This is a genomic window from Streptomyces sp. CNQ329 (assembly GCF_000482585.1).
Genome location: NZ_AXVU01000023.1, coordinates 1 through 56,659, shown reverse-complemented (window position 1 = coordinate 56,659; position 56,659 = coordinate 1). Strand labels below are relative to the sequence as shown.

Below are 56,659 nucleotides of genomic sequence, written 5' to 3'. Positions count from 1 at the left end.
AGTGCTGCTTCAGCTCCTCGCTGACCTTCGACTTCATCCGCTCGTAGCCGGACTTGACGTCGCCCCCGGCGGCGAACCCCAGGCCGAAGCCCTTGGAGATGTCCTTCGTGCCGAGGTTGGTCGTCATGATGATGATCGTGTTCTTGAAGTCCACGACCCGGCCCTGGGAGTCGGTCAGCCGACCGTCCTCCAGGATCTGCAGCAGCGAGTTGAAGATGTCCGGGTGGGCCTTCTCGACCTCGTCGAAGAGGACGACCGAGAACGGCTTCCGGCGCACCTTCTCCGTGAGCTGGCCGCCCTCCTCGTACCCGACGTAGCCGGGCGGGGAGCCGAACAGCCGCGAGACGGTGTGCTTCTCGCTGAACTCCGACATGTCGAGCTGGATGAGCGCGTCCTCGTCACCGAAGAGGAACTCCGCCAGCGTCTTCGACAGCTCCGTCTTACCGACGCCGGACGGGCCGGCGAAGATGAACGAACCGCCGGGGCGCTTCGGGTCCTTCAGGCCCGCCCGCGTACGGCGGATGGCCTGGGAGAGCGCCTTGATGGCGTCCTCCTGCCCGATGACGCGCTTGTGCAGCTCGTCCTCCATGCGCAGCAGCCGCGAGGACTCCTCCTCGGTCAGCTTGAAGACCGGGATGCCGGTGGCGGTGGCCAGGACCTCGGCGATCAGCTCCTCGTCCACCTCGGCGACGACGTCCATGTCGCCGGCCCTCCACTCCTTCTCCCGCTGCGCCTTCTGCGCCAGGAGCTGCTTTTCCTTGTCACGCAGCCCGGCGGCCAGCTCGAAGTCCTGCGAGTCGATCGCGGACTCCTTCTCACGCCGCACATCGGCGATCTTCTCGTCGAACTCCCGCAGGTCCGGCGGCGCGGTCATCCGGCGGATGCGCATCCGCGAGCCCGCCTCGTCGATCAGGTCGATCGCCTTGTCCGGCAGGAAGCGGTCGGAGATGTACCGGTCAGCGAGCTGGGCCGCGGCGACCAGCGCGGCGTCCGTGATGGACACCCGGTGGTGCGCCTCGTACCGGTCGCGCAGACCCTTGAGGATCTCGATCGTGTGCTGCAGCGACGGCTCCGCGACCTGGATCGGCTGGAAGCGGCGCTCCAGGGCCGCGTCCTTCTCCAGGTGCTTGCGGTACTCGTCGAGCGTGGTGGCACCGATGGTCTGCAGCTCGCCGCGGGCCAGCATCGGCTTGAGGATGCTCGCCGCGTCGATCGCGCCCTCGGCGGCCCCCGCGCCCACCAGGGTGTGCAGCTCGTCGATGAACAGGATGATGTCGCCGCGGGTGCGGATCTCCTTGAGCACCTTCTTCAGGCGCTCTTCGAAGTCACCGCGGTAGCGGGAGCCCGCGACCAGCGCGCCCAGGTCCAGGGTGTAGAGGTGCTTGTCCTTCAGCGTCTCGGGCACCTCGCCCTTGACGATGGCCTGCGCCAGGCCCTCGACGACGGCGGTCTTGCCGACGCCGGGCTCACCGATGAGCACGGGGTTGTTCTTGGTGCGGCGGGACAGCACCTGCATGACCCGCTCGATCTCCTTCTCGCGCCCGATGACCGGGTCGAGCTTGGACTCGCGGGCCGCCTGGGTGAGGTTCCGGCCGAACTGGTCGAGCACCAGGGACGTCGACGGCGTGCCCTCGGCGGGGCCGCCGGCGGTGGCGGTCTCCTTGCCGCCCTGGTAACCGGAGAGCAACTGGATGACCTGCTGCCGCACACGGTTCAGGTCGGCGCCCAGCTTCACGAGCACCTGGGCGGCGACGCCCTCGCCCTCGCGGATGAGGCCGAGGAGAATGTGCTCCGTACCGATGTAGTTGTGTCCGAGCTGAAGGGCCTCGCGGAGCGACAGCTCCAGGACCTTCTTCGCCCGGGGGGTGAAGGGGATGTGGCCGGACGGGGCCTGCTGGCCCTGGCCGATGATCTCCTCCACCTGCTGGCGGACCGCCTCGAGCGAGATCCCGAGGCTCTCCAGTGCCTTTGCGGCGACACCCTCACCCTCGTGGATCAGGCCCAGGAGGATGTGCTCGGTGCCGATGTAGTTGTGGTTGAGCATCCGGGCTTCTTCCTGAGCCAGGACGACAACCCGCCGCGCGCGGTCGGTGAACCTCTCGAACATCGTTAATCGCTCCTCAGAGCGGTCAGGCAGATCGGGGACGTTCCCCTCCCTGTCCTTCCGCAGCTTAGTCCCGCAAGCGGGGACCGCTCATTCCAACTGCCGACACCCGGACGTCGACCTCCATCAGTCTCCTGCACCGGACATCCGACTACTGCTCCAACCCGATGGTGCGAGACGATGTTCCCGCAGGCCAGGCGAATACTCTCAATGCCGCTACGCCCATGGCGAACGCCACCCGCCGAACCCTGCCGAAGCACTGCTCTCACCAGCGCCACTAGTCAAGTCTTACCCGCACCATGGGCGGTGCCATCAGATTTTCCGGCCTCTTCACTGCGCTGACGGCGAACACGGCGGAACGCCTGCCGACGCCGATACGGGGAAGAAGAAGCGCGCTATGCGACCGGGATGACACATGTCGTAACCATGGCGGGTGCGACCCCGTTGCTCAGGGCGTGACCGGTTCCGTGATCCCGCGCCAGACCGGCCCGCAGGGCAGACCCGGCCCGGCGGGCGGGAGCGGCGCGTGCGGCCGGAATGGTTCGGGTACGGGGGCGGGGACAGGGACCGGCGGCGAGTACGCCGCGGGGTCTGCCCCGCCCTCCGCGGCCGGCGCTGCGGCGGGAGCGCCCTCGGCGGGCGGGCTGCCGCCCGGGGCGCTGCGCTGCGACATGCTGGAGATGCCCGCGGAGGCCGGCTGGGCCGTCCTGCGCCGGCGGCCCGCCACGGGGCCCGTGGGGCTGACCGGCGGCCGGATGCGCTTCCTGATCGCCGAGGGCGGCGCGGCGGAGCTGCCGGGGCTGCTGGACTGGCTGGAGTGGGGCGGGATCCCGCTGGACCTGAGCGCGGCGCCGGCGGCGGTACGGAGCTGGCCGCCGACGCTGTGGCTGCGTCCGCCCGGCAGGGCGGCGCTGGCGCGGCTCCCCGCGGTACGGCTGTCCGTGGGCACGGAAGCCGGCCGCGGGGGCGGAGTCGTGGACGGGGAGGGCGTAGCAGACGGGAACGGCTCAGGAGGGGACGCGGAGGGCGCCGAAGACGCCGTCCGGGATGCTGGCGAAGGGAAGGGGGACAGGGATGGCGCGGACGGCGCTGCGGTTCAGGCGCGGCACCGGGTTGCGGACCGGCCGGACCTGGTACGGCTGGTGAGCGCGGCGGCGACAGCCTGCCACCGCCTCACCCTGAACGTCAGCCGTTCGCCTTTTCGTATGCCTCGCGGATGTTCGCCGGAACACGGCCACGCTCACTGACCTCGTAACCCTGCTCCTTCGCCCACGCGCGGATCTTCGCCGTGTCCTGGCTGCCGGACGCTCCGCCGCGAGAACGCTTCGCCGCACGGCCACCGGTCCTGCGACCGCTCTTCACGTACTGCTCCAGAGCGGAGCGCAGCTTTTCCGCGTTGGCAGTCGTGAGGTCGATCTCGTAGGACTTGCCGTCGAGAGCGAACGTCACGGTCTCGTCTGCCTCACCGCCATCGAGATCATCGACGAGAAGGACCTGTACCTTCTGAGCCACCGGGCTTCCCTTTCATCGGAACAATGTGTGCTGGCGAAAGCAAACCGCTTTTCAGCGAAAAACTCAAACCCTGCCGGAGAACTCGCTCAAGAATATCTTCGCGATTCGGACAAAGCGTCATCAGAGATGCAGCAGCATCCTGCTGTTGCCGAGGGTGTTGGGCTTCACCCGCTCCAGGTCCAGGAACTCGGCAACGCCCTCGTCATACGAGCGCAGCAGCTCACTGTAGACGTCCTGGTCCACCGGAGTCTCGCCGATCTCGACGAAGCCGTGCTTGGCGAAGAAGTCGACTTCGAACGTGAGGCAGAAAATGCGGCCGACACCGAGCCAGCGGGCGGTGTGCAGCAACTTGTCGAGGAGTTGGTGGCCGATGCCGGTGCCCTTGCGGGCCGGATCCACGGCCAGCGTACGCACCTCGGCGAGGTCCTCCCACATCACGTGCAGCGCGCCGCAGCCGACCACGGCGGCGTCCACGTCCTGCTCGGCGACCCAGAACTCCTGGATGTCCTCGTAAAGCGTCACGGTGGCTTTGTCGAGAAGGATGTCGCGGTGCACGTAGGGGTCGAGCAGCCGCCGGATGGCCCGCACATCCGAGGTGCGGGCACGCCGGATGGTGACCCCGTAAGAATCGCTGGGCATGACATGACGCTATCGTCACGCGCTTCCTTCGCCGTCACCGGCTTCGGTGTCGCCGGGTGAGTCCAGCGACACGACGCGTAGCGCATCGCGCAGGGCTTCGAGCTGGGCCGGTGACATCATGCCGAAGAACGCGACAAGAGCCGCCGCCGGATTGTCGCTGGCGGCCCACGCGTCGTTCATGAGTGCGGCGGAGTAGGCGGCGCGGGTGGACACCGCTTCATATCGATAGGCGCGGCCTTCGGGGGAGCGCCTCAGCCAGCCCTTCTGGTGGAGGTTGTCCATTACGGTCATGACGGTGGTGTACGCGAGAGAGCGTTCCTGCTGGAGGTCTTCCAGCACTTCCCTGACCGTGACCGGGCGGTTCCACTCCCACACCCGGGTCATGACCGTGTCTTCGAGCTCTCCCAATGGCCGGACCACGCCAGCACAATACCCGTAGGAGGGTGGACAACGGGGCGATTGGGACGGGGATGGGGACTGCGGCGTGGCGATTCAGGGGGCGCGTGCGCCGCCCGAAGGTGAGGAGTACCCGGCGTTACGCGGCGCTACTCCACGGACTTCTGCTTCGACGCCTCCGCCCGGGCGAACGCCGCGTCGACGGCGGCGTCTTCCTTGGCCTTGTTGGGGCCGCCCTGGTTCTTGACGATCGTCACGATCATCAGGATGAAGGCGACGGCCATGACGGTCGACGGCAGCAGCGCGGAAAGGTAATCCATGAGAGCCATCCATCGTTGCGGGCTACTGGGCGCGGGCGCCGCGGAGGTGCCGCGGGCTCCAGCGTAGCCCGCCCCCGCGGGGGCGGCGGCGGGGGGTTGGCGGGGAGGCGCGGACGGTGCCGGGAGGGGCGGTGGCGTGGCGGGGCGGGAGCGTACGGAGGCGGGGGCCCCCGGGCCCGTACGGCGGGACGGGCCCGGAGTGCGGGTCAGGCCGTGCGAGCCGCGCAGGGGCGCAGCAGGTGCTCCGAGGGCCGGGCCGGACGGCGGCGGGGCGGGAAGACCTCGGCGGGCGTGGGCACCGGCCGGTTCGGAGACGCGGGCCGGCGGTCCGGAGGATTCTCGCGGGGCGGGTGCTGCCGGGGCTCCTCGCCGGGCTTGCGCGGCTGCCGGCCCGGGGCGGGCTCCGGCTCCTCGGACCCCTGCGCCGCCCAGGCCCCTCTGCCGCCGGGGAGGGCACGCAGCGCGGGCCGCGGGAGGAGCCCGGGCGGCACATGCGGCGGCCTCGGCGCCGCGGGCCCAGCCGGCGCCGCGGGCACGGCCGGCATCGGGCGGCGGCGGGGCGGGACCTGGGCCACCGCCAGCGCCTCGCAGCGCCACAGCAGTCGCCGCCGGCGCTCGGCCACGACCGAATCCGCCTGCGCGGCGCAGAGGGCGCGCAGCGCGGCGACATCCGCCTGCCGGGGCACGTAGCCGGTGGCCAGCGCGTCGTGCAGCGCCTCGGCGTACCCGGAGGCGCTGCCGGGGAGCGCGGCGCGGTAGCGGGCGAGGTCGGCGTCACGGAACAGCCGCATCCGGTCCGCCTCGGCCGCCGCCTCGTCCAACGCCGCGGCCAGCTCCGTACAGTCCCGTACGACGGCACCGCGCACGATCGCCGGCGCGGCGGCCGGATCCGTTCCGTCACCCCTGGCGGGCCTGGGCAGGCCCCAACTCGACTCGATGGCGATGGCCAGCGCGTCACGCACGACGCGGAGCTCGTCGGCGCTGAGCGCCACACCGCCTCGGGAACCGTATGGCGTAGGCATAATCCGACTTTAGGCCCTGAAGGGGACTCATGCCGTGAAGGCGCGCGGAACGGGCTACCGCCGCGGGAGGGGCACTGCCGCGGCCCGTCAGGTGGTCGAGACGTTCCGCTCGTAGACCAGGCGGAGGCCGATCAGCGTCAGCCACGGCTCGTGCTCGTCGATCACCGCGGAATCGGCCAGCATCATCGGCGCCAGCCCGCCCGTCGCTATGACGGTGACCTCGTCCGGGTCGTCCGCCAGCTCCGCCGCCATACGGTTGACCACGCCGTCGACCTGGCCCGCGAAGCCGTACAGGATGCCGGACTGCATCGCCTCGACCGTGTTCTTGCCGATCACCGAGCGCGGCCGGGCCAGCTCGATCTTGCGCAACTGCGCGCCGCGGACGCCCAGCGCCTCCGTGGAGATCTCGATGCCGGGCGCGATGACCCCGCCGACGTACTCGCCGCGCTCGCTCACCGCGTCGAACGTCGTCGCCGTGCCGAAGTCGACGACGATGGCGGGGCCGCCGTACAGCTCGGCCGCCGCCAGGGCGTTGATGATCCGGTCGGCGCCGACCTCCTTGGGGTTGTCCATCAGGACGGGCACGCCGGTCTTCACGCCCGGCTCGACGAGCACGGAGGGGACGTCGCCGTAGTAGCGGCGGGTGACCTCGCGCAGTTCGTGCAGCACCGACGGCACGGTGGAGCAGATGGCGATGCCGTGGATGCCGTCGCCCAGCTCCTCGCCGAGCAGCGGGTGCATGCCCATCAGGCCCTGGAGCAGGACGGCCAGTTCGTCCGCGGTGCGGCGCGCGTCCGTGGAGATGCGCCAGTGTTCGACGATCTCCTCGCCGTCGAAGAGGCCGAGGACGGTATGGGTGTTCCCGACGTCGATGGTGAGGAGCATCTAGCCGTCGCCCCCCTCGCGCAGGTCGAGGCCGATGTCGAGGATGGGGGTGGAGTGCGTGAGCGCTCCTACGGCCAGATAGTCGACGCCCGTCTCCGCGTACGCGCGCGCGTTGTCGAGCGTCAGCCGCCCGGAGGACTCCAGCCGGGCGCGGCCCGCGACCAGCGCGACGGCCTCCTCCGTCTCCACGGGCGTGAAGTTGTCCAGCAGGATGAGGTCGGCACCCGCGTCGACCGCCTCGCGCACCTGGTGCAGGGTGTCCGCCTCCACCTCCACGTCCAGGTCCGGGAACTCGGCCCGTACCATCCGGAACGCCTCGGCCAGGCCGCCCGCCGCGACCACGTGGTTGTCCTTGACCAGCGCCGCGTCCGACAGCGACATGCGGTGGTTGACGCCGCCCCCGCACCGCACCGCGTACTTCTCCAGGGCGCGCAGGCCGGGCGTCGTCTTGCGGGTGTCGCGGACCTTGGCGGCGGTGCCCTCCAGGGCATCGGCCCAGGCGCGGGTGGAAGTGGCGATTCCGGACATCCGGCAAAGGAGGTTGAGCGCGCTGCGTTCGGCGGTGAGGAGATCGCGGGTACGGGTACGGACGGTCAGCAGCCGCTGTCCGGCCCCGACCCGGTCGCCGTCCTCGGCATGCCGCACCACCTCCATGTCATCGGTACAGACGACGGACAGGACCGCCTCGGTGACCCGCAGGCCGGCGACGACACCGGCCTCGCGTGCGGTGAAGTCGCCGGTGGCGACGGCGTCCTCGGGGACGGTGGCGACGGTCGTCACGTCCACGCCGTGGTCGAGGTCCTCCTCGACCGCGAGATGGGCGACGTCCTCGACGTAGACGGGGTCGAGGCCCGCGTCGGCGAGGAGCTGGGCGAGCGCCGGGTCGAGGCCGCACTCCAGCGGATCGTGGCCGTACGCCGCGTCTGCGTCACCGTCGCCCGCCCCGCAGCCGCAGGCGTCGCCGCAGCCCTCCGCGCCGGTGTCCGGGCCGCCGAGGGGCAGGAGCGTCAGCTCCACGGGCTGGGGGCGGTGGGGCTCTGGGGTGCTGCTCACGGGGTCTCCCGGTGGAAGGCGGTGCCGGCGGTGGTCCGGACGGCGAGTGCGGGGCGGGCGGGGGGTGCGGGGTCTTCGGGGCGTACGGGCGCCGCGGGGTACCCGGCGCGTACGGGATCGGGGGTGAGGGTGACGAGGAAGTGGCGGGCCCACCGGGCGTCGTCGCGGTCGGCGTGGTCCTCGCGCCAGTGCGAGCCGCGGGTCTCGGCGCGGCGCCGGGCGCTCTCGACGAGGACCTGCGCGACGAGCAGCAGGTTGGTCGCCTCCCAGGTCTCCACGCACGGTGCCGCGGGGGCGGGCCGCGCGGTGTCGCGTATCGCGCGCAGCTCGGCGGCGGCCTCGTCCAGGCTGGCGGCGGAGCGCAGGACGCCCGCCCCGGCGGTCATGGCGCGCTGGATGTCCGGGCGCGCGTCCGGCCGCAGGAGGGCAATCTCCCGGGGCCGGGTCTTCGGCTCCGGGGCCTCCGGCTCCCCGGGTACGGGCGCGGCGGCGACGTCCGCCGCGATGCGCTCGGCGAAGACCAGGCCCTCCAGCAGGGAGTTGGAGGCCAGCCTGTTCGCGCCGTGCACGCCCGTGCAGGCGACCTCACCGCAGGCGTAGAGGCCCGGGACGCTCGTCCGCCCGCGCAGGTCCGTGACGACGCCGCCGGAGGCGTAGTGGGCCGCGGGGGCTACCGGGACGAGGTCGTGGACCGGGTCGAAGCCGTGCGCGCGGCAGGCCGCGAAGATCGTCGGGAAGCGCTGCTTCCACATCTCCGCGCCGAAGTGCCGCCCGTCGAGGTACATGTGGTCGGCGCCGCGCTCGCGCATGCGCCGCATGATGCCCTTCGCCACGATGTCGCGCGGCGCCAGCTCCGCCAGCTCGTGCCGGCCCACCATGAACCGCTCGCCGTCCGCGTCGACGAGGCGGGCGCCCTCGCCCCGTACCGCCTCGGAGACCAGCGGCTGCTGGCCCTGCGCGTCCGGGCCCAGGAACATCACCGTCGGATGGAACTGGACGAACTCCAGGTCCGAGACCTCCGCGCCGGCGCGCAGCGCGAGCGCGACGCCGTCGCCGGTGGAGACCGGGGGGTTGGTGGTCGCGGAGAAGACCTGGCCCATTCCGCCGGTGGCGAGCACCACGGCGGGGGCGCGCACGGCGCCCACGCCGTCGCGTGCGCCCTCACCCATGACGTGCAGCGTGACACCGGCGGCGCGCCCTTCCGCGTCCTTGATCAGATCGAGTACCAGTGCGTGCTCGACGGTCTCGATACCCGCCTCGCGCACCGCCTCGACCAGCGCGCGGGAGACCTCCGCGCCGGTCGCGTCGCCGCCCGCGTGGGCGATACGGCGGCGGTGGTGGCCGCCCTCGCGGGTCAGCTCGATGGCGCCGGTGGCGGGGTCGGTGTCGAAGGTGGCGCCGCTGGCGATGAGTCGGCGTACGGCGGCGGGGCCCTCGGTGACGAGGGTGCGTACGGCGTCCTCGTCGCACAGACCGGCGCCGGCGACGAGGGTGTCGGCGAGGTGCTGCTCGGGGGTGTCGCCGTCGCCGAGGGCGGCGGCGATGCCGCCCTGGGCCCAGCGGGTGGAGCCGTCGTCGAGGTTGGCCTTGGTCACGACGACGACCCGGCGGCCCGCCTCCGCGCAGCGCAGCGCGGCGGTGAGGCCGGCGACGCCGGAGCCCACCACGACGACGTCGGTGTCCAGCACCCAGCCGGGAGCGGGGGCCTTGAGCCGTATCGCGGTCACCGGGCACCTCCGAAGGTGAGGCGGATGTTGTCGATGAGGCGGGTGGCACCGACCCTGGCGGCGACGGCGAGCACGGCGTCGTGGGCGGGGGCGTCTTCCTGTGCCGCGGCGGCCGTTTCCCGCGCCGTGGCACCCGGCTTCTCCGCCGTTCCGCGCGGGCCGTCCGCGGCGTCGGTGCCGTCCGTACCGTCCGTGACCGGCGTGAAGTCCGCGGGATCCACCAGCGCGGCGTAGTCCAGTTCCAGCGGGGGCGTCAGCGCCTTCGCGTCGTGCAGCACAGACCGCGCCGCGGTCAGCGCCTCGCGCGGCCCGCCCGCCGCCGCGCGCGCCGCGAACAGCGCACGGGACAGCGCGAGCGCGGTGCGGCGCTCCGGCGCGGAGAGGTACACGTTGCGGCTGGACAGGGCGAGCCCGTCCGGCTCGCGCACGGTCGGCACGCCGATGATGCGTACCGGGAAGTTCAGGTCGCGCACCATCCGCGTGATCAGCGCGAGTTGCTGGGCGTCCTTCTGCCCGTACAGCGCCGCGTCCGGCTGCGTGAGGTGCAGCAGTTTGGCGACGACGGTCAGCACGCCGTCGAAGTGCCCGGGGCGGAACGCGCCCTCCAGCCGCTCCCCCATCGGCCCGGCGCTGATGCGCACCTGGGGCTCGCCGCCCGGGTAGACCTCGTCGGCGGAGGGCGCGAAGACCACGTCCGCGCCTTCCTTGCCCGCGAGCCGGACGTCGGCGTCGAGGGTGCGGGGGTAGCGGTCCAGGTCCTCGCCGGGCCCGAACTGCAGCGGGTTGACGAAGACGGTGACCACGACCTGCCCGTGCGGGCCGACGACGGTACGGGCGGCGCGGACGAGGGCGGCGTGGCCCTCGTGCAGCGCACCCATGGTCATCACCACGGCGCGCGCCGGGCGTTCGGGCCCCGGTCCCTGCGCTTCCGGCGGCTCGTGCGCCCCCGGCGGCTCCGGCAGATCCGCGGCCTTGTGTACGAGTAGAGCGGTCATCGTCGCCGTCCCTCAGCGTCCTCCGTCGGCGAGGACCCCGAGCAGGTCCTCGGCCAGCTCCGGCTTGAGCAGCCCGCCCGCGAGCGCGCGGTCCGCCGTCGCCCGGGCCATCGCGACGTACGCCGGCACGGCCTGCGGCTCATGGACCCGCAGCTCCGCGATGTGCGCCGCCACGGTGCCCGCGTCGCCGCGCGCGACCGGGCCGGTGAGCGCGGCGTCCCCGCTGCGCAGCGCGTTGTCGAGGGCGGCGCCGAGCAGCGGGCCCAGCATCCGGTCGGGGGCGCCGACACCGGCCTTGGCCAGCAGCTCCATCGACTGCGTGACCAGCGTGACGAGATGGTTGGCGCCGATGGCGAGCGCCGCGTGGTACAGCGGCCGGGCCGCCTCCTCCACCCACTCCGGCTCCCCGCCCATCTCCACGACCAGCGCCTCCGCCGCCGTACGCAGCTCGCCGGGCGCGGTGACGCCGAAGGAGCAGCCGGCGAGGCGCTGGACGTCGACGGCGGTGCCGGTGAAGGTCATCGCGGGGTGCAGCGCGAGCGGCAGCCCGCCGGCGCGGGTGGCGGGCTCCAGCACCGCGGCCCCGTACCGGCCGGAGGTGTGCACCAGCAGGTGCCCGGCGCGTACGGCGCCGGTGCCCGCCAGGCCCTCGACGAGGCCGGGCAGCACGTCGTCCGGCACGGTGAGCAGCACGAGGTCGGCGCGGGCCAGCACCTCGGCGGGCTCGGTGACGGGCACGTCGGGCAGCAGTTCCTCGGCCCGCCGGCGGGCGCCGTCGGAGACGGCGTGCACGGCGACGGGGCGGTGTCCCGCGAGCGCGAGCGCCGCGGCGAGCGGCGGGCCGACCCGGCCGGCGCCGACCACGCCGACGGTGAGCCGGGCGGGCTTCTCCTGCGGCTCGGGGGTGGGGCTGGGGTTCACGTCGCCTTCCGTTCCAGTCCGCTTCGGGTACCGGACGTACGGGTTCATGGTACTTGCGGTGCCGGGCAGGTGCCGGTGTGTGCCTGACCACGGCGGACGGCACGAGTGCGCCCGGCGCGCGCACGCGCGTGCCGCGTGCTCCGGTGGGACGACGGGCCGCCGCGGGGGCGTAAACCGGTGTGGCGGAGGCGCGGGCGGAGGCATGATCTGGGCCCATGACGGACGCTGACGACCTCATGACCCGTAGGCGCGCGACGTGGGCGGCGGCCGAGCACACCCTCTCGGCCTCCCTCCCCACCATCTCCGCCCGCCTGTCCCGCCTCGCCACCGCCCGCCCCGGCGGCGTCGACCTCGACCAGCAGGTGGATGTCTACGGCGGCGGGATCGTCGGCGTGCTGGAGGAGCGCACCGCGGACCTGCTCGGCTGCGAGGACGCGGCGTTCTTCCCCACCGGCACCATGGCGCAGCAGGTCGCGCTGCGCTGCTGGGCGGAGCGCACCGGCAGCCGCGTCGTCGCCTCGCACCCGCTCGCGCACCTGGAGGTGCACGAGCGCGCGGCATACGCCCAGGTCACCGGGGTGCGCACGGTCCATCCCACGCGCGAGCCGCGGATCGCGACGGCGGCGGAGGTACGGGCGCTGGGCGAGCCCTTCGGCACGCTGATGCTGGAGCTGCCGATGCGCGAGCCCGGGTTCGTGCTGCCGGAGTGGGAGGAGCTGGTGGAGGTCGTCGTGGCGGCACGGGAGCGGGAGGCGGTCGTCCACTTCGACGGCGCCCGGCTGTGGGAGTGCACGACGCACTTCGGGCGCGGGCTCGCGGAGATCGCGGGGCTCGCGGACAGCGTGTACGTCTCGTTCTACAAGTCGCTGGGCGGGCTGTCCGGCGCGGCGCTGGCCGGTCCCGCGGGGTTCGTGGAGGAGGCGCGGGCCTGGCGGCACCGGTACGGCGGCCAGGGGTTCCAGCAGTGGCCGGCGGCGCTGGCCGCGCTGGAAGGGCTGCAGCGGGAGCTGCCGCGGCTGCCGTCGTACGTGGCGCACGCGCGGGTCGTCGCGGGGGCGGTGCGGGAAGGGCTCGCGGAGGCGGGGGTGGGGTTCTTCCGGGTGCATCCGGAGGTGCCGCACACGCACCAGTTCCAGGTCTGGCTGCCCTACGGGGCGGAGGCGCTGATGGACGCGGGGACGGCGCTGGCGGAGGAGACGGGGGCGTGCCTGTTCCGGGTGTGGACGGAACCGGGCGACCCGCCGGGGCTGTCGGTGACGGAGGTCACGGTGACGGAGCCGGGGCTGGCGTGGTCCGCGGAGGACGTGGCGCGGGAGACGGGGGCGCTGGTGGAGCGGGTACGGCGGGTGGAGGCGGCGGGAGCGGTGGCGGCCTCGGGCCCGGGGGCGGAAGGCTCCGGGGCCGGGGGCTCCGGGGTCCCGGACTCGGGGGTCCCGGACTCGGGGGTGTCCAACTGACCGCAGAAAAATTTCGGCCCGCCGTTTCGGGCGGGGTCCAACCGCGTGGCCGCGGAAAGGCGTCGCGGGCCCTGCTGCTGTCAGACCCGTGCCCGACCATGGCTTCATGAGCGTCACCCTCGACATCACCGGCCTGGCCGTCGAGCGCATCGGCTTCACGCCCTCCCCGCTCGCCGAGCTGGGCGCCGCGCTGCACGCGCTCTCCTCGCCCGCGCACCACCCGGGGGCGGCGGCCTGGACGACCGCGACCGCGGCGGCGCTCGACCCGGGGCTCGCGGACCGGCTGAGCGAGGCGGAGTTCCTGTGGAGCGCCGGGCGGTCCGACATCCTCCTCCCCGCCGCGCCTGAGGCGACCCTCGCCGAGGAGCTGGACGCGCTCGACCGGATCCCGGACGACGCGTTCGTCACCGCCGCGTTCGAGATCGTCTGCAACCCGGCGTATCAGCACGGCAGCCCCTCCCCGCTGGCCGACCCGGTCAGCCGCCGCGTCGCCGTCGAGCGCGCGGCGGCACGCGGCCCGCGGCAGGCGGCGTTCGTGGAGCGGATGCTCGCCGACCCCGACGGGCTGCGGGTCTGGCTGCGGCGGCTGTTCGAGGACTGCGCCCAGGCGTTCTTCGACGAGACGTGGGAGCGGGTCCGCCACCCGCTGACCGCGGACGCCCGGCACAAGACGGACCTGCTGCGCCGCAAGGGCCTCGCGGTGGCGCTGGCGGACGTGTCCGCCGCACTGCGGCTGGAGGAGGGCGGGGACGGCTCGGCCCACATCGTCGTGGACAAGCTGAGCACCGGCGGCGCGGTCGCGCACGAGAGTGTGACGTTCCTCCCGACCGCGTTCGGCTGGCCGCACGTGCTGGTGGTGTACGCACCGGGCTGGCACCCCGTGATCCAGTACCCCATACCGTCGCCGGACCTGCCCCGGACGCCGGCGCTGGAGACGCTGCAACTGCGGCTGGAGGCGCTGGCGCACCCGGTGCGGCTCCGGCTGTGCCGCACGATCTCGCGGACGCCGACGACGACGGGCGAGCTGGCTGCCGTGCATCAGTTGACGGCGCCGGAGGTCTCGCGGCACCTGGCGGTGCTGAAGAAGGCCGGTCTGGTCGTCACGCGGCGCCGCGGGCGGTACGTGCAGTACGAACTGTCGCTGCCGGCGGTCGCCCGCCTGGGCGGATCGCTGCTGGAGGGCCTGCTGCGCTGAGGCGGGCCACGGCCGCGGTCAGCCCCCGGCCCGTACCAGACCCGTCTCGTAGGCCAGGACCACCGCCTGCACCCTGTCCCGCAGCTCCAACTTCGTGAGGATCCGCCCCACATGCGTCTTCACCGTCGCCTCGGACAGCACCAGTTGCGCCGCGATCTCCCCGTTCGACAACCCCTGCGCGATCAGCAGCAGCACCTCGCGCTCCCGGTCCGTCAGCCGCTTCAGCTCCGGGTGCGCCCGTTCGCCCGCCGCGGAGGGCATCACGGCGGTGAACCGGTCGATGAGCCGCCGCGTCGTGCTCGGCGCGACGACGGCGTCGCCGCTGTGCACCGCCCGGATGGCGCTCAGCAGGTCGCCGGGCGGCACATCCTTGAGCATGAAGCCCGACGCCCCGGCCTGCAGGGCCGAGAAGGCGTACTCGTCGAGGTCGAAGGTGGTCAGTATCAGCACCTTCGGCGGTGCCTCCGCCGGCTTGTCCGCGCAGATGCGCCGGGTCGCCTCGACGCCGTCGAGGCGCGGCATGCGTACGTCCATGAGCACGACGTCCACCTTCGTGACCCCGAGGAGCTGCACCGCCTCGTCGCCGTCCCCCGCCTCCGCGACGACGTCCATGTCGGGCTGGGCGGCCAGCACCATCCGGAAGCCGGTGCGCAGCAGCGCCTGATCGTCCACGAGCATGACCCGGATCGTCACGTGAGTCCTTTCTTGTTCGTCAGAGCCGCGTGGGCCGCCCTGGGTTCCCGCCTCGTTCCGCTTCCGACGGTATGCCGCCTTCAGAGCCGTCCGTCAGGCGGCCGTCTTCAACGGCAGCACAGCGCGTACCCGGAAGCCGCCGCCCGGCCGCGGCCCCGCGTCCAGCTCGCCGCCGGTCATCCCCACGCGCTCGCGCATGCCGATGAGCCCGTGTCCCTGGCCGTCGGCCCCGCCCTCCTCGTACAGCTCGGGCAGCGAGCCGCGGCCGTCGTCCTCGACCAGCACCTCCAGCTCACCGTCCGCGTATGCCAGCCGCACCGCGGCACCCGCCTCGGGACCGCCGTGCTTGCGGGTGTTGGTCAGCGCCTCCTGCACGATGCGGTACGCCGCGAGTTCGATGCTGCTCGGCAGCTCCCGCGGCGAGCCGGTCACCTCGAACGACACCGTGAGCCCCGCGCCGCGTACCTGCTCGATCAGCTCCGCGAGCTGCTCCACGCCGGGCTGCGGCACGTACTCGCCGCCCGCGCCCGGGTCATTGGTGCGCAGCACGCCGAGCAGCCGGCGCATCTCCGCCAGCGCCTGCCGGCCGGTGCCGGAGATGGTGGTGAGCGCGTCCTTGGCCTGTTGCGGCGCGCTGTCCAGCACGTACGCGGCGCCGTCGGCCTGCACGACCATGACCGAGACGTTGTGCGCCACCACGTCGTGCAGCTCACGGGCTATTCGCGCGCGCTCGGCCGCCACGGCGATCCGCGACTGGGTCTCCCGCTCCCGCTCCAGGCGGGCGGCCCGTTCCTCAAGCTGCGCGTAGTAGGCCCGGCGGGTGCGCAGCGAGTCGCCCAGCACCCAGGCGAGCAGGAACGGGACCGTCAGAAAGACGAGGCCCACGGTCCGCTCGACGACGGACTCCTCGGTGGCCGGCCACCGGAACCCGTTGACCGCCGGCGCGACGGCGGCGCCGACGAGGGCCAGCCGCGACGCCCAGGGCACGTCGCCGGCGGCGACGGTGAAGATGAGCACGAGCATGGCGAAGTTCGCCGGGCCCGGGGCCGAGTCCAGCACGACCTGTGCGACGCCGAGCGCGCCCGCGACGAGCAGCATGCGCTCGGGCTGACGGCGGCGCAGGGCTACGGCGACGGAGTAGCCGATGCCGATGACCAGCGCGATCGCCTTCTCGACGTCGGTATAGGGGCCGTGCGGGTTGTCGTGCGGCTCCATCGTGTCCACGGTGATCAGCCAGGCACCGGTCAACAGGACGAGGCAGACAGCCCAGAAGCTGTCCACCAGCGTCGGGTGACGGCGGAGGAAGTCGTAGACACGTTGCACGTCACCCAGCGTAGGCATGCGCGCGTAAGCGGGAGTCAGTCCGCGGGGCGATCCCTGGCAGATGCATCTACTCCGCAGGGTGGAGGATGCGGTGGTGGAGAACAGTGGGACGAGCGCGCAAGACACGGGGGCGGAACCGGGCACGGAGGGCCTCGGGGGCGCGGGCGGCCGGCTGCGCTGGCGGGAGGCCATGCGGCGGGCGCTGTACGGGCCCGAGGGCTTCTACCGCCGCGGCGGGCCCGGGGCCGGGGCGGGGGCGCACTTCCGTACCTCGGTGCACGCCTCGCCGCTGTTCGCGGCGGCGGTGGCGGAGCTGGCGCGGCGGGTGGCGGTCGCCCTGGGGCGGCCGGCCGAGCTGGACGTGGTGGACGTCGGCGCAGGGCGGGGGGAGCTGCTGGCGGGCGTGCTGGCCGCGTACGACGGACCGGGGCGGCTGCGGGCGTACGCGGTGGAGGTCGGCCCGCGGCCGGAGCTGCTGGACGAACGGATCACGTGGCTGGCGGAGCCGCCGGAGCGGGTGCGGGGGCTGCTGTTCGCCAACGAGTGGCTGGACAACGTGCCGGTGGACGTCGCCGAGACGGACGAGCGGGGTGTGCCGCGGTACGTGGAGGTCGCGGCGGACGGCACGGAGCGGCTGGGGGCGGAGGTCGGCGGCGCCGACGCGGAGTGGCTGCGCCGCTGGTGGCCGCTGGCGGATACGCCGCCGGGCGGCCGGGCGGAGATCGGCGCCCCGCGCGACAAGGCGTGGGCGGCGGCGGTCACGACGCTGACCGCCGGGCTGGCGCTGACCGCGGACTACGCCCACACCCGGGCCACCCGTCCCCCGTACGGCACGTTGGCGGCGTTCCGCGACGGGCACGTGGTGACCCCCGTGCCGGACGGGAGCTGCGACGTGACGGCGCACGTGGCGCTGGACGCGGTCGCCGCCGCACTGGCCGGGGAGGGCGGCTCGGGGCCGGCGCCGAGCGGAGGCGGCGTACCGGGCGGAGGGCACGCCCGGCGACCGGGAGGGACGGGCGACGGCCGGCCTGCGAGCCCGCCGTCCGCGGCCGTGCCACCGCGCGACGGGGAGCCCGGCGGAACCGGCGACGGCTCGCCCGCGGGACCGCCCTCGGGCCTCGCGTCGTCGGAGCGGGACGGGCCGACGTCGCTCCTGTCACAGCGGGAGGCGCTGCGAGGGCTCGGGCTCGACGGGAGCCGGCCGCCGCTGGCGCTGGCGTCGACGGATCCGGCCGGCTACCTGCGGCGTCTCGCCCTCGCGGGGGAGGCGGCCGAACTCCTCGACCCCGCCGGGCTCGGGGGCTTCACCTGGCTGGCCCACCACGTGGGGATCGCGCCGGTCCTCCCCTGAGACCGGGCGCCGAGGAGACCGGGGTGCCGTACACCTCGGCGCCCGTACCGGGCGGCGGGCACGAGCCCGCCGCCGGGGGCTCCGCGGCGCCGGGGCCGTACGTACGCACCGGCGCCTCGCGCCGCCCGTACCCGCACGCGTACCGGCGCCGTTCTCGCACCCGGGGCAGCGCCTCACACCTGCGGGAGCGAGTCCAGCTCCACCTCCGCCCGCGCCACCGCGCGCGCATCCGCGTCGATCGACCGCCGCAGCGCCTCGTGCAGGCTCGCCGGCGTCAGGACGCCGGCGAACCGCCCGGACGTCTCGTGGTCCACCACCGCGATCCACCCCGCGTCGTACTGCAGCATCGTCGCGAACGCCTTCTTCAGGCTCGCCCCCAGCGGTAGCCAGGCGTCCATCCGCCGCGCGTAGTCCGACACGGCCCCGCCCTTGGCGATCTCGTCCGCGGCGACCCACCCGTGCAGTTCGCCGTCACCGTCCAGCACCACGGCCCACCGTGCGCCGACGTCCCGTAGCGCCGCGGCGGCGGTCCGCGCGTCGTCGTCGAGCCGGACCACCGGCGGCTGCTCCAGGTCGCCGCGCTCGATCTCGGTCACCGACAGCCGCTTCAGCCCGCGGTCGGCGCCGACGAAGTCGGCGACGTACGGGGTCGCGGGCGCGCCCAGGACCGCCGCCGGCGAGTCGAGCTGCTCGATCCTCCCCTTCCCGAAGACCGCGATGCGGTCCCCGAGCCGTACGGCCTCCTCTATGTCATGCGTGACGAAGAGCACGGTCTTGCGCATCTGCGCCTGCAGCTTGAGGAACTCGTTCTGCAGGTGCTCCCGCACCACCGGGTCCACGGCCCCGAACGGCTCGTCCATCAGCAGCACCGGCGGGTCCGCCGCCAGCGCCCGCGCCACACCGACGCGCTGGCGCTGGCCGCCGGAGAGCTGATCGGGGTAGCGGCGGCCGTGCTCGTGCGGGTCGAGGCCGACCATCTCCAGCAGCTCGGCCGCCCGCTTGAGCCGCTTGTCGCGCGGCGTGCCCAGGAGGTGGGGCACGGTGGCGGTGTTGTCGAGGACGTTCTTGTGCGGGAAGAGGCCGACGTTCTGGATGCAATAGCCGATGTGGCGGCGGAGCTCGACGGGGTCGGTGGTCATGATGTCCTGCCCGTCGACCTCGATACGGCCGGCGGAGGGCTCGATGAGCCGGTTGACCATCTTCAGGGTGGTGGTCTTGCCGCAGCCGGACGGGCCGACCAGCGTCACCAACTCACCCGCGGCGACGTCGAACGACAAGTCGTTCACCGCGGTAGTCCCATCGGGGTACCGCTTGGTCACGTGCTCGAATCGGATCATGTTTCCTCATTCTGCCCCTCCCTTCCGTTCCCGGTGTCAGCGACGGGGGGTCTAATAGAGCTGCCTACGGGAAGGAGCGGTGGCGTGAAAGCCTCCGGCTGCCTGGCAGCGAACGAGTGGATCTGCGGCGAGTACGTCCGCAGCCGCAGCGACGAGCTCGTCGACGCCACGGTCCAGCACGTCTGGATCACGCTGGCGTCCGTGGGCATCGGCCTGCTGGTGTCCTTCCCGCTGGCCCTGATCGCCCGCCGCTGGCGGGTGCTGACGGGCCCGGTGCTCGGCCTGACGACGGTGCTGTACACGATTCCGTCGCTCGCCATGTTCTCCCTGCTGGTCCCCCTCATGGGCATCTCGGCGTCCGTCGTCGTCACCGGCCTCGTGCTCTATTCGCTGACGATCCTCATCCGCAATCTGCTGGCGGGTCTCGACTCCGTGCCGGCGGAGACGCGGGAGGCGGCGCGCGGGATGGGGTACGGGCAGACGCGGCTGCTGTTCGCCGTCGAGCTGCCGCTCGCGCTGCCGGCGGTCATGGCCGGGCTGCGGATGGCGACGGTGTCGACGATCGCGATGACGACGGTCGGCGGCATCATCGGCTACGGCGGCCTGGGCAACCTGATCGTCGACGGCATGCGCACCCTGTTCAAGGCACAGGTGCTGACGGCGTCGGTGCTGTGCGTCCTGCTCGCCGTGCTGGCCGACCTGCTGATCCTCGGCCTGCAGCGGCTGCTGACACCGTGGGCGCGGGCCCGGCGCCGCGGCGGTCGCGGCAGGTTCCGTACGAGGACCGCCGCGCGGGAGAAGGCCGTGCGGGAGAAGGAGGCGGTCTGATGGGAACGATCGCGGACGCATGGACGTGGCTGACCACCGGGTCGAACTGGTCGGGTCCGACCGGGATCGCCGTCCGGCTCGGCGAGCATCTGTACCTGACGGGCATGTCGCTGGCCATCGCCTGCGCCCTCGCCCTGCCGGTCGCGTTCTGGCTGGGCCACCTCGGCAAGGGCGGCACCCTCGCGATCAACATCTCGAACGTCGGGCGCGCCGTGCCCACGCTCGCGGTCCTCGGGCTGCTCATGCTCACGCCGCTGCGGATGCACGGTGACTGGCCGACGATCATCGCGCTGGTGCTCTTCGCGGTGCCACCGCTGCTGACGAACGCGTACGTGGGCATCCGCGAGGCCGACCGGGACGTGGTGGAGGCGGCACGGGGCATGGGCATGTCCGGGCCGCAGATGCTGGGCCGGGTGGAGCTGCCGCTGGGCTATCCGCTGGTGATGACCGGGCTGCGGTCGGCGACGGTACAGGTGGTCGCGACGGCCACCCTCGCGGCCATCGCGGGCGGCGGCGGACTCGGCCGGATCATCACCGCGGGCTTCCGGACGTACAACACACCGATGGTGGTCGCCGGCGCCTTCCTGGTGGCGGTGCTGGCCCTCGTACTGGAGGGCGTACTCGTCGTCGCCGAGCGGCTGCTCGACCCGATGCGCGGCCGCCACGCCGGCCGCCTCGGGCGCGGGCGGCGGACGTCCGGCGACGACGTGGCGGGGCCGGGAGCGGAGGGGGCGGACGCACCGCCGGGGGGACAGAAGCCCGTGCCGGCGTCTCTGTAAGGTTCGGCGTCACGTCGCGCGCAGCGCAGCGCCGTCTCACGTGGTGTCGGCGTGTGCGCAGAGCATCGGCATTCTCCTCCGGAAAACTGACCAGAACACCTGCTATCCCACACTCAGCTCGCACAGTGGTGCGACGAACATCGACTCCCAACGGATGGAGAATCCCTTGATCACCAACCGCGTTCGAGCCCGCGCCGCCGCCTCGGTGCTGGCCGCCGCCGCCCTGACCGCGGGACTCGCGGCCTGCGGCGGCGACAGCCTGGAGGAAAAGGGCGGCACGGACTCCCCCGACGACGACAAGTCCTCCCTGGTGGTGGGGCAGGCCGGGTTCACGGTCTCGACGGTGACCGCCGAGCTGTACTCGGCGATACTGAAGGACGCCGGCTACGACGTCACGATAAAGAAGCTCGAAAACCGCGAGTTGTACGAGCCCGAGCTGGAGAAGGGCAGCATCGACGTCTTCCCGGAGTACGCCGCGACCCTCGCCGAGTTCCTCAACGCCAAGGAGAACGGCGTGGAGGCACCCGAGAAGAACCCCGTCGCGACGAACGACGTCGACGAAACGGTGACCGCCCTGCGCAAACTGGCCGAGCCCCGCGGCCTGAAGGTGCTCTCCGCCGGCGACGCCGTCGACCAGAACGCCTTCGCCGTCTCCAAGGACTTCGCCGCCGAGAACGACCTCAAGACCCTCACCGACCTCGGCAAGACCGGAGAGCCCGTCCGCCTCGCGGCGGGCGACGAATGCCCGGAGCGCCCGTTCTGCGAGCCGGGCCTGGAGAAGACGTACGACATCGACATCACGAAGATCGACCCCCTGGGCGTGGGCACCCCCGCGGCCAAGCAGTCGGTCCAGGACGGCACCAACCAACTCGTCCTGACGACGACCACGGACGCCACGCTGGACGACTTCGACCTCGTACTCCTGGAGGACGACAAGGGCCTGCAGAACGCGGACAACATCCTCCCGGTCGTCAACGCCGAGGAAGCGGGGACGAAGGAGATCGCCGCCACACTGGACAAGCTCACGCAGGTGCTGACGACGGAGGACCTGATCGCGCTGAACCGCAAGGTCGACGCGGAGCGGATGAAGCCGGCGGACGCGGCCCGGGAGTACCTGGAGGAAAAGAACCTCCTCGGTTCCTGACTCCTGCGGAGCGGTGCCCCGGGCCGGGTGGCCGGGGCACCGCTCTTTCCGCCGTGAGGCCCGCGCGGTCAGCCGGACGACATACTCGGGAAAGGTGCCAGAACTTCGATCGATGGCGCGCTTATCGGTGTCCGTATTCATGAGACACGAGTAGCCGTCCTTCTTCGGGTCGCCGGCGGCGATGCCGCAGCTCCCTCACCTTTACGTCCGGCATTACCTCTTCCGGCAATGGTGGAATTCCCTCGGACGCCGGCTGCGGGCGGCCGGTGCGTGGCTCCACGTCGAGCACACCGTCGATCAAACGGATACCGGCGGGCGCAGGTCCTCTCCCGACGGGCGGGGCAGGGGTGCCGGGTGGGTGGGACGTAACTGGCGGGAAACGATTGGTTCTCGGCTGCTCCCTTTGGGACATGTGCACGGTAAGTTGCGGCCTATGTCACGTGGACGCCACCGCTTCTCTTCGCCGATGCGCGGGCTTCTGCCGCCCGTGTCGTTCGCCGCGGTCGCGCTGGGTTGCGCGGCTGGGGCCTGGCTGGTTTCCGGGGACGGGCCCGCCGTGCGCTGGCTGGCCGTGGGGGCCGCAGGGGCTGCCGTGGGGGCTTCGGCGCTCTTGCGGTTGCGGGACCGGCTGACCGCGCTGCAGGTCACCGAGGCGACCGGGGCGCGGGCGCGGGCCGAGCAGCGGCATGAGGAGCAGGTGGCCGAGTTGAAGCGCGACCTCGAAGAGGCGCGGCGGATACGCGGGGAGTTGGAGAAGCGGCTCGGGTCCCGGCACGGTGACCTCGCCCGGCTGCGTACGGATCACGCCGCGCTGCTCGCGCGGTACGCCACCGCCGAGTCCGAGCGCGCCGCCGCGCTCGAAGGGCGGCGGCAGTTGGCCATCGAGGCCGCGACGCCCGTCAAGGAGCTGCCGCCCGCCGGCTCGCAGCCGCAGCTTCGGCCGCCCTCCCTCAGCGCGTACCTGCGCGCCTCGCACGCCCTCGACAACCTTTCCGGCAATGCCGCCCGTCAGGGCCACGGGCAGACCCACGAGCAGGCGCCCTCCGCCGACACCGGCGGCTTCAGCTACTTTTCCCGGCCGCAGCAGCAGGCCCGGTCCGCGCAGCCGCCCGCGGGCGGTTCACGGGAGGTGCCTCCCCGGGCGTCCGCCCGTCAGACCGGCGGCGGCCACGATGCCGGCCCCGGCGAGCCCGTGGACGCCGCCACCGACCTCGCCGACGTCGTCGGCCCCGAGGTCCTTGCCGAGGCCGACGCCGAGGCGGAGGGGGACGCCGGTTCGGGCTCCGGGTCCGGAGGCGCTTCGTCCTCCTCCGGTGACGCCGACGATTCCGACGACGAGCCCCAGGGGCCCGTCGGCCGCGTCATCGACCTGGAACAGGCGAGCTGAACGGGGATCCGCCCCCGTTCCTCCTCACTTGTCGATGTCCCCGACCACGAAGAACATCGACCCCAGAATCGCCACCATGTCCGACACCAGCGTCCCCGGCAGCAGTTCGGTCAGCGCCTGTATGTTGTTGTACGACGCGGAGCGCAGCTTCAGCCGGTACGGCGTCTTCTCGCCCTTCGACACCAGGTAGTAGCCGTTCAGCCCCAGCGGGTTCTCCGTCCAGGCGTACGTCTCCCCCTCCGGCGCCTTCAGCACCTTCGGCAGCCGCTGGTTCACCGGCCCCGGCGCAAGCTCCGCCAGCCGGTCCAGGCAGGCGTCCGCCAGGTCGAGGGAGTTGTGCGTCTGCGCCAGCAGCACCTCGAAGCGCGCCAGGCAGTCGCCCTCCTCGCGGGTCTCGACGCGCAGCGTGCCGCTCAACTCCCCGTACGCCAGGTACGGCTCGTCGCGCCTCAGGTCGAAGTCCACCCCCGAGGCGCGCCCGAGGGGGCCGCTCACGCCGTACGCGTGCACCGTCGACGGTTCCAGGACGCCTACGCCGCGCGTACGGCCGCGGAAGATCTCGTTGCCCAGGACGAGCCGGTCGAAGACGTCCATCCGCGCACGCGTGGCGCGTACGGCGGCGCGGGCACGGTCCGTCCAGCCGGCGGGCAGTTCCTCCTTGAGGCCGCCGACGCGGTTGAACATGTAGTGCATCCGCCCGCCGGAGACCTCCTCCATGACGGCCTGAAGATCCTCGCGCTCACGGAAGGCGTAGAAGATCGGGGTGATGCCGCCGAGTTCGAGGGGGTACGAGCCGAGGAACATCAGATGGTTGAGCACCCGGTTCAGCTCGGCGAGCAGCGTACGCAGCCACACCGCCCGCTCCGGCACCTCCATGCCGAGCATGCGCTCGACGGCCAGCACCACACCCAGCTCGTTGGAGAAGGCCGACAGCCAGTCGTGGCGGTTGGCCAGGACGATGATCTGGCGGTAGTCGCGGGCTTCGAAGAGCTTCTCGGCGCCGCGGTGCATGTAGCCGACGACGGGCTCCGCGGTGACGATCCGCTCGCCGTCGAGGACCATGCGCAGGCGCAGCACGCCGTGGGTCGACGGATGCTGCGGGCCGATGTTGAGCACCATGTCGGTCTGCTCGGCCGCGCCTCCGATGCCGACTGTCAGCGGGGCGGTGCGGGCGGCGGGCGCGGCGTCTCCGGTGGGCGCGGCAGTCATGCCGCCGAGCCTAGCCGCCGTCCGGTACGGACCCTAGGCCCGCGGCGGGGTGCGGTCGTCCTCGTCCTCGTCGTCCGGCAGCTTGCAGACCCGCTCCAGGAAGAACGCCGCCGCGACCACCAGCGCCGCGGCGACCACCGCCAGCGCCGCGTACACCACCTGGGAACGGCGCGTCCCGTAGTCCAGACCGTCCAGGATCAAGAAGAGCCCGAGTCCTCCGTATCCCCCCGCCACCAGCGCCGAGACCAGCGCACTCGACTGGCCCAGCACGACCGCCCGCGCCACCATCAGCGGGTCGACGCCCTTGGCGCGCGGGTCGCGCTCGCGCTGGGCGCGGAGGCGGGAGCGGATGGACAGCGCCGTCGCCGTCAGGATCGTGGCGATCAGCGCCAGCACGACCGGGGCGGCGACGGGAACGCTCGGGAGCGTACCCACCGAGTTCCACAGCCGGGCCCCCGCCCAGCCCAGCACCCCCGCCACCACGAAGATGCCGGCCAACACCCCGATGTGCAGTTGCCTCACCGAACGCGCTCCTCCCAGAACTCCCAGAGATCGTAGCCCCGTAAGGCGCGCAGGACGCGCTCAGTCGGGCAGCCGCAGTTCGAGGTCCGCGCGCTGCCGCACATCCTGCCCGCCGACACGCGCCAGCAGGTCGGCCACCGGCCCGTGCCCTGGCAGCTCGGCCGCGGGGTCCACGTCGTGCCACGGGACGAGGACGAAGGCGCGCTCATGGGCGCGCGGATGCGGAAGAGTCAGGGCGGGGTCGTCGGAGACGACGCCCTGATACGCCACGATGTCGACGTCCAGCGTGCGCGGCCCCCACCGCTCGTCCCGTACGCGCGCGAACGCCTCCTCGACGGCGTGCGCCCGCTCCATCAGCGACGCGGGCGGGAGAGTGGTCCGTACGAGCAGGACGGCGTTGAAGTACGTCGGCTGGCTGCCCGCCTCGACGCCCCAGGGCTCGGTCTCGTAGACCGGCGAGACGGCTTTGACGCGGAGGCCGGGGGTGTCTTCGAGGGCGTCGACGGAACCCTGGAGGGTCTCCAGGCGGTTGCCGAGGTTGCTGCCGATGGAGAGCACGGCGCGTTTGGGGTTCTGCAGGGTCGAGTCGGCCGCGTCGACCTGCTCGACCACGGAACGCGGCACTGGCTGCACGGTCGGGTCGCTGCGATTCAATGGTCAACCTCTGCTTCGGGTGATGGTGATGGTCACGTCGTCGAACGGAACGGTGATCGGCGCCTCCGGCTTGTGCACCGTCACCTCCACCTGCTGCACGGGCGCGTGCGTCAGACACTGCGCGGCGATCCGCTCGGCGAGCGTCTCGATCAGGTCCACCGGCTCGCCCTCGACGATGGCGATCGCCTCTTCGGCCACGACGCCGTAGTGCACGGTCCGCGCCAGGTCGTCGCCGGCCGCGGCAGGGCGGGTGTCGAGGTGGAGGACGAGGTCGACGACGAACGGCTGGCCTTCGGCGCGCTCGTGCGCGAAGACGCCGTGGTGTCCGCGGGCCCTGAGGCCGTGCAGCGCAACCCGGTCGGCTTCGGTCATGACTCGCCTCGCCTTCTGCGTCGTGCGGCTGTGCAGCTTCGCGCGTGTGCGCCCTTGTGCTTTCGTGCCTTCGCGCTGTCGTGCCTTCGCGTCTCTCGGCTTGTGGTTGTCGCCTTGCGGCTTGAGCCTCGCGGGTTCGGCCGTGGGCCCCGGGCCGTGTACTTGGTCCGTGGGCCGGCTGCTCGTGCGCTTGTGTCTTCTGCGGCTCTCCTCGGTCGATGTGCGATGCCCGCGGGGTGCGTGAGCATCGAACCGGTCATGCCCGACGCCCGGACCTGCCCCGTCCTGCCCCCGGGCCCCTCGCTCGAATGTACCTGCGGCTGCTGACAGGCTGTACGACCGGGGCTGCCGGGCACCGGCCGCGCGCCTTCCCGACCCGCTGAGCGCCGCGCCTTCCGCGCGGCTACGCGCCGCCGTTCTCCAGCGCCGCCGCGACCCGTACCGCATCCGCCGTGGGCCGTACTTCGTGCACCCGTACCGCCCATGCGCCCTCGCGCGCCGCTATCGCGGAGACCGCCGCCGTCGCGGCGTCCCGCTCGCGGGCCGGCGGCGGCGCTCCGTCGGGGCCCGCGAGCACCCGCCCGAGGAACCGCTTCCGCGACGCCGCGACGAGCAGGGGACGGCCGAGGTCGGCGCGCAGGCGGGCGAGGCTGTCCAGCAGAACGAGGTCGTGCGGCGCCGCCTTGGCGAAGCCGAGGCCCGGGTCGGCGACGATCCGCTCGAAGTCGATCCCGCCGGCCACCGCCCGGTCCAGGCTGCGGCGCATTTCATCGACGACCTCGGTGACGGTGTCCGTGTAGACCGCGAGGTTGTTCATGTCGATGGACTGCCCGCGCCAGTGCATGACGACGAACGGCACCCCCGCCGCGGCGACCGCCGGCACCATCGCGGGGTCCGCCTGGCCGCCGCTGACGTCGTTGACGAGCCGGGCGCCCGCGGCGACCGCCTCTGCGGCGACGGAGGCGCGCATGGTGTCGACGGAGACGAGCACGCCTTCGCCCGCGAGCCCCCGCACGACGGGCAGGACGCGGCGCAGCTCCTCGCCCTCGTCCACGCGGGGCGCGCCGGGGCGGGTGGACTCGCCGCCCACGTCGACGATGTCGGCGCCGGTGGCGACGAGGTCGATGCCGTGCTTGATGGCGGCCGTGGAGTCGAACCACAGGCCGCCGTCGGAGAAGGAGTCGGGAGTGACGTTGACGACGCCCATGACGGCGCAGCGACCGAAGTCCGGCAACCCCGCCACCTGCCCCCTGCGCGCATCCGTCATACCACCAGCGTATGCGCCACCGGCACGACGGGGCCCGGCAGGGCGCCGGGGCCCCGGCCAGAGCGGGACGAGGGCTGGCCGGGCGGGAGCGGGGGGTGCGGGGCAGAGGGAGGGCTGGGGCCACGGGCCGAGTCCGGACGCGATGTCGGGGGGCGGGCCCACCCCGGGCGGGCGTGCGGGGCAGGTGGGGCGGCGGCTTGGGGCCGGGCTGCGGGGTGGCGGGCCTGCGCGGGGCAGGGCGCATCGTTGCAGCCCCGTGCCGTGTCAGAGGGCGCGCCTACCCTGGGGCGGGTGTGCGGGTAGGCGGGGGTGCGGGCACGTGAAGGCGCGGGGTGGGTTAGAGGTCGCGGATCGGTCTGAAGCCCGTGTTGCCGCTGGAGCTGTCCGGCGTGTTCCCCATCCGCGCCGACGTCCGGTAACGCAGGCAGTACGACTCGTGGCACATGTGCGACCCGCCCTTCAGCACCCGCGACTGCCCCAGCCGAGGCCCCCGCGGGTTGTCGCGCGGGGCCTTCCGGTGGTGCCGCGCGTGGAACCAGTCCGCGCACCACTCCCACACGTTCCCCGTGGCGTTGTACAGCCCGTGGCCGTTCGGCTCGAAGGCGTCCACCGGGCAGGTGCCCCGGTAGCCGTCCGCCGCCGTGTTGCGGTCCGGGAAGCTGCCGCGCCAGATGTTCATCCGGTACTCGCCCTCCGGCTCCCGCTCCGCGCCCCACGGGTACGGCTGGCCCTCTAGCCCGCCGCGCGCCGCGTACTCCCACTCCGCCTCCGTCGGCAGCCGTCCGCCCGCCCAGGCGCAGAACGCCACGGCGTCCGTGTACGAGACGTGCACCACCGGATGGTCCCACCGGCCGCGCAGGCCCGAGCCGGGGCCCTCGGGGTGGCGCCAGTCCGCCTGGTGGACCTGCCGCCACCAGGGCGTTTGCGGCGGTGAGGCGGTGGGCGGGAAGTTCTTGGGCAGGAAGCCCGCGAAGACGAAGGACCAGCCGAAGCGCTCGGCGTCCGTGACGTACGACGTCGCCTCGGCGAAGGCCGCGAACTCCTCGTTCGTCACCGCCGTCGCCGCGACCGCGAAGCCGTCGACCGTCACTTCGCGGGCCGGGCCCTCCCCGTCCGCCGGGTACGGGCCGTCGTCGTAGCCCATCAGAAACGCCCCGCCGGGCAGCTTCCGCCACCCGCCGCGCGGCTCGTACGTCCCCGCGCCGCCGGCGCCCGCGCCCGCCCCCGCACCCGCCGGCGCCGCCGTCTCCGTCTCCGCCGCGCCGCCCCCGCGCCGCGGCGCGCAGCAGGCTCCCGGCTCCTTGTCCCCACCCTCCATCAGCGCGCCCTGATCAGGCTCATCGCCTCGGCCCGCGTCGCCGGGTCCCGAAGCTGGCCGCGCACCGCCGACGTCAGCGTCTTCGCCCCCGGCTTCCGCACTCCCCGCATCGTCATGCACAGGTGCTCGCACTCGATGACCACGATCACGCCCCGTGGCTCCAGTATCTCCATCAGCGAGTCAGCGACCTGCGTGGTCAACCGTTCCTGCACCTGCGGCCTGCGCGCGTACACGTCCACCAGCCGCGCCAGCTTCGACAGCCCCGTGATCTTCCCGTCGTGCGACGGGATGTATCCCACGTGCGCGGAGCCCACGAACGGCACCAGGTGGTGCTCACACGTGCTCAGCACCTCGATGTCCTTGACCAGCACCATCTCGTCATGGCCCAGGTCGAACGTGGTCGTCAGCACGTCCTCGGGACGCTGCCGCAGCCCCGCGAAGATCTCCTTGTAGGCGCGCGCCACCCGCCCCGGCGTGTCCAGCAGACCCTCGCGGTCCGGGTCCTCGCCGACGGCGATGAGCAGTTCACGCACGGCGTCCTCGGCGCGCTTCTCGTCGAAGTCGCCGTACCCCGCGTCGCCGTGTTCCGGCCCGTGTGCCGGGCCGTGTCCCGGCCGGACAGCCGCATCCGTCATCGTGGTGCCTCTCGTACCTGCGCCAATGGCCGCGCCCCCAAGGCTAGAACCTCGGGGGCGCTGCACACATTCCAGCGGTGTCCGCTACGGCTGACCGCCCTCGCTCGGCGACGGCTGGTGCTGCGGGCCCTCGCCCGGCAGCGTGCCGCCGAGGCCGCCCGGCAGTCCGCCGTTGGGCGGCGGGGTCTCGGCCTTGTCGAGCATCCTCGGGCCCGCACCGTTCGTCTCCCGCGGGGAGGAGACCGGCGGCCGGGTGGAGGGGGTACGCCGCGAGGAGCCGGTCCACGCCGGCCGCAGCGGGCGCTTGACCAGGGGACGGAAGATCTCGGCGATCTCCTCCTTGCCCAGGGTCTCCTTCTCCAGCAGTTCGAGCACCAGGTTGTCGAGGACGTCACGGTTCTCGACGAGCATCTCCCACGCCTCGTTGTGCGCGGTCTCGATCAGCTTCTTGACCTCCTCGTCGACCAGCGCGGCGACCTCTTCGGAGTAGTCGCGCTGGTGCGAGAGCTCCCGGCCCAGGAAGGGCTCGGACTGGTCGGAGCCGAACTTGATCGCGCCGAGCCGCTCGGTCATGCCGTACTGCGTGACCATCTTGCGGGCGAGGCCGGTGGCCTTCTCGATGTCGTTGGCGGCGCCGGTGGTCGGGTCATGGAAGACCAGTTCCTCGGCCGCCCGGCCGCCCATCATGTACGCGAGCTGGTCGAGCATCTCGTTGCGGGTGGTGGAGTACTTGTCCTCGTCGGGCAGAACCATCGTGTAACCGAGGGCACGGCCGCGGGAGAGGATCGTCACCTTGTGCACCGGGTCGCCGCTGGGAGAGGCCGCCGCGACGAGGGCGTGCCCGCCCTCGTGGTACGCGGTGATCTTCTTCTCCTTCTCCGACATGATCCTGGAGCGCTTCTGCGGGCCGGCGACCACGCGGTCGATGGCCTCGTCCAGCATCTCGTTGTCGATCAGCTTCCTGTTGCTGCGCGCGGTGAGCAGCGCGGCCTCGTTCAGTACGTTGCTGAGGTCGGCGCCGGTGAAGCCGGGGGTGCGCCGGGCGACGGCGGACAGGTCGACGTCGGGGGCGACCGGCTTGCCCTTCTGGTGGACCTTGAGGATCTCCAGCCGGCCCTGCATGTCGGGGCTCTCCACGCCGATCTGCCGGTCGAAGCGGCCGGGGCGCAGTAGGGCGGGGTCGAGGATGTCGGGCCGGTTGGTGGCCGCGATGAGGATGACGCCGCCCTTGACGTCGAAGCCGTCCATCTCGACCAGGAGCTGGTTCAGCGTCTGCTCCCGCTCGTCGTGACCGCCGCCCATGCCGGCGCCGCGGTGCCGGCCGACCGCGTCGATCTCGTCGACGAAGACGATTGCCGGCGCGTTCGCCTTGGCCTGCTCGAACAGGTCGCGGACGCGGGAGGCGCCGACGCCGACGAACATCTCGACGAAGTCGGAGCCGGAGATCGAGTAGAACGGCACGCCGGCCTCGCCGGCGACGGCGCGGGCCAGCAGCGTCTTGCCGGTGCCGGGCGGGCCGTAGAGGAGCACGCCCTTGGGAATCTTGGCGCCGACGGCCTGGAACTTCGCGGGCTCCTGCAGGAACTCCTTGATCTCGTGGAGTTCCTCCACGGCCTCGTCGGCCCCGGCCACGTCGGCGAAGGTCGTCTTGGGGGTGTCCTTCGTGATGAGCTTGGCCTTGGACTTCCCGAAGTTCATCACCCGGGAGCCGCCGCCCTGCATCTGGTTCATCAGGAAGAGGAAGACGAGCACGATGAGGACGAACGGCAGCAGGGAGAGCAGGATGCTGACGAACGGGTTGTCCTTGGTCGGCTTGACCGAGTAGCCGTCGGGGATCTCGCCCTTGTCGAACCTCTTCTGCAGCTTGTCGGCGAGCTGGGCACCCTGCTCGTCGATGTAGTTCGCCTGGACCTTGCCGCTGCCGTCGATCTTGTTGTCGCCCTTGAGCTGGACCTTGATGGTCTCGCTGTTGCCCGTGGTCAGCTCGGCGGAGCTGACCTTCTTGTCGTTGATCGCGGCGACGACCTTGGCGGTGTCAACGGACTTGTAGCCCTCGGAGGAGCCGACCAGTTGCATCAACAGGACCACGGCGAGGACGGCCAGCACGATCCACATGACCGGCCCACGGAAGTAGCGCTTCACGTCCATCCACACGGGGCGGTGTACGCCCCGTCCCTCCTGCCCAGTGAGGCACGGCTGGCTCCTGACCGAGCCGGTGGCCGTGCGTATGCCTGTATGGGTCCAAACTGAAACGACTGACGTTCGGACGGTACCCCAGAATTGTCACCCGTCCCCGCCGGGGACGGCTAACAAACCGGCTTTCCCATGCTCCAACGGCGGGAAACCCCCCGGTGTTCCCAGGGCGGGACCCGCCCGGCCCGCGTCCGGCCACCCGGGGGGCGGCGGCGGGCTGCTGCTCAGTCCGCGCACAAAGAGCCGCGGACTGCGTCAGCCACCGTACACGTGCGGTGCGAGGGTGCCGACGAAGGGCAGGTTCCGGTACTTCTCCGCGTAGTCGAGGCCGTAGCCGACGACGAACTCGTTGGGGATGTCGAAGCCCACCCAGTCCACGTCGATGGGCACCTTGGCCGCCTCCGGCTTGCGCAGCAGCGTGAAGACCCGCAGCGAGGCCGGCTGCCGGGAGCCGAGGTTCGACAGCAGCCAGGAGAGCGTGAGGCCGGAGTCGATGATGTCCTCGACGATCAGCACGTGCCGGTCCTGGATGTCGGTGTCGAGGTCCTTCAGGATCCGCACGACGCCGGAGGACTGGGTGCCCGCGCCGTAGGAGGACACGGCCATCCAGTCCATCGTCACCGGCGTGGTGAGCGTGCGGGCGAGATCCGCCATGACCATCACGGCGCCCTTCAGCACCCCGACGATCAGGAGGTTCTTGCCGGCATACTCCGCATCGATCTTCGCGGCCGTCTCGGCGAGCTTGGCGTCGATCTCTTCCTTGGTGATGAGCACTTTCTCAAGGTCCGCGCCCATGTCCTTCACATCCACCCGGGGTCACTCTCGTTCGTTCGACGACCACTGCCGAGCGAACAGTCTGCCATCCGTTCTCCCGCCGGTCAGGAGCGCGTAGGACACGTTCTCCGCACGTCCCGGCCCCGACCGGCCCCCGGCCGGGGCGGGTACGGTCCCGCCGGCCGGCCGGAGCACCGGCGGGATACGCGGCGTACGGGCCCTCACTCCTCCCGCCGGACGACGAGCCGGCCCTGTTCGCGCCGGGCGGACACCCGCCCGGGGAGATTGAGGGCGCTCTGCCCGCGCCAGCCGGTGATGAGCTTGTCCATCTCCTCGACGTGCCGGCTGAAGAGGGACCCGGCCGGGGAGCCGGCCGCGAGGGCGGCACGGCGCAGGATGCGCCGGCGGACGGCGGGCGGCAGCGCGTACAGCCCGCGGACGTCGAGGCCGCCGTCGGCGTCCCGTACCCCGCGCTCGGCGTCGGCGGCCCAGGCGTCCAGGGCGTCGGCGTCGTCGCGGGAGAGCCGGGCGGTACGGGCCAGGGAGGCGACGACGCCGCGGCCGAGGGCCTTCTCCAGCACCGGCAGCGCCTCGTGGCGGACGCGGGAGCGGGTGTAGGCGGGGTCGACGTTGTGCGGATCGTCCCAGACGGGCAGGGACTGGGCCATGCACGCCTTACGGGCGACCTGGCGGTCGATCTGCAGGAACGGGCGGCGGTAGCGACCGGCGGGTCCGGAGGTGGCGGCCATGCCGGACAGCGAGCGCACGCCGGAGCCGCGGGCGAGCGCCAGCAGCACGGTCTCCGCCTGGTCGTCACGGGTGTGCCCGAGGAGCACGGCGGCGGCCCCGAGGCGCTGTGCGGCCTCGTCCAGCGCCGCGTAGCGGGCGTCGCGGGCGGCGGCCTCGGGGCCGCCGCCTCGGCCGACGTCCACGCGCACGGACTCGACGGGGTCCAGGCCGAGGGCGCGCAGCCGGCCGACGACCTCCTGCGCCCGCAGATCGGAGCCGTGCTGGAGGCCGTGGTCGATGGTGATGCCGCCGGCGCGGGCGCCCTGGCGGGGGGCTTCGAAGGCCAGGGCGGAGGCCAGTGCCATGGAGTCGGCGCCGCCGGAGCAGGCGACGAGGACAAGGGGGGCCGTGCCCGCGAGGCGGGCGGGCGGGACCGGTGGGGGGACCGCGGCCGTGGGGGCCGCGGGAGACGCCGTGAGGGCCTGGGGGGCCGTGTGGGTGGGGGGAGCCTGTGCTGTCGCGCATTCGGTCAGGACGTCGTGCAGAACGTGACGCACGGCCAGACGTATCGCGGCGACCGCTGGATGGGGACCCATGGCTTTCACTTCACTTTCGCTGGCGGCGGAAGAGCTCGCTCGGGCTCACCTCCGGAACCGTCACTGTCAGTGCGTCGATGGTGACAGAGGAGAGCGGCCAACCGAGCATTGCACGCGGGCAATGCCGGGTTCGCTCCCTCGGACGGGTGAAAGTCGCGCGAATATCGCCGCCACGGGAACCGCGGGGGCGGTGGTCAGCTCTCGGCGCGGCTGTGCACCCGCGCGATCCAGTCCGCCGGTTTGGCGATCTCCGACTTGGTCGGCAGGGTGTTGGGCGAGGTCCACACCCGGTTGAAGCCGTCCATGCCGACCTGGTCGACCACGTGCCGTACGAAGCGCTCGCCGTCGCGGTACTGGCGGAGCTTGGCGTCCAGGCCCAGCAGCCTCCGCAGCGCCTGGTCCAGCCGGCCCGCGCCGGCCTGGCGGCGCTTGGTGAACTTCTCCCGGATCTCCGTGACCGACGGCACGACCTGCGGGCCCACGCCGTCCATCACGTAGTCGGCGTGCCCCTCCAGCAGGGACATCACCGCGGTCAGCCGCCCCAGGATCTCCCGCTGCGCCGGGGACTGGACGACCTCGACGATGCTGCGCTGCTCCTCGCCGCCCTCCTCCCGGCTGCCGCTGAGGCTCTGCAGCGCTTCGCGTACGCGGTCCAGCAGGGTGGCCGGGTCGATCTCGGTCTCACCCAGGAACGACTGGATCTCGCCCTGCAGGTGGTCACGCAGCCACGGGACGGCGGTGAACTGCGTGCGGTGGGTCTCCTCGTGGATGCAGACCCACAGCCGGAAGTCGTGCGGGGCGACCTCCAGCTCGCGCTCGACGTGGACGATGTTCGGCGCGACGAGCAGCAGCCGGCCCTGGCCCGCGCCGCCGCCCTCGGAGCCGGCGTGGGCGGCCGGGCCGCCGGGCAGGTCGCGGGTGGCGGGTGCGAAGGTCTCGTACTGCCCGAGGACGCGGGAGGACAGGAACGACAGCAGCATGCCCAGCTCGACGCCGGTGACCTTGCCGCCGACGGCGCCCAGGACGGCCCCGCCGGGCAGGCCGGAGCGGCGCTTGTCCATCTTCTCCAGCAGCGGTGCGAGGACGGCGCGGAAGCCCGCGACGTTCGCCTTGATCCAGCCGGGCCGGTCGACGACGAGGACCGGGGTGTCGTGGCGGGGGTCGGCGCCGTCGGGATACATCCGGGAGAACTCGCGTACGTGCTCCTCGGCCGACCGGGCGTGCGCCCGCAGCTCGCCGACGATGGCGCGTGCCTCGTCCCGGCTCACCTCGGGCCCCGGCCGCGCGAGCCGCGTCGCGGTCGCAACCGCGAGATTCCAGTCGACCATCTCCGCACCACCGATGCTCGTCATCTCTTCACCGTACGTGCCCACGCGGCCGAGCGGGAGCGCGCGGCCACCGGAACCGGTTACGGGGGCACCCGTAGGGGACCCGCCCGGCCCGGCGGGAAGGGCGACGGGGGCCGCGAAGGCGGGCCGCTCCCCCGAACGAGGGACGAGGTTCACTTTTCGTTCACTTCGGACGCCGAATCGATTCACCTGTTCCGCCTAACTTCGGCAATGAAAGGTGAATCAGCGCAGGCGAGACGGATGCGAACGCGCATACCTGAGGAAGAGGTCTCGCACGAGTACCGCAAGAACCGCAAAGGACCCCACCGTGAAGCTTCCCCGCACCACCCGGCTGCGGACCGCCGCCGCCGGTTCGCTCGCCCTCGCCGGCGCCCTCGCCCTCGGCGCCTGCGGGTCGGACGACAACACCGGCGGATCCGGCCCCGCGAACGGCGGCGCCCAGGCCGCCCGCGGGGACGTGAGGTGCTCCGGCTCGGGCGAGCTGCTCGCGTCGGGCTCCTCCGCGCAGAAGAACGCCATGGACCAGTGGGTGAGCGACTTCCAGGGCCTGTGCCCGGACATCACCGTCAACTACAAGGCGACCGGCTCCGGGGCCGGCATCGAGGAGTTCCTGCAGGGCAAGACCGGTTTCGCCGGCTCCGACACGGCGCTCACGCCCGAGGAGGTGCAGGCGTCGAAGAAGGTCTGCAAGGGCGGCGAGGCGATCGACGTCCCGATGCTCGGCGGACCGATCGCCATCGGCTACCACGTCGAGGGCGTCGACGATCTCGTTCTCGACGCGGACGTCCTCGGCCAGATCTTCGCCGGCGCGATCACCACTTGGGACGACCCGGCCATCGCCGACCTCAACCGCGGCACGGACCTGCCGGACACCAAGATCCAGCCGGTGCACCGCTCCGACGAGTCGGGCACCACCGACAACTTCACCCAGTACCTGGCAGCCGTCGCGCAGGACACCTGGCCGCACCAGCCCGGCAAGAAGTGGCCCGTCCAGGGCGGGCAGGCCGCGGACGGCTCCTCCGGGGTCTCCTCGCAGGTGATGCAGACCGACGGCGCCCTCTCGTACTTCGAGCTGTCCTACGCCACCGCGAACGACATCCGCACCGTGAAGCTGGACACCGGCGCCTCCGAGCCCGTCGAGGCCACCAGCGAGAACTCCTCGAAGGCCATCGCCATGTCCAAGATCATCGGCACCGGTGAGGACCTGGCGATGCAGCTCGACTACACCACCGACGCCGACGGCGCCTACCCCCTGACCCTCCTGACCTACGAGATCGTCTGCGACACCGGCAACAACAGGGACAATCTGGACAAGGTGAAGTCTTTCCTCGGATACACCGCCAGCGAGGCCGGCCAGTCCCAGTTGAGCCGGCTCGGCTACGCCCCGCTGCCCGCCGAGATCGCAGGGAAGGTCCGTACGACCGTGGAGTCACTCTCCTGACCGCCGCCCCGGACCCCCGCAGCCCCCACGCCGACCTGCGCGGGGGCCCGGAGGGCGCGGTTCCCTCATCCGGTGCACCGCCGCCGGGACGACAGGCGCACGCCCCCGCGCCGCCGCCCCACCCCGGCGAGGGGCCGCCCGTGCGTACCGACACCGGCATACGCACCCCCGCCCCGCCACCGCCGCAGGCGCCGCAGGGGAAGGACCGCCGCACGGCCGGCACCCGGCTCGGCGACCGCGTCTTCGCCGGCCTGTCGAAGGGCTCCGGGATCACCCTCCTGGTGATCATGGGCGCGATCGCGGCCTTCCTCGGCTACCGCGCCGCGCTCGCCCTCGCCAGGAACGAGGGCAACTTCCTCACCACCTTCCAGTGGGACGCCAACGCCGACCCGCCGGTCTTCGGCATCGCGGTGCTGGCCTTCGGCACGGTCGTCTCGTCGGTCATCGCCATGGTCATCGCGGTCCCGATCGCGGTGGGCGTCGCGCTGTTCCTCACCCACTACGCGCCGCGCAGCGTCGCGGCGCCCCTCGCGTACGTCATCGACCTGCTGGCCGCCGTGCCCTCGATCGTCTACGGCCTGTGGGGCGCCCTGTACCTCGTGCCGCACCTCATCGGCCCCTACGAGTGGCTGGACGACCTCCTGGGCTGGACCGTCGTCTTCTCGTTCGACGGCAGCGCGCCGCGCTCCCTGATGACCGCCGGCATCCTGCTGGCGATCATGATCCTGCCGATCATCACCAACGTCAGCCGCGAGGTCTTCCGGCAGGCGCCGCAGACGCACCAGGAGGCGGCGCTGGCGCTGGGGGCCACGCGCTGGGAGCTCATCCGGATGTCGGTGCTCCCCTTCGGGCGCTCCGGCGTCATCTCGGCCTCGATGCTGGGCCTGGGGCGGGCGCTCGGCGAGACGATGGCGGTGGCCACGGTGCTGTCGCCGTCGGCGCTGCTGTCGGCGAAGGTCCTGGAGCCCGGGGGCGGGACGTTCGCGCAGAACATCGCCTCGGCGTTCAAGGAGGCCGGGGAGTTCGGGCGGGACGCTCTGATCGCCTCCGGCCTGGTGCTGTTCGTCATCACGCTGCTGGTCAACGGCGCCGCCCGGCTGATCATCGCGCGCCGCAAGGAGTACTCGGGGGCCCACGCATGAGCGACGCACGCGTGGCTGCCCAGCCGCACCCGACGGCCTCGACCGCACCTCCCGCCGCGCGGGCGGAGAAGCGCATGAGCCGGGGAGACACATGAGCCCCCCCGGGAGCCTGGTGGACCGCCCCGACCCCTTCGCCATCCACCAGCCGCGTCTGCCCCGCTGGGTGCCCGTGGCCACCGCCGCCGCGGCGGTGGCGGCGGCGGTGGCCGTCGGGCTGGGCGCGGGGCTGGACAGCCGGGTGCAGTGGGGGCTGATCGCCGCGCTGCTCTTCGTGGCCGGGCTGTACGGCGTCTCGGCGCGTGTGGAGGGCGCGCGCAAGGCGAAGGACCGACTGGCGACGTCGCTCGTGTGGGGAACCTTTCTGCTGGCCGTCATCCCCCTGGCGGCGCTGATCCGGGAGACCCTCCGGCAGGGCGTCAAGGTCCTCGACTCCTACTTCCTGACCCACTCCATGAACGGCGTGGTCGCAATCGCCCCCGGCGGCGGCATATACCACGCCCTCCTCGGCACCGTCCAGCAGGTCGCTCTGGCCACGGTGATCGCCACCCCGATCGGGCTGCTGACCGCCGTGTACCTGGTGGAGTACGGCCGGGGGGCGCTGGCGAAGGCCGTGACGTTCTTCGTGGACGTCATGACGGGCATCCCGTCGATCGTCGCCGGCCTCTTCGTCCTGAGCCTCTGGATCATGGGTCTGGGCTTCGGCTACTCCGGCCTCGCCGGCTCCTTCGCGCTGGCCATCCTGATGATGCCGATCGTCGTGCGCTCCACCGAGGAGATGCTGAAGCTCGTCCCGAGCGAGCTGCGCGAGGCGTCGTACGCCCTGGGCGTACCGCAGTGGAAGACGATCCTCAAGGTCGTCCTGCCCACCTCCGTCGGCGGCATCACCACCGGCGTCATGCTCGCCGTCGCCCGCATCACCGGCGAGACGGCTCCCCTGCTGCTGCTCGTCTTCGGCAACCCCGCCATCAACGACAACCCCTTCGACGGCGCCCAGGCGTCGCTTCCGCTCTCCATCTACGAGCAGTGGGCCAACGGCAACAACGCCTCCTTCGACCGCGCCTGGGCCGCCGCCCTGGTGCTCATCGTCTTCGTCATGTTCCTCAACCTGATCGCCCGCCTGATCGCCCGCTTCAAGGCCCCGAAGACCGGCCGCTGACGACCACCCACGAAAGAGATTCCAGCCCCATGGCCAAGCGCATCGACATCGGCGACCTGACCGCCTACTACGGCGGCTTCAAGGCGATCGACGGCATCTCGATGACCGTCGAGCCCACGTCCGTGACCGCCTTCATCGGTCCGTCCGGCTGCGGCAAGTCCACCCTCCTGCGCACCCTCAACCGCATGCACGAGGTCACCCCCGGTGCGCGCGTCGAGGGCGAGGTGCGCCTCGACGGCGACGACCTGTACGGACCGGGCGTCGACCCGGTCGGGGTGCGCCGGGTGGTGGGCATGGTCTTCCAGCGGCCGAATCCGTTCCCGACGATGAGCGTGTATGAGAACGTGGCCGCGGGGCTGAGGCTCAACGCCCGCTACCGGAAGTCCGAGCTGGACGACGTGGTGGAGAGGTCCCTGCGCGGCGCGAACCTGTGGAACGAGGTCAAGGACCGGCTCCGCGGTCCCGGTTCGGGTCTGTCCGGCGGCCAGCAGCAGCGGCTGTGCATCGCCCGCGCCATCGCCGTCGAACCGCAGGTGCTCCTCATGGACGAGCCCTGCTCGGCCCTCGACCCGGTCTCGACCGTCGCCATCGAGGACCTGATGGCCGACCTGAAGGAGCGGTTCACGATCGTGATCGTCACGCACAACATGCAGCAGGCGGCGCGGGTGTCGGACCGTACGGCGTTCTTCAACCTGTCGGAGGTCGGGGAGCCGGGCCGGCTCATCGAGGCCGGCGACACCGACAAGATCTTCTCCAACCCCGAGAAGAAGGCGACGGAGGACTACATCTCGGGCCGCTTCGGCTGAGGGCCGCGGGGCCCGCGGCCGGAGGAGAAACGCTTCGGCGCTACTCGAAGGCCAGATGCACCAGCCAGTAGACCACCGCCGCCACCCCCGCCGCGGCCGGCATCGTGACGAACCATCCCATCACGATGTTCTTCGCCACCCCCCACCGCACGGCCTTGACCCGCTTCGTCGCGCCGACGCCCATGATCGCCGAGGTGATCACGTGGGTGGTCGAGATCGGCGCGTGGAACATGAACGACGCCGAGTACATGATCCCCGCCGCCGTCGTCTCCGCGGCGAACCCCTGTGGGGGCTGGAGGTCGATGATGCGGCGCCCGAGCGTCCGCATGATGCGCCAGCCGCCCGCGTACGTACCGAGCGACAGCATCAGCGCGCACACCACCTTCACCCACCACGGGATGGCGTCGCCCTCGTCCTCCACGTCCGCGATGACCAGCGCCATCACCACGATGCCCATCGTCTTCTGTGCGTCCTGCAGCCCGTGCCCGAGCGCCATCGCCGCCGCCGAGACGGTCTGCGCCACCCGGAAGCCGCGCTGCGCGCGGCGCGGGGTGGAGCGACGGAACATCCACAGGATGGCGCACATCACCAGATAGCCGACGCACAGGCCGATTATCGGCGAGACGAACATCGGGATGACGACCTTCTCCAGCACCCCCGACCAGAACACCGTGGACGACGCCGCCAGCGCCGCGCCGACCATGCCGCCGAAGAGCGCGTGCGAGGACGACGACGGCAGCCCGAAGTACCACGTGATCATGTTCCACGTGATCGCCCCGACCAGGGCGGCGAACAGGATCCACATCCCGTGCGTGCCGTGCGGGGTCTCGATCAGCCCTTCGCTCACCGTCTTGGCGACGCCGCTGCCGAGGAAGGCGCCGGCGAAGTTCATCACCGCGGCCATGAGCAGCGCGGCGCGCGGCGTCAGGGCGCGGGTGGAGACGGAGGTCGCGATCGCGTTGGCGGAGTCGTGGAAGCCGTTGGTGTACGTGAAGAAGAGCGCAACACCGATCGTGACGACAAGCGCGAAGGTGTCCACCGGGCTCAGGACTCCTTGACCGCGATGGTTTCCACGGTGTTCGCGACCTTCTCGAAGGCGTCGGCGGCCTCTTCCAGGACATCGACGATCTGCTTGAGCTTGAGCACCTCGATGGCGTCGTACTTGCCGTTGAAGAGGTGCGCGAGCAGCTTGCGGTGGATCTGGTCGGCCTGGTTCTCCAGCCGGTTGACCTCGATCCAGAACTCCGGCAGGTGGTTGAGCGTGCGGAGGTTGGGCATCGCCTCGGCGGTCAGCTCGGCGGCCCGGGCGAGCACCTCGATCTGCTGCTCCACGCCCCGCGGCAGCTCCTCGATCTGGTAGAGGACGACGAGGTCGACAGCCTCCTCCATGAAGTCCATGACGTCGTCGAGGGAGCTGGCCAGCCGGTAGATGTCCTCGCGGTCGAAGGGCGTGATGAACGAGGCGTTGAGCTGGTGGAGGATGGCGTGGGTGGCGTCGTCGCCGGCGTGCTCCGCAGCGCGCATCCGTTCGGCGATCTCGGCCCGGGCGGAGGAGTCCGCCCCGAGCAGTTCCATCAGGAGCTTCGAGCCCGTCACGATGTTGTCGGCGGAGGCCGCGAACATATCGTAGAAGCTCGTCTCCCTGGGGGTCAGACGAAATCGCACGTGGTGATCCTCAGTGCTGCGAATATCGGCGAATAGGTCGTGATGATGCTAGGCGAGGCGTACCCGCGGAGCGAACCCTCTCCGCAGAACAGCCGCAGGACAGAATGCCACGAAGGCGGTAGTATATACCCCCTGAGGGTATATACGGCACAGTTCGCATACGGTGGACGCACACACAGCGATACGCGCCGGGCGGATCGAGGCACGGACAACGGAAGGACGGGCACGTGACCGACACCACGGGAGCGACGACCGCCGTCGAGACGGCGCCGGGCGCCGGCCCGCACGGCTACAGCAAGGACAAAGAGGCCCATCTCAAACGACTCCGCCGGATCGAGGGCCAGGTCCGCGGTCTGCAGCGGATGGTCGAAGAGGACGTCTACTGCATCGACATACTCACCCAGGTCTCCGCCAGCACGAAGGCGCTGCAGTCCTTCGCGCTGCAACTGCTGGAGGAGCACCTGCGGCACTGCGTCGCCGACGCCGCCGCCCGGGGCGGTGACGAGATCGACGCGAAGGTCGAGGAGGCCACCGCCGCGATCGCCCGGATGCTGCGCGCGTAACGCCGGGCGGACGGCCGCCGCTGCTGCGCGTACGTGAGCCGCGCGCAGCGTCCGCGGCCGGTCCGGCCGCGTCCCCCTCGGTGATGTGCCTCCGCGACGTGCCCCGCGCCGGGGGGACACCGTGCCGCGCGGTCCCCGTGCCGCGCGGTCCCCGTGCCGCCGTGCCGCCGTGCCGCCGTGCCCCTGTGCTGCGTATCTGCGCGCCGCGTGCCGCCGCGCTAGGGCGTGATCTCCCGCCGACCGCACCTGCGGTCCCGCTCGGAGCCGCGCCGCGCGGCTTCCACCCTCAGCACTTCGTCGATGCGGTCCTCGCTCAGGCGCTCTTCCGGTGCGCTCGTCGCCGCGATGATCAATTCACCGCACAACTCGATTTCGGCGAGAGCCACATGGTCCTGGACGGCCGACCCCCGACCCACGTGCAATCACCCCACTTCCCCTTGCACACCCGCCGGCAGCCGGGCTCACCGATCAGCGTAGGGAGCGCCGCACAGTCCGCGCATGACACGTCCGGACCATTTCCGGCCCCGGCTTTCCCGGGCGAATCCCGACGCGCCCGCGCAAACGGCCGGAATCAACTGCCTCTAGGAAGCGGACTGTTGGCCGACATGGTGAACCGTTCCGGCGTAGATGTCGTGCTCCGCGGGGAGGGTCACCTCGGCCGGCGCCCCGAAGTCGTAGGTTTCGACGGTCGAGGCCACCCGCACCGGTGAGCCGCCGGACAGCGCGAACTCGTGCCGCACCCGGCGCGGCCGGCCCGCCTCGTCCAGATACGCGTCGAAGACCACCGCGTCCTGGACGAACCCGTCCGCCGCGGCGGCCAGCGCCCCGCGCGCGTACGGGGACGCCACGCGGGCGGCGCGGCCGAGGTCCGCCGTGCCCTCGTAGTGGTGGACGACACTGTCGCCGACCCGCTCCTTGCCCACATACCGCACCTCGCGGGCGCCGCGCAGCAGTTCGGCGGCGGTCAGCGGGTCGGTGGCGCCGTTGGTGACGAGGTTGCCGTCGGAGAGCCGGGCCGTGTCGACGCGGAGCCACTTGTCGGCGGGAACGCCGCCGCCGCGGTTCTTCATGTACAGCTCGCCGCCCACGTACAGCTCCGTGATCGGCTCCTCCTCCGCCTGCGGCAGCACCACGCGCAGCAGGCCGCGCCGCCCCGCATAGTCGAACGCGCCGTCTCCGCTGACGGTGACCCGGGTGCCGCCGCTGGTCATCTCCATCGCCGTACGCGCCCGGGAACTGCCCGCCCCGGCGAGCGCGTCGGCGGCGCGCTGCACGGCGGTGAGCGGGTCGCCGCCCGGGTGTCCGTCGGCCGCGGCGCCGCGGCCCGAGCAGCCGGCGGTGGCGGACACGGCCGCCGCGGCGAGCGCCGCGAGGAGCGCGAGGGCGACCGCCGGCCTTGCCGCGGGGGAGGCGCCGGGACGTGCGGGCGCGGTTCCGGTCGTTCCGGTCCGCCGCTGCTCAGCCGCCATCTCTCGCTACCCCCGGCCGGTGGTTTCTCCGGTTCGCTTAACGAGGTGGAGGGGGCACCGTCACGGTCTGTCCCACCGCGGTACCGTGACCGCGTGCTCAGCGACGGACCCGGCGAGGGGCGGGGCGAGGACGGCGCGGGTGCCGACGACCGCCCGTACCGCGACGGGAGTCACCGCACCTCGACCGCGGAGCAGGGCGCCTTCACGTACGCCCGCTGCACCTGCGGCTGGACCGGGCCGGCCCGCCGCGCCCGCTCCCGCGCCCGCGCGGACGCCGCGGACCACCTGCCGGCGCCGGACGGGGCCTGCTGAGGGGTACGCACGGCCCAGGCTTTGCTACTTGGGGGTAGCGAAGGGCGGGCACAATGCGCTGTGCTGTGCGAATGGACAGGCGCACAGTGCTCCGTACCGCCCTCGCCACGGCCGCAGGCGTGGGCGCCGCCGGCGTCGCCGGCTGCTCGGGCGACGACGACGGCGGGAAGCCCGACCCGAAACCCAGCGGCTCGGGCGGCGGCACGACCACCGGCCCGCCCGACTGGCCCGCGCTCGCGGCGTCCCTCGCCGGCCGCCTGATCCTCCCCGGGCACGACGACTACAGAATCGCCGCCCAGCAGTACAACACCCGCTTCGACGACCTGCGCCCCGCCGCCGTCGCCTACGTCGACCACGCCGAGGACGCCGCCGAGTGCCTGCGCTTCGCCCGCGCGGCCGGCGTCCCCGTCGCCGTACGCAGCGGTGGCCACTCCTACGCCGGATTCTCCAGCGGCAACGGCCGCCTCGTCGTCGACGTCTCCGCACTCTCCGGCGTCGAGGCCGACTCCGACACCGCGACCGTCGGCGCCGGGGCGCGCACCATCGACGTCTACGAGGCCCTCGCCGTCCGCGGCCGGACCATACCCGCCGGCTCCTGCGCCACCGTCGGCATGGCGGGACTCACCCTCGGCGGCGGGCACGGGGTGGTCTCGCGCGCGTACGGTCTCACCTGCGACCACCTCACCGGCGCGACGGTCGTCACCGCGGACGGCAGGACCGTCGAGTGCTCGGCGGAGGAGAACAAGGACCTGTTCTGGGCGCTGCGCGGCGCCGGCGGCGGCAACTTCGGCATCGTCACCGAGCTGCGCTACGACACCCGCGAGGCCGCGGACGTCGTCGCCGCGAACATGGTGTGGCCGTGGTCCAAGGCCGAGGCGCTGCTGACCACGTGGCAGCAGTGGGGGCCCGACCAGCCCGACGAGCTGTGGTCCGCCGTCCACTTCGGCAACACCCGCGGCGGCGAGCCGACGATCTCGGTGGCGGCGCTGTCGCTGGGAACCGAGGACGACATGCACGCCGCCGTCGATCTCCTCGCCGACCAGGCCGGCGGCCCGGGGCCCGCCGAGGACGTCTCCATCGGCCCGCAGACGTACATCCACGCCATGCGCACGTACGCGGGCTGCGCGCAGGCCGACCGCGAGCAGTGCCGGCTGCAGGGCAGCGTGCCGGGCCGCAACGCGCGCGGCATCCTGCAGCGCGACACGTTCGCGGCGCGCTCCGACTTCTACGACGAGCCGCTGAGCGCCGGCGGCATCGGCACGCTGCTGGACCGGGCGGAGAAGGCGTCGCGGGCGGCGGACGCGCTGTTCATCCTCACGGCGCTGGGCGGGGCGGTGAACCGGGTGCCGGTGGCGGACACGGCGTTCGTGCACCGCGGTTCCCGGGTGCTCGCGCAGTACATCTCGTCGTGGAGCGAGGACGAGGACGGCGGTCCCGGCGAACGGTGGCTCGCGGACACGTACACGGAGATGCGGACGTACGCCTCGGGGGCGGCGTACCAGAACTACGCGGATCCGGATCTGCGGAAGTGGCGCGGCGCGTACTACGGGCCGGCGGCCGAGCGGCTGGCGAAGGTGAAGAAGCGGTACGACCCCGACCGGCTGTTCGACTTCGACCAGGCGGTGTAGGCGGTGGCGGCACGGGGGCGCTGAGCACTGCGGGGGGCGCATTGGTTCGCGCGCGCGGTGGCGCGTGCTTCCGTACGCCCTCGCGCCGGCCTCCGCAGCTGCCGCCCCCTGCCGTACCGGCTACGCCGCCAACTCGTCGCCGTCCCGGCCGCCTTCGCCGCGGTCCAGAGGCTCCGTCCGCGGCGCCGGTACGGCGCCCGGCCCGGACGCCGGGTCGTGCCCCGCCTCCGGCTCCTCCGGATCGCCGACGAGCCACTCCGGCGCCCGCCGCACCAGCGGCACCAGCGCGGCCGTCGCCACGGGCGCCAGCAGCAAAGCCACCGACGTGCCGAGCGCGATCCCGCCGACGACGTCCGACGGGTAGTGCACGCCCAGGTAGACCCGGCTGAGCCCCTCCAGCAGCGCGAGTGCCAGCGCCGCGAGCCCGTACCGCCTGCTCGCCATGAAAATGCCGACGGCCAGCGCCATGGCGACCGAGGTGTGGTCGCTGACGAACGAGTACCCGGTCGTGCCCGGCAGCAGGACCTCCAGGCCCTCATGCTCCCGGAACGGCCGCGGGCGCTCCACGATCGCGCGGATCGGCATGTTCGCCACCCACGCGAGCGCCCCCGCCAGCGGCCCCCACAGGAGCGCGGCCACGGCCGGCAGCGCACCCGCACGCCGGCGCACTCGCCACCAGCACACGACCAGCAGCACGCCGAGCAGCCCCATCAGCCCGTACTCGCCGAGAAACGCCGCCCCGCGGTCGAACCAGGGCGGCGTGGAGTCCGCGATGCCGTTGATGTCGTACAGCACGGAAACGTCGGCGTTCGACCCGCTCGGGGGTGCCCCCGCCAGGTGCAGCGAACGCATGTCCACTCGGCTCCTCTCCCCACCCGTTTCCCGCTGACCGGCGGCTGCCGTCTTTCCTATTGCAACGGTGCCGCCCGCCCTTTGCAACGGCGCCGCGACGGCCTGCGTTCCGTCTGCGACCGAAAGATCACCGGGAGGTTATCGAAGAGTGACCGTCCGTGTGGCCGCTACGGCGCCCGCGCGCCGCGGCCCCCGCACGTCAGCGCTTCGGCAGCGCCTCGGCGCCGGCCTCCGTGACCCGCGTGGCGCCGAAGTAGTCCGGTGAGTCGATCGGATCGAAACGGATCACGGCCCCGGTGTAAGGGGCGTCGATCATGTAACCGCCCCCTACATAGAGGCCGACATGGTGGATGGAGCGCGAATCGTTCATGTCATACGCAAAGAACACCAGGTCACCGGGGAGCAGTTCGTCCCTGCCCGGGTGCGGCCCGGCGTTCCACTGATCGTTCGCCACCCGCGGCAGCTCGATGCCCACCGAGGCGTACGCCGCCTTCGTCAGCCCCGAACAGTCGAACCGGCCGCCGTCCTCCGGCGTGCCGTCGCCGCCCCACCGGTAGGGCGTGCCGAGCTTGTCCTGCGCATAGTGGATGGCGCCGGCGGCCTGCTTCGAGGGCGAGACGCGGGAGGCGGGGGCGGCGAAGCTCTGCTCCAGGGCGCTGATGACCTGCACGTAGTTCTGCGTCTCGCGGTAGGGGGGCACGCCGTTGTACTTGATGACGGCGTACGGCCCCGCGTTGTACGCCGCGAGCATGTTGTCGGTCGGATCGCCGGGCACGTCCTCGACGTAGCCGGCGAGCTTGCAGTCGTACGTGGCCGCCGAAGGGATGGCGTCCTCGGGGTCGTTGATGTCGCGCTTGCCGTCCCCGTTGGCGTCGATGCCGTGGGTGGCCCAGGTGCCCGGCATGAACTGGGCGATGCCGCGGGCGTCGGCGGGGCTGACCGCGTTGGGGTCCCAGCCGCTCTCCTGGTACAACTGCGCGGCGAGCAGGGCCGGGTTGAGGGCGGGGCAGAGGTTGCCCCACTGCTGGACCAGCGACTGGTACGTCGCGGGCACCGCGCCCTTCGCAAGACCGACGCCGCGGCCGGCGAGTCCGGACGCGGCGGTGTACGTGCCGACGACGAGCAGGGCCAGGAACGACAGGGCCATCCCCGACCCCAGCGCCACGAAGAGCCAGAGCTTGCGCACTCCTCAACCATCCCTCATCGGGCTCCGGCTGTCTGCCCGTTCCCGGCCGGATGCGCTCTCAACGCCCCTTTTCCGGACGGTCCTTCGCGCACAGCGCCGCGTCGGCCGCCCCCTGGAGATCCGCCAGCCGGCCGCCCTCGGCGGCCCAGGTGGTGGGGTAGACGGGCACCGTCCCCCGCCCCCGGCCGGCCCACCCGCCGGCGACGGAGTCGCCCGGCAGGTCTCCGCCGTGGCCCCAGTACGTGCCGCCGAAGCTCAGCGGGAAGGACGCGACGCCGTAGCCGTACCGGCTGCCCTCCGGGTAGGTGTCCTGGCCGCCGACGTCGGTGGTGTCGTGCGTCATCGCCCGCAGCGCCCGGCCGGGCAGCAGCCTGCCTCCGAAGAGGGCCTTGCAGAAGGTGTTCTGGTCCCCGGGCGAGGTCACGAGACCTCCGGAGGCGCCGAACTCGTGGCCGGGCGGCTCGGTCACGTCCGTGACGCCGGCCTCGGGGTCGGTCGGATCGATCCCGTAGGGCGTCCAGACGGCTCTGTACGGGATCGGGGGCGCCCCCGGCGCCGTGGGCGGCGGCGACGGGCGCGACGGCACCGGCGCGGCGGGCGGCGGTTCGGGAGCGGTCCATGGCAGTCTCCCTGTGTCGTGGCGTGGTGGGCTCCACCCTCGTGGCCGTACGCCAGGTGATCACTGGTGCCGGCCGCCGGACCGGGGGTGGCACCAGCACCACCGCCGCAGGCACCGGACGACCACCTCCGCCCGTCCCCACCTGGGGTGTTGACTTAGAGAACACTCCAAGTGGTGCACTCACCCCGTCCGACCCAGAACGGCACCCGGAGGCCCGTCCGCCATGACCCACGACTCGCCCGTCACCCTGATCACCGGCGGCGGCAGCGGCATCGGCGCCGCCGCCGCCCGTCAGCTCCTCGCCCGCGGCGGTCGCGTCGCCGTCACCGGCCGCCGCGCCGACCGGCTGCGCCGCTTCGCCGAGGACGCCGGCGACCCGGCGGAGCTGCTGACCCTGCCCGGCGACGCCTCCGACCACGAGGCGGTCGACGACGCGGTGCAGGCGACGCTCACGGCGTTCGGCCGGCTCGACGCCGTCGTCGCCAACGCCGGCTTCGCCACCCACGACGACCTCGGCAGCGGTGACCCCGCGGGCTGGCGCGACATGGTGCTCACCAACGTCCTGGGCCCGGCGCTGCTCATCCGCAGCTCGCTGGCGGCACTGCGCGAGACGCGCGGGCGGATCGTCATCGTCGGCAGCGTCGCGGGCTTCATCTACGGCCCGGGCAACATCTACGGCATCACCAAGTGGGCCATGACGGGCCTGGCGGAGAACACCCGCCGCATGGTGACCGGCGACGGCATCGGCGTCACGCTCGTCGCCCCCGGCCGCACCGACAGCGCCTTCTGGGACGGCAGGGGCGGGGCACCGGAGGGCATGGAGATGATGACGTCCGACCAGGTCGCCGAGTCGATCGTCTGGGCGCTGAACCAGCCGGAGGGGGTCGACGTCAACACGGTCGTCATGCGCCCCATCGGCCAGCCGGTGTAGGGCGGCCGGGCGGAGGTCCGGTGCCCGTACGGCCACCGGACCTCCGCCCGCGTCAGGCGGCGACCGGCGCCTCCGACGGCTGCGCGGCCTCGGCCGCCCCCGCGCCCTCGGCCACTTCGGCCACCTCCGCCGCCACCGGCACGGCGGCCCCGTGCGGGGACGCCCCGACGCCGCTGACCGCGCCGACGAGCACCACGACGCCCGACACGACCGTCATCCCTTCGAACACATCCGCCGCCTTCCCTACGGCCGGTTTGAGTCAAATCCCCAACGACGCCCGCCCGACCCCCGTCACCGCGACACCCACTCTTCACATACTCCGATGCGCCGTAGGTCGGACAACCCGACCGTCTCCCCGACCCCGCAGGCACGCAGCGTTGCCCATAGTCACCTAACGTGATACACACAGGAAAGTCGGCGGAGAGCGCCGAACACCCTTGTGAAATCCACGCGGTTGACGCCAAATCGACTCTGACGCGGGCATCATCAGAGAGGATGGACGATGACTCCTGCCGTCCACCCCGGACGGCAACACAGCGCATGGGGCGGTGAGTTACGACATGTTCCTGGCAGCCGACAAGGGCGACATCAACACCATCATCGGCGGTATCGCCCCTGACTGGGGTCCCTTCGGAAGCCTGGGCCAAGAAGCGCGCGTGATGATCGAAGTGGTCATGGCGGTCGCGATCCTGCTCTGCCTGGGCATCGCGATCTGGGGCGCGGCCAAGCAGCGCATCGGCGCGACCGCGCTGCGCGACACGTTCAGCGCAGAACAAGGCAAAGGGCTGATCGTGGCGGGACTGACGGGAGTGTTCATCATCGGCTCCCTCGGCACCGTGTTCACGATCGTGTACGGAATGGCGGTGTAGGCCGGGCCGTGACTTCAGGGCCAGGCGTACGGCGAACGGCGGTGCGGCACACGGCGACGGGACGTCGCCCGAGCCTGCGGCCCGGGAGGCGACCACCCCCCGGCCGCGGCCCGGGGACCCCTGTGCGCCGTCGGACGGCGCACCGCTACCTTCTTGTGCCTACGGCACGCCGGGGCAACGCAGCACCGGCGCTCGGAAGGGGGTGACCCGGCATGAGCCACGACGACGACTACGTCGACTACGCCACCCCCGAACCCGGCACCCGCACCCGCTTCGCCGAGGGCGACAACGACGCCCGCTACGGGGCCCCGCGCCGCGGCGGCCGCGTCTCGCCCTCCCGCGCGATGGTCACCGTCGTGGGCGTCGTGGTGCTCCTGATCGCCGCCATCGCCTTCGCCAACCGCGGCGGCACCACCCAGGACGACCCCGAATCCACCGCCAACCCCGACACCAAAGCCCAACCCACCTCCCCCACGGGCGACGCCCCGGTCAAGAACTCCACCAACGGCATCCCCTCGGGCTTCCCCCGATCCCCGCAGGGCGCCCAGTCGGCGGCGGCGAACTATGCCGTCGCGCTCGGCGGCGACCAGATGTTCACGCCCGAAGGCCGCCACAAGCTGGTCGACGCGCTGTACACACCGGACCTGGCGGAGAAGACCAAGACCGGCATGGACGCCGCGTACTCGGAAGACTTCCTCGCCAACCTCGGGCTCGACGCCGAGGGCGAGCCCCCCTCCGGCATGACCTTCATCTCCCGGACCGTCCCGATCGGCACGACCGTCAAGGAGTACGAGGACGGAGTGGCCACCGTGGCCGTCTGGTACACCGGCATGATCGGCCTGGCAGGCCCCGACTCGGACGTGCCCGTACGCACCACCTGGCACACCTGGACCTTCGAACTCCAGTGGTCGGGCGGCGACTGGAAGATCGCCGCCGACTCCCAGAAGCGGGGCCCCGCCCCCGTCCCCGGTGATGTACCGGCGGCGACCGACGAGCAGATCGAGGACGCCGTCGAGCAGTTCGGAGGCTTCACCTATGCCCGGTAGCCCGCGGCGTCGCGTCGCCTCAGCCCTCGCCCTGCTCGCGGGCGCGCAGGCCTCTCTCATGCTCGCCGCCCCCCGCGCCCTCGGCGCCGTACCGGCGCAGGACGACGGCGGCGGCGCGTGCGACAGCCTCATCGGCCCGGCCCGGGACTACTGCGAGAAGGAAGACGAAGGCGGCCGGTCCGCACCCAAATCGCCCGGCGATGTCACCGAGTCCGTCGACCCCCTGTCCTCGCTTGCCAAGGGTTGTGCCGAAGCCGCCGCCTGGACCATCGACAAGCTCTCCGACGCCGTCACCTCCACGACCACCGTCGACTTCACCAACGCCACCTTCCTGCGCCAGTACGCCGTCGTCTTCGCCGCCTCCACCATCCTCACCCTCACGCTCTGGCTCCTCGCCGTCGCCAAGCGCGCCATCCGCGGCGTCCCCCTCGGCGAAGCACTCGGCGAGGCCATCGGCTTCCTCTGGCTCACCGTCCTCGCCTCCGCCTTCACCCCCCTCGTCCTCTACACCCTCGTCACCGCCACCGACTCCGTCACCGAAGCCATCGCCTCCGGTACGTCGTCCAACACCGACACCTTCTTCGGCGGCTTCTCCGAGGCGCTCAAGAAGGGCGAGGACATCGGCGGCGGGCCGATCATGCTCATCGTCGTCTCCCTCGTCTCGGTGCTCGCCGCAGGCGTGCTCTGGCTGGAGCTCGTCATCCGCGCCGCCCTCCTCTACGTCGGCGCCCTCCTCGGCACCGCCGTCTACGCCGGGCTCGTCGACAAGAACATGTGGCACCACGTCCGCCGCTGGGCCGGGATCATGATCGCCGTGATCCTCGTGAAGCCGGTCATCGTGATCGTCCTCGGCCTCGCCGGCGCCCTCTCCGCCGAGGAAGGGCCCGACGCCTTCTCCGCCGTGGTCTCCGGCCTCGCGATCATCCTGCTCGCCATCTTCGCCAGCGCGATGATCTACCGCTTCGTGCCCGGCTTCGGCGACGAGATCATGACCGCCAAGCAGGGCCGCCGCTCCACCTCCGCCAACCCGGCGTCCGCCGTCATGGCCACTCCCGCCGCCCTGGTCACCGCCGGTATGAAGACCCACGGCTCCCGTACCTCGTCGTCGGGGCCCGCGGGGGGCGCCACCGGCGAGTCCCGTTCCGCGGCCAAGCCCGCCAACCCGGTCGCGGGCGGTGTCGCCGCCCACAGCACGCGCCCGCAGCAGTCCGCCCCGCCGAAGCCCCGCACCGCCAGCCCCGGCTCCGGCGGCTCCGGCTCCGGCTCCGGCTCGCAAGGGGGCCGCGGCACGCCCCCGCACTCCGCCCACCAGCCCGGAAGCAGGAGGTGACCTGCGGTGACCACGCACGACACACCGGCGATCACCCCCCGGCGTACATACCTCATCGGCAAGGCCCGCCCCAACGCCATCGTCGGCCGTAACCGCGAGACCGGCGAGATCGGCCTGATCATCGGCGGCGCCTTCCTCGGCATGATGTGCGGCCTCCTCGTCCCCGTGCTGTCGCTGCGCATCGTGCTGCTCATGGGCTTCCCGATGCTCGCCCTCGCCGCCGTCTACGTCCCGTACCGCGGCCGCACCTTCTACCGCTGGTTCGAGATCAGCCGGAGCCACCGCCGCCTCCTGCGCAGCGGTGCCGCCGTCTACCGCTCCGGCGCCCAGGAAGCCGGCACCCGCCTCAACGGCGAGGAGGTCGCCGTCGGCACGCCGCCCGGCATCGGCCGCATCAGTTGGATGGTCGCCCCCTTCGGCCCTGACGAGATCGCCGTCCTGCTGCACGCCGACCGCCGCACCGTCACCGCCGTCATCGAGATCGAAGGCCCCGGCGTCGGCCTGCGCGACAGCGAGGACCAGGAGGCGCTCGTCGACCGCTTCGGCACGCTTCTCAAGCACGCCGCCAACGGCGACGGCTTCGTACGCCGCCTGCAGATGCTCGCCCGTACGCTGCCCGCCGACCCCGACGCGCACGCCAAGGACGTCTCGCAGCGCGGCGACCCGCGCGCACCGCAGTGGATAAAGGGCTCGTACGACCAGCTCCAGTCGATGGTCTCGACCTCCTCCGAGCAGCACCGCGCCTACCTCGTCGCCTGCATGCCCTACACCCGCGACCTCGGCCAGGAGGCCACGGTCATGGGCCGCGCGACCAAGCAGAGCCGCGACGAGTGCATCGCCGTCATCATGTCCCGCGAGCTGGGAGACATCTGCGCCCGTCTCGCCGAGGCCGACATCCGGGTACGGCAGCCGCTGGGCATCGCGCGCCTCTCGGCCCTCGTGCACTCCATGTACGACCCGGACCACCCCATCGACCACATCCAGGCCATGACCCAGCGCAACGCCTGGCCCGCCGAGCTGGATGCCGTGGACCCGCAGTTCCTGCGCGCCAAGACCCGCGAGTCGGCGACCCGCGACCCCTGGTGCCACGCCACGGCGTGGGTGAAGGAGTGGCCGATGACCCCCGTCGGCGTCAACTTCCTCGCCCCGCTGCTCGTCCACACCCCGGACGTCATCCGCACGGTCGCCGTATGCATGGACCTGGAGCCCACAGAAGTGGCCATCGAGCGGATGCTGACGGAGAAGACGAACGATGACGCCGAGGCGTCCCGGCAGGCCAAGATGAACCGCGTCGTCGACCCCCGGGACATCGCCCACCACGACCGCATCGACCAGCGCGGCGAAGACCTCGCCTCCGGCGCCGCCGGCGTCAACCTCGTCGGCTATCTCACGGTCTCCGCCCGCTCCCCCGAGGCTCTCGCCCGCGACAAGCGCACGATCCGTGCCTCGGCGGGGAAGTCATACCTGAAACTGGAATGGTGCGACAGAGAGCACCACCGCGCCTTCGTGAACACGCTGCCTTTCGCGACCGGGATCAGGTGACCCATGGCTCAGCGGTTGATGCTCCACCACGGGACGGTACGCGCGCCGCGGTGCGCCGGCCCGTCACCCCACGCTCCGGTCCCCGCCCGGAAGGGCACACCGCACCACCGCGCCTTCGTGAACACGCCGCCCTTCGCGACCGGGATCAGGTGACCCCCATGGCCGACCTCCTCGATCTGGCGACGCGCGCCTTCGCGGGCTTCGTCTTCGGCAAGACGGAGACCCAGAGGCTGCCCGTGCGCACCTCCACAGCGCAGGCGCAGGCCGTCTATCTCCCCACCGCGGCGCCCGGACTGGGTGACTCCGGCGTCATCATCGGCCGCGAGGTCTACAGCGGCAAGGGCTACATCTACGACCCCTTCCAGCTCTACGGCCAGCAGCTCCCGGCCCCGCACTGGCTGGTGCTCGGCGAGTCCGGCAACGGCAAGTCCGCGCTGGAGAAGACCTACGTCCTGCGCCAACTGCGCTTCCGCGACCGCCAGGTCGTCGTGCTCGACGCCCAGGGCGAGGACGGCGAGGGCGAATGGGCGCTCATCGCGCAGGAGCTGGGCATCACCCCCATCCGGCTCGACCCCCTCGCCGCCCTCGACAGGGGCATCCGCCTCAACCCCCTCGACCCGGCGATCACCTCCACCGGCCAGCTCGCCCTGCTCCGTACGATCATCGAGGTCGCCACCGGCAGCGGCCTCGACGAGCGCTCGGGCTTCGCCCTCAAGGTCGCCCACGCGTACGTCAACGAGACGGTGACCGACCGCCAGCCGGTGCTCACCGACATCGTCGAGCAGCTCCGCCACCCCGCCCCCACCGCGGCCGAGGCCATGAACGTCGACGTCGAGGACGTCCGCAACTGGGGTCTGGACGTCGCCCTCGTCCTCGACCGCCTCGTCGACGGCGACCTGCGCGGCATGTTCGACGGCCCGACGACCGTCGGCATCGACCTCGACTCGCCGCTCATCATCTTCGACCTCTCCCACATCGACCGGAACTCGATCGCCATGCCGATCCTCATGGCGATCGTCGGCGTGTGGCTGGAGCACACCTGGATCCGCCCCGACCGCAAGAAGCGCATCTTCCTGGTGGAAGAGGCATGGCACATCATCAACTCCCCCTTCGTCGCCCAGCTCTTCCAGCGGCTGCTGAAGTTCGGCCGCCGGCTGGGCCTCTCCTTCGTCGCCGTCGTCCACCACCTGTCGGACGTCGTGGACGGAGCGGCGGCACGGGAGGCGGCGGCGATCCTCAAGATGGCGTCGACACGCACGATCTACGCCCAGAAGGCCGACGAGGCCCGCGCGACCGGGAAGGTCCTCGGGCTGCCGCGCTGGGCCGTGGAGATCATCCCGACGCTCACGCCCGGCATCGCGGTGTGGGACGTCAACGGCAACGTGCAGGTCGTCAAGCACCTGGTGACCGAGGCCGAACGGCCGCTGGTCTTCACCGACCGGGCGATGACGGAGTCCGCCCCGGTACCGGCCCTGGAGGCGGCGGACGACACCGGTCCGGTGGTGATGGAGAAGGAATCGACGGTGGCCTGAGATGGCGCAGGGTCGCGGTGGACGGAGCCGGGGCGGGGACCAGGGCAGCCCGGAGGGGGGCATCCCCGACGCCCTGCTCCTCGGCGTCATGGCCTTCCTGCTGGGCCTGACGATCCTGGTATGGACGGCGACGGGTCTGTCCGGGTTGCTGGCGCACGGGGCGTGGCCGGACGGCGTCACGTTCACGCGGACGCCGCTGGCGATGCGCGAGCTGGTTGCGGAGCCGCACGATCTGCCGGCCGCCTGGCCGGACACGCCGCGGGAGTCCCTGTCGGGGTGGGGGCTGTTCTGGGGCGTGTTCATCAGCCAGTTGATGGTGCTGGGGACGTTCACGCTCGTGGGGATGACGACGCTGGCGAGCTGGCGGGCACGCCGTGCGGCGGCGCGAAAGGCGGCGGCGGGAGACGAGGCGCTGGCAGGCGGTCTGGAGGACCGGTACGAGAACTCGCGGTATGAGGGCTCCCGGTACGAGGACACGGAGCCCCCGGCGCCCGCCCGGCGGCCCCGACCGCCTGTGCAACGGACCCGGGAGTGGCAGCCGCGGCCCGCACCGTCCACGGAGCCCCTGCCGGGGATCCCGCGGCAGGGGCCGGCGCGGCCCCCGGCCGGTGTGCCGCCGGCACACGCGGGACCGCTGGTGTTCCGTAAGGGCAGCCCGACGGCCGTGGCCGTCACCCGGGAGACGCTGCTGGGGGCGGAGGGCCCGGCACTCGTCGTGACCTCCGACGCCGCCCTGTGGGCGGACACCAAAGACGCCCGCGCCAAGCTCGGCCCCGTCCTCGTCTACGACCCGGGCCAGCTCTGCGACACCCCGGACCGCCTCCGCTGGTCCCCGGCCACCGGCTGCCAGGACCGCTCCACGGCCTCGGCCCGCGCGGCGGCCCTCCTGCTCCCGGTACGTCCCCAGCACCGCACGGACACGACCGTGGCGGACACCGCGGAGACGATGCTCGGCTGCTGGCTCCACGCCGCCGCCGTGTCGTCCCGCCCGTTCGCCCAGGTCCACCGCTGGGCCCAGGGCACGGGCGCCCACGAACCGGTGGGTATCCTCCGCTCGGTCCCGGAAGCGGCCTCGGGCGCGGCCGGCGAGCTGGAGTCGGCGCTGACGGGCCATCCGGAGCGGCGGGACGCGGCGTCGGAGCTGGTGGTGACGGCGCTGGAGGGCATGTCATCGATCCATATCCGCAACGCTTCGAAACCCACCCGAGCAGATTCGCTCGTCCTGGAGTCATTCATCGACGAAGGGGGAACGCTCTATCTGGTGGGTGAAGCCATCGAAGGCACCCGGTCCCGACCGGGCGCGATGCCACTGCTCACCGCTCTCGCCGCAGACGTGGTCGAGCACGGCCGCCGCATGGCCGAAGGGTCATCCACCGGCCGGCTCGACCCACCACTCACCCTCGTCCTCGACGACATCGCCGCAGTCGCGCCCCTCGCCCAGCTCCCCGCCCTCCTCACCGAAGGCGACCGCGAGGGACTGCCCACCCTGGCCACGATGCGCTCCCCGGAGCAGGCGCGGAGCCGCTGGCCGGGGTTGTCGCTGGGGGTGTGAGGGTCTGGAAATGGCTCAACCCCCGGACGATGTCCGGGGGTTGAGCTAAAAATTGTTCGGCGGTGACCTACTCTCCCACACGGTCCCCCGTGCAGTACCATCGGCGCGGTCGGGCTTAGCTTCCGGGTTCGGAATGAGACCGGGCGTTTCCCCAACGCTATGACCACCGAAACACTATGAAACTCTCCCCCACACCACCCCACCCAGATCACGACTGGTGTGGTGTGGGCGGGTTGTTGTTTCAGAACCCGCACAGTGGACGCAAGCAGCTATGGACAAGCCCTCGGCCTATTAGTACCGGTCACCTCCACCCCTCACAGGGCTTCCAGATC

Annotated in this window: 55 protein-coding genes and 1 rRNA gene (1 of these 56 cut by a window edge); 22 read left to right on the top strand and 34 right to left on the bottom strand. The window is 72.3% G+C overall.

What is annotated here, in order from left to right:
• Positions 1-2,107, bottom strand: the 5' portion of a protein-coding gene (locus I003_RS0117245; protein WP_027772650.1) for an ATP-dependent Clp protease ATP-binding subunit. It extends 422 nt beyond the left edge of the window; the window shows 2,107 of its 2,529 coding nt (coding positions 1-2,107); it begins with the start codon at positions 2,105-2,107; its stop codon lies beyond the left edge, outside the window.
• Positions 2,108-2,559: 452 nt separating this feature from the next.
• Between I003_RS0117245 and I003_RS36480 the strand changes: the two genes are divergently transcribed.
• The gene (locus tag I003_RS36480) at positions 2,560-3,351 is read left to right on the top strand and encodes a hypothetical protein (protein WP_037721054.1); all 792 of its coding nucleotides are present in this window, start codon (positions 2,560-2,562) and stop codon (positions 3,349-3,351) included.
• On the opposite strand, the gene I003_RS0117235 is transcribed toward I003_RS36480, so the two are convergent.
• The 10 genes from I003_RS0117235 to I003_RS0117190 all read right to left on the bottom strand — a co-directional run bounded on the left by I003_RS0117235 (position 3,290) and on the right by I003_RS0117190 (position 11,574).
• Positions 3,290-3,616 (bottom strand): histone-like nucleoid-structuring protein Lsr2, encoded by a 327-nt coding sequence (locus I003_RS0117235; protein WP_027772648.1) that lies wholly within the window; start codon positions 3,614-3,616, stop codon positions 3,290-3,292. The genes I003_RS36480 and I003_RS0117235 overlap by 62 nt on opposite strands.
• 120 nt (positions 3,617-3,736) lie before the next feature.
• Positions 3,737-4,255, bottom strand: a complete 519-nt coding sequence (locus I003_RS0117230; protein WP_027772647.1) for an amino-acid N-acetyltransferase — start codon at positions 4,253-4,255, stop codon at positions 3,737-3,739.
• A gap of 15 nt (positions 4,256-4,270) precedes the next feature.
• On the bottom strand, positions 4,271-4,675 hold the full coding sequence (locus I003_RS0117225) for a BlaI/MecI/CopY family transcriptional regulator (RefSeq protein ID WP_027772646.1): 405 nt from the start codon (positions 4,673-4,675) through the stop codon (positions 4,271-4,273).
• A gap of 125 nt (positions 4,676-4,800) precedes the next feature.
• Positions 4,801-4,971, bottom strand: coding sequence for a hypothetical protein (locus tag I003_RS36475; RefSeq protein WP_027772645.1), 171 nt, complete (start codon positions 4,969-4,971; stop codon positions 4,801-4,803).
• Between the two features lie 206 nt (positions 4,972-5,177).
• Positions 5,178-5,963, bottom strand: coding sequence for a hypothetical protein (locus I003_RS0117215; RefSeq protein ID WP_027772644.1), 786 nt, complete (start codon positions 5,961-5,963; stop codon positions 5,178-5,180).
• A 117-nt stretch (positions 5,964-6,080) separates the two neighbouring features.
• Positions 6,081-6,878, bottom strand: coding sequence for a type III pantothenate kinase (locus I003_RS0117210; protein WP_027772643.1), 798 nt, complete (start codon positions 6,876-6,878; stop codon positions 6,081-6,083).
• Positions 6,879-7,895 (bottom strand): carboxylating nicotinate-nucleotide diphosphorylase, encoded by a 1,017-nt coding sequence (gene nadC / locus I003_RS0117205; RefSeq protein WP_027772642.1) that lies wholly within the window; start codon positions 7,893-7,895, stop codon positions 6,879-6,881.
• A 32-nt stretch (positions 7,896-7,927) separates the two neighbouring features.
• Positions 7,928-9,658, bottom strand: coding sequence for an L-aspartate oxidase (locus I003_RS0117200; protein WP_027772641.1), 1,731 nt, complete (start codon positions 9,656-9,658; stop codon positions 7,928-7,930).
• On the bottom strand, positions 9,655-10,653 hold the full coding sequence (panC, locus tag I003_RS0117195; protein ID WP_078564113.1) for a pantoate--beta-alanine ligase: 999 nt from the start codon (positions 10,651-10,653) through the stop codon (positions 9,655-9,657). Before panC ends, I003_RS0117200 begins: the two co-directional genes overlap by 4 nt.
• A gap of 12 nt (positions 10,654-10,665) precedes the next feature.
• Positions 10,666-11,574 (bottom strand): Rossmann-like and DUF2520 domain-containing protein, encoded by a 909-nt coding sequence (locus tag I003_RS0117190; RefSeq protein WP_027772639.1) that lies wholly within the window; start codon positions 11,572-11,574, stop codon positions 10,666-10,668.
• Positions 11,575-11,789: 215 nt separating this feature from the next.
• On the opposite strand from I003_RS0117190, the gene I003_RS32515 reads away from it, so the two are divergent.
• Positions 11,790-13,031, top strand: a complete 1,242-nt coding sequence (locus I003_RS32515) for a beta-eliminating lyase-related protein (protein ID WP_051368305.1) — start codon at positions 11,790-11,792, stop codon at positions 13,029-13,031.
• A gap of 106 nt (positions 13,032-13,137) precedes the next feature.
• Complete coding sequence (locus I003_RS0117180) at positions 13,138-14,226, top strand: DUF5937 family protein (RefSeq protein WP_027772638.1); 1,089 nt, start codon at positions 13,138-13,140, stop codon at positions 14,224-14,226.
• 18 nt (positions 14,227-14,244) lie between these two features.
• Here the strand turns inward: I003_RS0117180 and I003_RS0117175 are convergent, their stop codons facing one another.
• Together I003_RS0117175 and I003_RS0117170 are read right to left on the bottom strand one after the other, a co-directional pair.
• Positions 14,245-14,919 carry a response regulator transcription factor gene (locus tag I003_RS0117175; protein WP_027772637.1) on the bottom strand — a complete coding sequence of 225 codons (675 nt, stop codon included), beginning with the start codon at positions 14,917-14,919 and terminating at the stop codon, positions 14,245-14,247.
• A gap of 93 nt (positions 14,920-15,012) precedes the next feature.
• The gene (locus I003_RS0117170; RefSeq protein ID WP_027772636.1) at positions 15,013-16,242 is read right to left on the bottom strand and encodes a sensor histidine kinase; all 1,230 of its coding nucleotides are present in this window, start codon (positions 16,240-16,242) and stop codon (positions 15,013-15,015) included.
• A gap of 94 nt (positions 16,243-16,336) precedes the next feature.
• Between I003_RS0117170 and I003_RS0117165 the strand changes: the two genes are divergently transcribed.
• Positions 16,337-17,593, top strand: coding sequence for an SAM-dependent methyltransferase (locus I003_RS0117165; protein WP_027772635.1), 1,257 nt, complete (start codon positions 16,337-16,339; stop codon positions 17,591-17,593).
• 173 nt (positions 17,594-17,766) lie between these two features.
• On the opposite strand, the gene I003_RS0117160 is transcribed toward I003_RS0117165, so the two are convergent.
• The gene (locus I003_RS0117160) at positions 17,767-18,930 is read right to left on the bottom strand and encodes a betaine/proline/choline family ABC transporter ATP-binding protein (RefSeq protein ID WP_027772634.1); all 1,164 of its coding nucleotides are present in this window, start codon (positions 18,928-18,930) and stop codon (positions 17,767-17,769) included.
• An 84-nt stretch (positions 18,931-19,014) separates the two neighbouring features.
• Here I003_RS0117160 and I003_RS0117155 point away from each other — a divergent pair, with 84 nt between their 5' ends.
• From I003_RS0117155 to I003_RS0117140, 4 genes are all read left to right on the top strand, one after another.
• Complete coding sequence (locus tag I003_RS0117155; protein WP_027772633.1) at positions 19,015-19,758, top strand: ABC transporter permease; 744 nt, start codon at positions 19,015-19,017, stop codon at positions 19,756-19,758.
• Positions 19,758-20,537: an ABC transporter permease gene (locus I003_RS0117150; protein ID WP_027772632.1), complete on the top strand. Its 780-nt coding sequence runs from the start codon at positions 19,758-19,760 to the stop codon at positions 20,535-20,537. Before I003_RS0117155 ends, I003_RS0117150 begins: the two co-directional genes overlap by 1 nt.
• A gap of 205 nt (positions 20,538-20,742) precedes the next feature.
• Entirely contained in the window at positions 20,743-21,681 is a 939-nt protein-coding gene (locus I003_RS0117145; RefSeq protein WP_027772631.1) for an ABC transporter substrate-binding protein, read from the top strand.
• A gap of 433 nt (positions 21,682-22,114) precedes the next feature.
• The gene (locus tag I003_RS0117140; protein ID WP_486584262.1) at positions 22,115-23,068 is read left to right on the top strand and encodes a coiled-coil domain-containing protein; all 954 of its coding nucleotides are present in this window, start codon (positions 22,115-22,117) and stop codon (positions 23,066-23,068) included.
• A 24-nt stretch (positions 23,069-23,092) separates the two neighbouring features.
• Here I003_RS0117140 and I003_RS0117135 read toward each other — a convergent pair whose 3' ends face one another.
• The 11 genes from I003_RS0117135 to I003_RS0117085 all read right to left on the bottom strand — a co-directional run bounded on the left by I003_RS0117135 (position 23,093) and on the right by I003_RS0117085 (position 34,689).
• On the bottom strand, positions 23,093-24,277 hold the full coding sequence (locus tag I003_RS0117135) for an NADH-quinone oxidoreductase subunit D-related protein (protein WP_051368304.1): 1,185 nt from the start codon (positions 24,275-24,277) through the stop codon (positions 23,093-23,095).
• A gap of 33 nt (positions 24,278-24,310) precedes the next feature.
• Positions 24,311-24,799: a DUF3180 domain-containing protein gene (locus I003_RS0117130; protein WP_027772628.1), complete on the bottom strand. Its 489-nt coding sequence runs from the start codon at positions 24,797-24,799 to the stop codon at positions 24,311-24,313.
• 60 nt (positions 24,800-24,859) lie between these two features.
• Positions 24,860-25,453, bottom strand: coding sequence for a 2-amino-4-hydroxy-6-hydroxymethyldihydropteridine diphosphokinase (gene folK / locus I003_RS0117125; RefSeq protein ID WP_027772627.1), 594 nt, complete (start codon positions 25,451-25,453; stop codon positions 24,860-24,862).
• Between the two features lie 3 nt (positions 25,454-25,456).
• The gene (folB, locus tag I003_RS0117120; RefSeq protein ID WP_027772626.1) at positions 25,457-25,825 is read right to left on the bottom strand and encodes a dihydroneopterin aldolase; all 369 of its coding nucleotides are present in this window, start codon (positions 25,823-25,825) and stop codon (positions 25,457-25,459) included.
• Between the two features lie 403 nt (positions 25,826-26,228).
• Positions 26,229-27,092 (bottom strand): dihydropteroate synthase, encoded by an 864-nt coding sequence (folP, locus tag I003_RS0117115; RefSeq protein ID WP_027772625.1) that lies wholly within the window; start codon positions 27,090-27,092, stop codon positions 26,229-26,231.
• A gap of 337 nt (positions 27,093-27,429) precedes the next feature.
• On the bottom strand, positions 27,430-28,410 hold the full coding sequence (locus I003_RS0117110; RefSeq protein ID WP_027772624.1) for a formylglycine-generating enzyme family protein: 981 nt from the start codon (positions 28,408-28,410) through the stop codon (positions 27,430-27,432).
• The gene (gene folE, locus I003_RS0117105) at positions 28,410-29,045 is read right to left on the bottom strand and encodes a GTP cyclohydrolase I FolE (protein ID WP_027772623.1); all 636 of its coding nucleotides are present in this window, start codon (positions 29,043-29,045) and stop codon (positions 28,410-28,412) included. Before folE ends, I003_RS0117110 begins: the two co-directional genes overlap by 1 nt.
• 84 nt (positions 29,046-29,129) lie before the next feature.
• Positions 29,130-31,193 (bottom strand): ATP-dependent zinc metalloprotease FtsH, encoded by a 2,064-nt coding sequence (gene ftsH / locus I003_RS0117100; protein ID WP_027772622.1) that lies wholly within the window; start codon positions 31,191-31,193, stop codon positions 29,130-29,132.
• A 300-nt stretch (positions 31,194-31,493) separates the two neighbouring features.
• Positions 31,494-32,033 (bottom strand): hypoxanthine phosphoribosyltransferase, encoded by a 540-nt coding sequence (gene hpt / locus I003_RS0117095; protein ID WP_037721063.1) that lies wholly within the window; start codon positions 32,031-32,033, stop codon positions 31,494-31,496.
• A 200-nt stretch (positions 32,034-32,233) separates the two neighbouring features.
• Positions 32,234-33,337, bottom strand: coding sequence for a tRNA lysidine(34) synthetase TilS (gene tilS, locus I003_RS0117090; RefSeq protein ID WP_027772620.1), 1,104 nt, complete (start codon positions 33,335-33,337; stop codon positions 32,234-32,236).
• Between the two features lie 194 nt (positions 33,338-33,531).
• The gene (locus I003_RS0117085; protein ID WP_027772619.1) at positions 33,532-34,689 is read right to left on the bottom strand and encodes a zinc-dependent metalloprotease; all 1,158 of its coding nucleotides are present in this window, start codon (positions 34,687-34,689) and stop codon (positions 33,532-33,534) included.
• A 304-nt stretch (positions 34,690-34,993) separates the two neighbouring features.
• Here I003_RS0117085 and pstS point away from each other — a divergent pair, with 304 nt between their 5' ends.
• The 4 genes from pstS (at position 34,994) to pstB (ending at position 39,231) form a co-directional block, all read left to right on the top strand.
• On the top strand, positions 34,994-36,127 hold the full coding sequence (gene pstS, locus I003_RS0117080) for a phosphate ABC transporter substrate-binding protein PstS (protein ID WP_027772618.1): 1,134 nt from the start codon (positions 34,994-34,996) through the stop codon (positions 36,125-36,127).
• 140 nt (positions 36,128-36,267) lie between these two features.
• Positions 36,268-37,269 (top strand): phosphate ABC transporter permease subunit PstC, encoded by a 1,002-nt coding sequence (gene pstC, locus I003_RS0117075; RefSeq protein WP_027772617.1) that lies wholly within the window; start codon positions 36,268-36,270, stop codon positions 37,267-37,269.
• Between the two features lie 91 nt (positions 37,270-37,360).
• Positions 37,361-38,425, top strand: coding sequence for a phosphate ABC transporter permease PstA (pstA, locus tag I003_RS0117070; RefSeq protein ID WP_027772616.1), 1,065 nt, complete (start codon positions 37,361-37,363; stop codon positions 38,423-38,425).
• A gap of 29 nt (positions 38,426-38,454) precedes the next feature.
• Positions 38,455-39,231 carry a phosphate ABC transporter ATP-binding protein PstB gene (gene pstB, locus I003_RS0117065; RefSeq protein ID WP_027772615.1) on the top strand — a complete coding sequence of 259 codons (777 nt, stop codon included), beginning with the start codon at positions 38,455-38,457 and terminating at the stop codon, positions 39,229-39,231.
• A 40-nt stretch (positions 39,232-39,271) separates the two neighbouring features.
• Here pstB and I003_RS0117060 read toward each other — a convergent pair whose 3' ends face one another.
• Together I003_RS0117060 and I003_RS0117055 are read right to left on the bottom strand one after the other, a co-directional pair.
• Entirely contained in the window at positions 39,272-40,270 is a 999-nt protein-coding gene (locus tag I003_RS0117060) for an inorganic phosphate transporter (protein ID WP_027772614.1), read from the bottom strand.
• Positions 40,271-40,275: 5 nt separating this feature from the next.
• Entirely contained in the window at positions 40,276-40,896 is a 621-nt protein-coding gene (locus I003_RS0117055) for a DUF47 domain-containing protein (protein ID WP_026276740.1), read from the bottom strand.
• A gap of 227 nt (positions 40,897-41,123) precedes the next feature.
• Between I003_RS0117055 and I003_RS0117050 the strand changes: the two genes are divergently transcribed.
• On the top strand, positions 41,124-41,459 hold the full coding sequence (locus I003_RS0117050; RefSeq protein WP_027772613.1) for a metal-sensitive transcriptional regulator: 336 nt from the start codon (positions 41,124-41,126) through the stop codon (positions 41,457-41,459).
• 218 nt (positions 41,460-41,677) lie between these two features.
• Here the strand turns inward: I003_RS0117050 and I003_RS0117045 are convergent, their stop codons facing one another.
• Entirely contained in the window at positions 41,678-41,881 is a 204-nt protein-coding gene (locus tag I003_RS0117045) for a hypothetical protein (RefSeq protein ID WP_078564111.1), read from the bottom strand.
• Between the two features lie 159 nt (positions 41,882-42,040).
• The gene (locus tag I003_RS0117040; RefSeq protein WP_027772611.1) at positions 42,041-42,928 is read right to left on the bottom strand and encodes an SCO4651 family lipoprotein; all 888 of its coding nucleotides are present in this window, start codon (positions 42,926-42,928) and stop codon (positions 42,041-42,043) included.
• 93 nt (positions 42,929-43,021) lie between these two features.
• Here I003_RS0117040 and I003_RS0117035 point away from each other — a divergent pair, with 93 nt between their 5' ends.
• Positions 43,022-43,240, top strand: coding sequence for a hypothetical protein (locus tag I003_RS0117035; RefSeq protein WP_027772610.1), 219 nt, complete (start codon positions 43,022-43,024; stop codon positions 43,238-43,240).
• A gap of 71 nt (positions 43,241-43,311) precedes the next feature.
• Entirely contained in the window at positions 43,312-44,868 is a 1,557-nt protein-coding gene (locus I003_RS0117030; protein WP_486584261.1) for an FAD-binding oxidoreductase, read from the top strand.
• A 120-nt stretch (positions 44,869-44,988) separates the two neighbouring features.
• Here I003_RS0117030 and I003_RS0117025 read toward each other — a convergent pair whose 3' ends face one another.
• From I003_RS0117025 to I003_RS0117015, 3 genes are all read right to left on the bottom strand, one after another.
• Positions 44,989-45,726, bottom strand: a complete 738-nt coding sequence (locus tag I003_RS0117025) for a phosphatase PAP2 family protein (protein ID WP_051368303.1) — start codon at positions 45,724-45,726, stop codon at positions 44,989-44,991.
• 193 nt (positions 45,727-45,919) lie between these two features.
• Positions 45,920-46,906 carry a bifunctional lytic transglycosylase/C40 family peptidase gene (locus I003_RS0117020; protein ID WP_027772607.1) on the bottom strand — a complete coding sequence of 329 codons (987 nt, stop codon included), beginning with the start codon at positions 46,904-46,906 and terminating at the stop codon, positions 45,920-45,922.
• A gap of 58 nt (positions 46,907-46,964) precedes the next feature.
• Positions 46,965-47,375 (bottom strand): hypothetical protein, encoded by a 411-nt coding sequence (locus tag I003_RS0117015; protein ID WP_486584260.1) that lies wholly within the window; start codon positions 47,373-47,375, stop codon positions 46,965-46,967.
• A gap of 373 nt (positions 47,376-47,748) precedes the next feature.
• Here I003_RS0117015 and I003_RS0117010 point away from each other — a divergent pair, with 373 nt between their 5' ends.
• Positions 47,749-48,456, top strand: coding sequence for an SDR family NAD(P)-dependent oxidoreductase (locus I003_RS0117010; RefSeq protein WP_027772605.1), 708 nt, complete (start codon positions 47,749-47,751; stop codon positions 48,454-48,456).
• A 52-nt stretch (positions 48,457-48,508) separates the two neighbouring features.
• On the opposite strand, the gene I003_RS36470 is transcribed toward I003_RS0117010, so the two are convergent.
• Positions 48,509-48,673: a hypothetical protein gene (locus tag I003_RS36470; protein ID WP_199784313.1), complete on the bottom strand. Its 165-nt coding sequence runs from the start codon at positions 48,671-48,673 to the stop codon at positions 48,509-48,511.
• 343 nt (positions 48,674-49,016) lie between these two features.
• Here I003_RS36470 and I003_RS0117000 point away from each other — a divergent pair, with 343 nt between their 5' ends.
• The 6 genes from I003_RS0117000 to I003_RS0116975 all read left to right on the top strand — a co-directional run bounded on the left by I003_RS0117000 (position 49,017) and on the right by I003_RS0116975 (position 56,327).
• Positions 49,017-49,325, top strand: a complete 309-nt coding sequence (locus I003_RS0117000) for a hypothetical protein (RefSeq protein WP_018840935.1) — start codon at positions 49,017-49,019, stop codon at positions 49,323-49,325.
• 212 nt (positions 49,326-49,537) lie between these two features.
• Positions 49,538-50,371 carry a DUF8175 domain-containg protein gene (locus tag I003_RS0116995; protein ID WP_027772604.1) on the top strand — a complete coding sequence of 278 codons (834 nt, stop codon included), beginning with the start codon at positions 49,538-49,540 and terminating at the stop codon, positions 50,369-50,371.
• The gene (locus I003_RS0116990) at positions 50,361-51,701 is read left to right on the top strand and encodes a hypothetical protein (protein ID WP_027772603.1); all 1,341 of its coding nucleotides are present in this window, start codon (positions 50,361-50,363) and stop codon (positions 51,699-51,701) included. Before I003_RS0116995 ends, I003_RS0116990 begins: the two co-directional genes overlap by 11 nt.
• 6 nt (positions 51,702-51,707) lie before the next feature.
• Entirely contained in the window at positions 51,708-53,243 is a 1,536-nt protein-coding gene (locus I003_RS0116985; RefSeq protein ID WP_027772602.1) for an SCO6880 family protein, read from the top strand.
• A 158-nt stretch (positions 53,244-53,401) separates the two neighbouring features.
• Positions 53,402-54,775: an ATP-binding protein gene (locus I003_RS0116980; protein ID WP_027772601.1), complete on the top strand. Its 1,374-nt coding sequence runs from the start codon at positions 53,402-53,404 to the stop codon at positions 54,773-54,775.
• Position 54,776: 1 nt separating this feature from the next.
• Positions 54,777-56,327 (top strand): hypothetical protein, encoded by a 1,551-nt coding sequence (locus I003_RS0116975; protein WP_027772600.1) that lies wholly within the window; start codon positions 54,777-54,779, stop codon positions 56,325-56,327.
• Between the two features lie 54 nt (positions 56,328-56,381).
• On the opposite strand, the gene rrf is transcribed toward I003_RS0116975, so the two are convergent.
• Positions 56,382-56,498: ribosomal RNA gene (rrf, locus tag I003_RS0116970) — 5S ribosomal RNA — on the bottom strand.
• Between the last annotated feature and the right edge of the window lie 161 nt (positions 56,499-56,659).

Bases quoted from the DNA above. Each gene is read 5' to 3' on its own strand.
- folP (WP_027772625.1), bottom strand. From the start codon at position 27,092: ATGACGGATGCGCGCAGGGGGCAGGTGGCGGGGTTGCCGGACTTCGGT.
- I003_RS0116990 (WP_027772603.1), top strand. From the start codon at position 50,361: ATGCCCGGTAGCCCGCGGCGTCGCGTCGCCTCAGCCCTCGCCCTGCTC.
- I003_RS0117160 (WP_027772634.1), bottom strand. From the start codon at position 18,930: ATGATCCGATTCGAGCACGTGACCAAGCGGTACCCCGATGGGACTACC.
- I003_RS0117030 (WP_486584261.1), top strand. From the start codon at position 43,312: ATGGACAGGCGCACAGTGCTCCGTACCGCCCTCGCCACGGCCGCAGGC.
- I003_RS0117180 (WP_027772638.1), top strand. From the start codon at position 13,138: ATGAGCGTCACCCTCGACATCACCGGCCTGGCCGTCGAGCGCATCGGC.
- I003_RS32515 (WP_051368305.1), top strand. From the start codon at position 11,790: ATGACGGACGCTGACGACCTCATGACCCGTAGGCGCGCGACGTGGGCG.
- I003_RS0117010 (WP_027772605.1), top strand. From the start codon at position 47,749: ATGACCCACGACTCGCCCGTCACCCTGATCACCGGCGGCGGCAGCGGC.
- tilS (WP_027772620.1), bottom strand. From the start codon at position 33,337: ATGGGTCCCCATCCAGCGGTCGCCGCGATACGTCTGGCCGTGCGTCAC.
- folE (WP_027772623.1), bottom strand. From the start codon at position 29,045: ATGACGGATGCGGCTGTCCGGCCGGGACACGGCCCGGCACACGGGCCG.
- panC (WP_078564113.1), bottom strand. From the start codon at position 10,653: ATGACCGCTCTACTCGTACACAAGGCCGCGGATCTGCCGGAGCCGCCG.
- I003_RS0117110 (WP_027772624.1), bottom strand. From the start codon at position 28,410: ATGGAGGGTGGGGACAAGGAGCCGGGAGCCTGCTGCGCGCCGCGGCGC.
- pstA (WP_027772616.1), top strand. From the start codon at position 37,361: ATGAGCCCCCCCGGGAGCCTGGTGGACCGCCCCGACCCCTTCGCCATC.
- I003_RS0117210 (WP_027772643.1), bottom strand. From the start codon at position 6,878: ATGCTCCTCACCATCGACGTCGGGAACACCCATACCGTCCTCGGCCTC.
- pstB (WP_027772615.1), top strand. From the start codon at position 38,455: ATGGCCAAGCGCATCGACATCGGCGACCTGACCGCCTACTACGGCGGC.
- I003_RS0116995 (WP_027772604.1), top strand. From the start codon at position 49,538: ATGAGCCACGACGACGACTACGTCGACTACGCCACCCCCGAACCCGGC.
- I003_RS36475 (WP_027772645.1), bottom strand. From the start codon at position 4,971: ATGGATTACCTTTCCGCGCTGCTGCCGTCGACCGTCATGGCCGTCGCC.
- folB (WP_027772626.1), bottom strand. From the start codon at position 25,825: ATGACCGAAGCCGACCGGGTTGCGCTGCACGGCCTCAGGGCCCGCGGA.
- I003_RS0117135 (WP_051368304.1), bottom strand. From the start codon at position 24,277: ATGACTGCCGCGCCCACCGGAGACGCCGCGCCCGCCGCCCGCACCGCC.
- I003_RS36470 (WP_199784313.1), bottom strand. From the start codon at position 48,673: ATGACGGTCGTGTCGGGCGTCGTGGTGCTCGTCGGCGCGGTCAGCGGC.
- I003_RS0116975 (WP_027772600.1), top strand. From the start codon at position 54,777: ATGGCGCAGGGTCGCGGTGGACGGAGCCGGGGCGGGGACCAGGGCAGC.
- I003_RS0117040 (WP_027772611.1), bottom strand. From the start codon at position 42,928: ATGGCGGCTGAGCAGCGGCGGACCGGAACGACCGGAACCGCGCCCGCA.
- I003_RS0116980 (WP_027772601.1), top strand. From the start codon at position 53,402: ATGGCCGACCTCCTCGATCTGGCGACGCGCGCCTTCGCGGGCTTCGTC.
- I003_RS0117140 (WP_486584262.1), top strand. From the start codon at position 22,115: ATGTCACGTGGACGCCACCGCTTCTCTTCGCCGATGCGCGGGCTTCTG.
- I003_RS0117150 (WP_027772632.1), top strand. From the start codon at position 19,758: ATGGGAACGATCGCGGACGCATGGACGTGGCTGACCACCGGGTCGAAC.
- hpt (WP_037721063.1), bottom strand. From the start codon at position 32,033: ATGGGCGCGGACCTTGAGAAAGTGCTCATCACCAAGGAAGAGATCGAC.
- I003_RS0117000 (WP_018840935.1), top strand. From the start codon at position 49,017: ATGTTCCTGGCAGCCGACAAGGGCGACATCAACACCATCATCGGCGGT.
- I003_RS0117085 (WP_027772619.1), bottom strand. From the start codon at position 34,689: ATGACGAGCATCGGTGGTGCGGAGATGGTCGACTGGAATCTCGCGGTT.
- ftsH (WP_027772622.1), bottom strand. From the start codon at position 31,193: ATGGACGTGAAGCGCTACTTCCGTGGGCCGGTCATGTGGATCGTGCTG.
- I003_RS0117230 (WP_027772647.1), bottom strand. From the start codon at position 4,255: ATGCCCAGCGATTCTTACGGGGTCACCATCCGGCGTGCCCGCACCTCG.